We start from the raw sequence: 57,671 nt of genomic DNA, 5'->3' as shown, positions 1-57,671 counted from the left end.
GGTTCCTGTGTATGCCCTCAGCATATCATACAATTCCTGCTGCAGCCGGTCCTTCAGGAACTGGTCCAGGGCGGAAAAGGGCTCGTCCAGTAAAATAACATCCGGTTCATATGCCATAATCCGGGCAAGCGCGACCCTCTGCTGCTGCCCTCCGGACAGTTCTCCGGGAAGACGCTCCTCCAGCCCTTCCAGCCGGAAGGTATGCAGCATATCCCGGATCCGTTCCCGGTTCTGCTGCCTGGAGCCTTTCAGACCCGCGCCGATGTTTTCAGCGACCGTCATGGCCGGAAACAGCGCATAATTCTGAAAAAGGTAGCCGATGCCCCGCTTCTGCGGCTTTACACAGATTTTTTCTCCGGAACGATACATCACCCTTTCATTGAGCACGATCTCCCCTTCATCCGGAATTTCGATGCCAGCAATGCATTTCAGCGTCATGCTTTTTCCGCAGCCCGACGCCCCCAGGATCCCGATCCTGGATGCGCTGCTCTTGAACCGGACATCCAGCTGAAATGCCGGAAACCTTTTTTTCACATTGACCGTAAGGCTCATCTTGCCGGCTCCTTTCCATACAGTTCCTTACCACCTCTTCACCGTCTTCATCCGCTTTCCGGCGATAAGATTCATCAAAATGATAATTGCCAGGGCGATCACGATCACCACCGCGACCCAGATTCCCGCCGTCAGATAGTCCCCGTCCTGGATCACCATGGCGATCTTCTGGGAAATGGTTCCCGTCTTGCCCGGGATATTTCCCGCAAGCATGGACGTGGCTCCGTATTCCCCCAATGCCCTGGCGAAGGTCAGCACCGTGCCGGACGCGATCCCCGGCCCCGCGGAGGGGATCACCACCTTCCAGAAGATCTGTGTTTCCGACATTCCCAGAGTCCGGCCCGCATAGACCAGATTGACATCGATCTGCTCAAAGGCCGCCCGGGCGTTCCGGTACATCAATGGAAATGCGATGACCGTCGCCGCGATCACACACCCAAGCCAGGTCTGCACCACCTTGAAGTCAAATGTCTCATACAGGAAGCTTCCCAGAGGGCGCCGCCTGCTGAACAGCAGAAGCAGGAAAAAGCCTGCGACCGTGGGAGGCAGCACCATGGGCAGCGTGAGGATTCCGTCCAGAACGGCCTTTTTTCCGGACGAAGCCTTGACTGCCTTCCTTGCCGCAAAAATCCCCAGGAAGAAGGAGATCACTGTCGCCACAGCCCCGGTCTTCAGCGAGATCAGCAAAGGGCTCCAATCCAGATCCGCAAATATCTCCGTCCACGTTTCCATTCTGCCCCTCCTGTCTCCTGTAAATCAAACATCCGTGTCAAAATAGTAAGAAGCAAACACGGCCCTGGCCTCGTCCGACAAAATATATTCCAGAAATTCCGCGGCGGCAGCCCTCTGGGCATCATCCGCCTCTTCGTTTACCACCTGGGCGATGGGATAGATCACATTTCCTGTCAGGTCATAGCTGACAGTTTCCAGAATCTCCAGGTCGTCCTCATATCCGTAAGTATCCGAATAATACGTGGTCCCCACCTCGCAGGAGCCCTCAATCACCGCTGCCAGCACCTTGCTCACATTGTCCTGCTCGCTGATCTCCGCGCCGCCCAGCGCGCGGGAAACCTCCTCCGTAGAGATCCCGGCCGCGTCCTCCGTCTCTTCCAGCATTCCCAGACTCACCAGCGCCTGCCGTGTATATCTTCCCGCAGGAACGCTCCCGCCTGCCAGCGCAATGCTCTCGGCATTGCCCAGACTTTCAAGCCCTGTCACCTCCGTGCCGCTGTCCTTCCGGGTGACCACCACGACCTGGTTATTGACAACATTTGCCCGGGTTCCTTCCATGACCAGGCCGTCCGACTCCAGCTGGTCCATCTGCTTCTGCGCCGCGGAAAAGAACAGGTCACACTCGTACCCTTCCTCGATCTGGGTCAGCAGAGTGCCGGAGCTGTCCGCATTGTAAGTGATCTTTACCTCCGGATGGATCTCGCTATACTCTTTCGCAAGCTCTGTCATCACCGTATTCAGGCTGGCCGCAATAAATACCTGGATCTCGGTTTTCATGGCCTTTTCCTGCTTTGCGCCGCTTTCCCCGGAGCCGGTATTCTCTGCGCCTGTCTGCTCCGTGTCTGCCTCTTGCCTGCTTCCTGCCGATCCGGCATCCTCTCCGGCTTCTCCTGCCTGGCCTCCGCCGCATCCCATAAGCAGGCTTCCCGCCAGCATGGCTGCGAGCAGACCTTTTACTGTTCTTTTCCGCATAGTTTTATTCTCCATTCTTTCCGCAGGGTTTCCTTCTTCATTCTTCCGGCCGCTTTTCCTGTCTCTTCCTGATCAAAAGAAAACGGCAGGCACCGCGCCCCTGCGTCATCCCTTCCCGCCGCACTCCGCCGCGTCTCCGGTCAGGATCTGGATCCCGTGTTCCAGATGGGGCAGGATATATTCCAGGCTTTCCTTCACCGCCTTTTTGCTCCCCGGCAGGTTGACGATCAGCGTCCCGTTCCGGATCACCGAAGCGCCTCTTCCCAGCATGGCCCTTCCGGTGATGGACAGGGAGTGGACCCGGATGGCCTCCGCAATTCCCGGCGCGTTTCTTGTCGCTACCGCCATAGTCGCTTCCGGTGTCCGGTCCCGCTCTGAAAAACCGGTCCCGCCTGTGGTCAGGATCAGCTGCACCTGCCTACTGTCTGAAAGGCGGGTCAGCTCCTGCTCGATCCGCTTCTGCTCGTCCGGCAGGATGAGCCGCTCCACCACACGGTATCCGGCCTCCCGCAGCATACTGCAGATACAGGGGCCGCTGGTATCCTCCCGCTCCCCCTTTGCGCCTTTGTCGCTCAGGGTCACCACCGCCGCGGTATAGCGGGTATCCGCCTTCTCGATGATTCGCATCTCATCTCCCACGGAAATGGTCCCGCCGCGGATCACCTGGGCAAATACGCCCTGGGTGGGCATGATGCATTCTCCCATCCTCTGATAGATCCTGCAGTGTGTGTGGCACTCCTTTCCGATCTGCGTCATCTCCAGAACAACGTCGTTGCACTGAAATGTCGTCCCAGCCGGAAGATCTCTGAAATCAAATCCTTCCACCACCAGGTTTTCGCCAAAGGCTCCCGGCCCCACATCAGCGCCCTTTTGGTTAAAGGCTTCGATCCGTTCCGCAGACAGGAGACTGACCTGTCTGTGCCAGTTCCCGCCGTGGGCGTCTCCGCGGATTCCGAAGCCCTCCACAAATTCCGCGGAACCTACATTTTTCTTTTCGGTTCCGCGTTTCTCACTGATGCAGACCGCCTTTACAATTCCCATACTGAACCTCCATTTTTTAGTCAGCCGCCGATCTGCGCCATGTTGTGTGTTTCCTGCAGGATGCCCTTCACCCGCGCCTCGGGCGAATCCCCTTTCCCGAATATCCCTGGTACGCCGTTTTCTGCAGTGGGCCAGGCCCTGCTCGGAAAATCGTGGCACTTGGGCTTCATATAAATACAGTCCTGCAGAAGCTGCTGCAGCTCATTGTCGTCAATCCCGTTTCTCATCTCCTGCTTGAGGTTGATATGCCCTTCATAGTTCAGGCACAGCTTCAGGGTTCCGTCCGCCTTTACCCGGATCCGGTTGCAGGAACGGCAGAACTTCCGGCTCAGCGCGCTGATAAACCCGATCCTCCCGCGGAATTCGGGAAGCTGATAATAGACTGCCGGTCCGTTTCCCACGGATTCCTTCACCAACTCCATATAACCGAACTGCGCTTCCAGCAATTTTTTGATCTCATCCTGAGTCACCGCTGTATAGCCTGTCCCCAGGCCGATGGGCATCATTTCAATAAAACGGACTGTGATCGGGTATTTCCACGCCAGCGACGCCATATCTACAAGCTCATCCTCGTTGATCCCCACCATGGGAACGCAGTTCACCTTCACCGGGATCCCTGCCAGGATCGTCTGCCGGATGCCCTCCCAGACCTCGGAAAATTCTCCCCGCCGGGTCAGCCGGTGGAATTTGTCCTTGTCCAGGGTATCCAGGCTGACATTGATCCCGGAGACTCCGGCCGCTGCCAGCTCCGGCAGAAACCTGCACAAGAGTGCCCCGTTGGTGGTAATCGTAACGGACTCGATTCCGGGAACCCTCCGGATATTCTGGATCAACCCGCAGACCCCTTTCCGCACCAGAGGCTCCCCTCCGGTGATCTTGACCTTAGTAATCCCCGCTCCGGCCGCCGCCTTCGCGACACGGAGGATCTCGTCGTAGGTCATGACCTCGCTGTGGGGCATCGGCTCCACGCCCTCCCGGGGCATGCAGTACTGACACCGGTAATTGCACCGGTCCGTCACGGATATTCTGATATAATCAACAACTCTTTGATATTGGTCTTTCATTCCACGCCTCTTATCCTTTTTGTTTTTTTGCGCAATGCCGCACGGATACTGTCTGATCCGCCCGCCTGCGGCAGGTTCTATTTTCCAAAGCCGCAATTGGGGAAGGTACATACCGGGCAGGACAGGCACAATCCGCCCTCCCCCAGCCGGTCCAGATCCGCCTTCTCCAGCACTTCTCCTGTCATGATCCTGGGGAGCACCAGGTCAAATACGGTCCGTTTTGCGTACATGACGCAGCCCGGAAGTCCCATGACCGGGATTTTCTGTTCCCCGTAATAGGCCAGAAGGAACATTGCGCCGGGCAGCACCGGAGCGCCGTATGTGACGATCTTTGCCCCGGAATTGCGTATCGCGAGCGGGGTCCGGTCGTCCGGATCCACACTCATCCCGCCTGTGCAGAGGATCAGGTCCGCCCCTGCCTCCAGGAGCTTTTGGATCGCCGCTGTAATGCGCTCGTGGTTGTCATCGCAGATCTCATGGCCGATGATCTCCGCATCATATTCCGACAGCTTTTCCTTGATGACCGGAGTAAAGGTATCCTGGATCCGCCCGTAAAAGACCTCATTTCCGGTGGTCACGATCCCGGCCTTTTTCTTCAGATAAGGCCGGATCTCAAAGATCGGCCCGTTTCCTGCCGCTTTCTTCGCACGCTCCATCTTCTCCTTTTCGATCACCAGAGGAATGATCCTGGTCCCTGCCAGCTTGTCCCCTGCCTTTACCGGAAAATTCCCGTGCCGCGCCGCGATCATCATCTCTCCCAGGGAGTTGACTGCGTTCAGCTTTTCGGAATCTACCTGGAACAGCCCGTCGCACTCGGCGATCAGTTCGATCTTGCCTTCCTTCACCTCCGACGGACGCATGTGGTCATTTTTACAAATGTCATAGAGGATCTGCGCCGCGTCATTCTCGTGGAGCATATTCTCGTTATTTTCCCAGATATAAATGTGGTCCTTTCCCACACTCAGAAGCACCGGAATGTCCTCCTCCCGGATGACATGCCCCTTGCGGAACACCGCGTCCTTCGTCACCCCCCGGATGATCTGGGTAATGTCGTGGCAGAGGATCTGTCCCACCGCCTCTTCTGTCTTCATCAGCTTCATTAAAATTCCGCCCGCCCTTCCGATTATTTTTTCAAAACAATTCGGTTTTCAAAAAAATATGATTGTAGATCTGATATGCTGCTTCTTCCACCTGCTGTTCATACGTCTCAAACAACCGGAGCAGCCTGCTTCCCTTCTCTGTCAGATAAGCCCCGCCGCCGTTTTTTCCGCCCGGCTGCCGCCCTACGATCTGGTAGCCCAGCTCTTCCTCCGCCGCATGGATGATCTTCCATCCCTTGCTGTAGGACATGCCGGTCTTTCCGCAGGCTTCCTTCACAGAACCCAGCCTGTCGATCTGTTTGAGCAATGTGACGGTCCCCGGTCCGAAAAAGGGCTTCCGGTTAACCAACCTGACCTTCACCTGAGGGCGCATCAGGCTTTCCTCATGGATCCTGGCAATCCGGGCGCAGTCCTCTCCGGCAGAAATTCCTGTCAGTATGCCTTGATCCGGGACCTCCAGACGGACCATTTTCCTTCCCCCGGCTTCCAGAGCATCCAGGATTCCCTTGTCCCCCTGATACTCTAGCAGGGCCGAGATCCCGGAACCGTCCACACAGACCGGATACCCTGGCTGCCCCTGACAGACGGGAAGGACTGAGCCCTCCTGTGCTTCCAGAAGCAGCTTCACCGTTTCTTCCATAAAAAAGGGAAACTCCGCCGGGCAGAACAGCACCTTGCCGCACCTCTCCCGCAGATAGTCCAACCCCAGCTTCACGGAATCCAGTGTCCGCGCGGATTCATAGCCTTCATTTCGAAGGAACGTGATGCCAAAACGACGGAGCGCCTTTTCCACCTGTTCTGCCCGGTATCCGGTAATCATCACGATGTCCTTGATCCCCACCCGCTGAAAGTTCACGGTCACCCGTTCTGCCGCCGTCAGGCTGTCCATCTCCGGAAGCCGGACAAAATCCTCCATCCCGGCGGAGCTGCCGGCAGCATCAATCACTGCGCCGACATTCATGGTCAGTCTTTTAACGCAACGACTTCGATCTCTACCAGTGCGTCCTGGGGAAGCGCGGCTACCTGGAACGCGGATCTTGCCGGATAATTGCCCTCACTGAAAAATCCTTTGTATACTTCGTTCATCTTTCCGAAGTCTGCGATGTTTTTCAAAAATACGGTGGTCTTTACCACATTGTCCATAGTGCAGCCTGCGGATTCCAGAATGGACTTCACGTTCTCCAGAGACTGCCTGGTCTGTCCTTCAATATCCTGCGCTACGATCTTGCCCTCGGACGGAACGATCGGAAGCTGCCCGGAAAGGAACATCAGATTCCCTGTGTTGATTCCCTGAGAATACGGTCCGATTGCTTTTGGTGCATTGTCTGTGTTCAAAATGGTCTTCATGGTCATATCTCCTTTTACAAATTTCTTTTCTCGCAATAAAAATATTTTATCATTCCTTCCGCCGTATGTCAAGTTATATCCCGCTCACCTAACAAAAATTTTTTTGTACGTTGACTTTTTTATTGAATTTAGAAAGATAACATGTAATAATAGAAGTAACTCATAATAGTAGAAGTAATTCCAATAGAAATCTGTATAGAAATGGGGAACGCTTATGAATTCTGACATCCTTCAGCATTATACCGTACTGGTTGAATTTCTTGGGAAAGCGCTTGGCCCGGATTATGAAGTGGTCCTGCATGACCTGAGTTCCAAAGATTTTGCGATCGCCGCGATCGCAAACGGGCATATCAGCGGCCGGAAAGTCGGAGGGCCCCTGACTGATGCCGCGCTCCGCATGCTATCCTCCAGGGCATACGAGACCGATGATTTTTTGAGCAACTACAGGGGTATTGCCCCCAACGGGCATGTCCTTCGCTCCTCCACCATGTTCATCCGTGATGAGGAGGGCCGCCCCATGGGGCTTTTGTGTATCAATTTCGATGACTGGCGTTACAAGGAGCTGACCGAAAAGCTGCTTTCCATCATACATCCGGAATCCTATCTGGATCAGCATCCGGCGTACACCCAGCCGCTGATGCAGAAGACGGAAGAAACGTCTGCTCCGCAGGAAAACACTGCCGCGCCGATCACGGAGAATTTCTCCATGGATATCCCCGCGCTGATGCAGAAGATCTTTGACGATGCCACGGCCTCCTTGGAAACCCCGGTGGACCGGCTGAACCAGTTTGAGCGCAGAGAGATCGTAGAGCAGCTCAATGAGCAGGGACTGTTTCAGCTCAAAGGAGCGGTTTCCTTTGTAGCCCGAAAGTTTTCCTGCTCCAACGCGACGATCTACCGGTATCTCAGTGAGATCAGCGCATGATAAGAGCCCCGCCAAACACCGTTGCTGGTTTGGCAGGGCTCTCGTTTCATCTCAGGAGTAAGCAGAAAGCCTTTTTGATCTTTTTATCCCTCTGTCAGGACGCCTCGCAGGTCCGCAATCGCGTGACGCGGGCATTTCACTGCGCACATGCCGCAGCTCAGGCACAGCGTTTCGTCGATCACCGCATGGTTGTCAACCACCCGGACGGCCTCCGCCGTGCATGTCTTTTCACAGATCCCGCAGCCGATACAGCTTACGGGACAGACTTCTCTTGCTTCCTTTCCCTTGTCTTCATTGACACATTTCACTACAATATAATTGGCGCATTCATGGAGATGGATGATCTCCTGCGGGCAGGCACGCGCACACATGCCGCATGCAATACATTTTTCCTCGTCCACCACTGCCACGCCGTTTTCATTCAGTGTAATGGCGCCGAACTTACAGACCGCCGCGCAGTTTCCGCAGCCCACGCAGCCATATCTGCATTTTGATACGGCGCTTGCGGCGCAGACTCCGTTACATGCCACCACTGCCGCGCGGTAGGGGAATTTCTTTTTTACTGCCATGCTCATCCCTCCTTGTTATATGGCGTACCAGAGATAGGCAGGCTGTATCTGCGCTCTCCGTCCAGCCGATAGTATGCGTCCGTGATCGCCGGCGCCGTCGGAATGCTGGTGATCTCTCCGATGCCGATGGCTCCATAGGCCACATCCAGTCCCGGCTTGTCGATCACGATCGCTTCAATCTCCGGGATCTCATGAGCCCGGAACAGCCCCAGCGCGCCGAATTTCTCGATCGGCTTGCAGTTCTCGTCGATGGGATATTTTTCCCGCAGGGCGAATCCCATAGACATGACCACTCCACCCTCGATCTGTCCTTCGCAGGACAGCGGATTCACGGCCTTTCCGACATCGTGGGCCGCTACCATCTTTTCAATCTTCCCTGTTTTGGCATCCAGGATACACATCTGGGTCGCATATCCGTAAGCCACGTGGGATACCGGGTTGGGCACATCTGCTCCAAGGGGATCTGTCTTGGCCAGATATTCCCCGTAAAACTCCTGCCCTTCCAGGTCTGCCAGCGTTTTCCCGTCTGTCTTTGCTTCCATGAGCTTTCTGCAGGCGCGCATACATGCCTCGCCGGTGATCAGCGTCTGTCTGGAGCCGGAAGTGGTTCCGGAATCCGGTGCGATCCAGGTGTTGCTGCGCTCATAGACAATGTCCCCGCGTTTCAGATCCGTGCTGCTGACTACCATCTGCACCAGCACAGTTCCCAGACCCTGGCCGATACAGGACGCCCCCGCATAGATATGCAGCTTGTGGTCTTCCTCGATGATCAGCTTGACACGGCCCGTATCCGGGATCCCGACGCCGACGCCGGCATTCTTCATGGCGCAGGCCAGACCTATCGGCTTTCCGGCTGCTCTCGCGCTGTCATACTGCTCCTTCACTGCTTCCAGCGTCTCCACCAGTCCGGTGGATTCGTCCACGATCTGTCCGTTGGGCAGTACGCCTCCCGGACGGATGGCATTGCGGTATCGGATCTCCCATGGAGTGATCCCGATCTCGTCCGCCATCATATTTAACAGGGTCTCCGTGGCAAAACAGGTCTGGGTCACGCCGAACCCACGGAAGGCTCCTGCCGGCGGGTTGTTTGTATAGTAAGCGGTCCCTTCGATCTCAAAGTTCTCATAGGCATAAGGTCCCGCCGCATGGGTGCAGGCACGCTCCAGCACCGGACCGCCGAGGGAAGCGAAGGCTCCCGTGTCCGATGCCACCTTTGCCTTGACACCCAGGATCTTTCCGTTCTCATCGCAGCCCATGGTAAAGTTCATGACAAAATGATGCCGCTTCGGATGAATCAGCAGGGATTCTGCCCGGGTCAGCCGAACCTTCACCGGCCGTCTGGTATGGTGGGCGAGCAGCGCCGCGTGATGCTGCACCGTCATGTCCTCCTTCCCCCCAAAGCCGCCGCCTACCAGCGCGTTTTCCGCCTTGACCTTATCGGTTCCCAGCATCAGGCTGCATTCCCGGTAAGTACAGTAGGCATCCTGGTCCGTGGAAATGACCATCACGTCGCCGTCCTCGTCGATATAAGCCACCGCGCATTCCGGCTCCAGGAACGCATGCTCCGTCCAGGGCGTCTCGAAATGCTGGGTAATGACATGCTTCGCGTTCCGGATCGCTTCGGCCGCATTTCCCCGGCTCACATGCTTGTAGGCCTGGACATTGGACTCTTCCTCGTCAAATACCTTTGGAGCGTCCGCAGCGGCTGCTTCCTTGATGTTATGTACCATAGGAAGGACCTCGTACTCCACCTTGATCAGCTTTTTCGCCTTTTCCACGGTCTCCATGTCCTCCGCGGCCACCAGCGCCACGGCGTCTCCCAGGTAATGGGTCAGTCCGCCCACCGGGATCAGGGTGTACTGGTCATGCTTGAGATGGCCGATCTTGTTCTCTCCCGGAATGTCCTCTGCGGTCAGAACCGCTGCCACACCGGGCAGCGCTTTCGCTTTGGAGGTGTCGATGGAGAGCACCCTGGCTCTTGGATATTTACTCCGAAGCGCCGAGCCATAGCACATATTTTCCTTATAAAAATCATCCGGGTACTTTCCGTAGCCGAGCACCTTTTCTTCCACATCCAGGCGGTGTACGCGGGAACCCACCTTCCAGTCGTCCGCGCTCTTTTCCGGAGTCCGTCCTTCCCGCAGGATCTTTGCGGAAAGCTTCACTGCGGCGATGATCTTCACATATCCGGTACAGCGGCAGTAATTGTTTCGCAGGGCGTATTTGATCTCGTCCTCGGTGGGATCCGGATTCACGTCCAGCAGCGCCTTCGTGCACATCACCATGCCCGGGATACAGAAGCCGCACTGTACCGCTCCCGCTTCCCCGTATGCATAGGTAAATACCTGGGACTCCCATTCGCTTAAGCCCTCTACCGTCAGGACATGTTTGCCCTCCAGCCGGTCCGTTGTGGGAACACAGGCTTTACAGGTGACGCCGTCTATGATCACGGTACAGGCGCCGCATGCCCCCTGGCTGCAGCCGTCCTTAACGGAGGTCATATGCAGCTCATCCCGGAGGAATCGGAGCAGGGATTGCTTTTTATCCGTTTTCACCGTTTTACCATTTACTACAAATGTATACATTTTCAAATCTCACCTTCTTTTTTTGAATGTTTTCCACCTGTACGGTTGGAATTTTTTCATACAGGATCTCAGTCTTTCCCAAAGGCTGCCTCCATAGCGCCTCTCCCTATTTTTCTTGCCTTGTCAGATATGGTAACGCAGTATTCCTTCTTCTCCCGGGCGTCGATATCCCCGATCTTGAGCCCTTTTTCCACCTGCACGCCTTCCTGGAGCATGCCCCGGACAATGCCGGACATCTGCGCGTAGACCGGAACGCCGCCGGTCACGGCCACCAGCTGCCCTTTTTTCACCAGGTCGCCGATCCGGACCTGGGGTTCTATGACTCCGGAGGCCGATGCCCTGATCAACCGTTCGATAGTGTAGCCTGCGATCTCTCCCGGAATCCCTGTATTGGGAATGGCGCTGCCCTCCCAGATCACCTGTCCGAGAGACGGCCCCCGCTGGGTCTCGATCACGTAATGGCAGTCCAGCCCCGCCGTAAAGCCGGGGCCGATGCCGATCACCACAGGCGCGTCACCGATGCGGGTGCCCAGGTTTCTTTTCGCCATGATACTGTCGATCAGGATGTCCGGCCTGTATTCCTCCCGGATCTTCGCCTGTTCGTCCACGATCACCGCGATGCCGCCCGCCTGCATCGTCCGGAGCGCCTCTTCCAGATTCCGTACCAGAACGCCTTTCGCCTGTTCTACCTGTGCCTCGCCCTCATACACCGCACGAGAGAAGGATACCGTCCTTCTCACAGCCAGGGGGATTTCGATATCCGTCATCAGAACCTGATGGCCCGCAAGCCAAAATTCATACGCGATCCCTGTAGCCAAATCCCCGGCTCCCTTGATCAAAATCTTCATGTTTGTTCCCGCCTCTCTTTGTGTACTGAGTTCCATCATACTGCTGCCTTCAAAGCCTGTAAACAGACTTTTTTTACCATATTTGCCGACAGCCATACCCGGAAAGCCCCTTTAAGGCCCCCGTGCATGGCTTCTTCCATTCAAAACGCTTATAACATATAACTATAATCCGCGCATACCGCTTCGATCAGCCTCTGCAGCTCTTCCGGAACTTTCGTCTCCTGTCCCTTCTTCCAGGTGTACTCTGTGCCCAGGAACCGAACCCTGCATTCCAGTTCTTCCCGGTTCAGTACGGCAAAACCATCGTTCTTGCTGTCTGCCATATCCTTTTCACCCGCAAATAACGTGAATTTGTCAAGATACGGCGCGCTTGCGTATGGGCAGAATACCTTACAGTTGCCGCATTCGTTGCACATATAATCCACATGGATCACCTGCGCCTTTTCCATTCCCGGTACTTTGACGGAGATATTGGCGCGGTTCGGACATACATCCACGCAGTTTTCGCATACTGTAGAGCAGCCCAGGCAGCGGTCTGCCTCTTTGCCGCATCCCGGCTCCGCCAGGATTCCTTTCTTCTGGTAAATGGCTTCTGCGTCCGCCGGTGTGCTCATATCGCCTGTCACCGGTACGCCTGCAATGGCTTCCGCCGCGGTCATGGCTTCTCCCATTCCCTTCACCACCAGGGATGGTCCGAACAGGCCGTCGCCGACCACATAAACGCCTTCCACACTGCTTTCCAGAGTACTGCTCACCTTCACGCGTCCCCGGTCGTCCACGTTCAGTCCGTTTGCCTCATAATAATCTGTGGGCACCTTTTCGCCTACTGCCGCGATCACGGTATCTGCCGGGATGGAAAGGGTCTCGTCTGTCTCCACCACTCCGGCACGTCCGGAAGCATCCCGCTCTCCAAGCCGTGTCACCTTGCAGATCAGGCTGCCGCCCTCCAGCTTCACCGGCGCCAGGAGCTCCTTGAACTCTACGCCGTCGTCGATGGCCAGCAGCAGTTCATGCTCGTCTGCAGGCATGTAACGTTTGGTCCTACGGTATACCAGGTACACATGCTCCACGCCGTCGCAGCGCTTCGCCGCCCTTGCGGTATCCATCGCCGTATTTCCGCCGCCGATCACGACTACGTTCTTTCCAAGGTCTACCTTGCCCTGCTTTGCGTTGAAGTCTTCCAGGAATGCCAGCGCGTTCACAGCCTCTCCGCCTTCCAGCTTCAGCTCGCCCCGCTTGTAAGCGCCCACTGCCAGAACCACCCCGTCATATTCTTTCTTCAATTCCGCAACCGCCGGAGCCTCCGTATTGGTCAGGATCTTCACGCCCAGCTTCCGAAGCAGGGATACGTCCTTGTCGATCACGCTGTCATCAATCCGGAAATCGGGGATGATGGCGCTGACCACGCCGCCCAGCTTATCGCGCTTCTCATAGATCGTCACATCCGCGCCTGCCTTTGCCAGGTAATATGCCGACGCCATACCGGAGGGGCCGCCGCCTACGACCGCTGCCTTCTTGCCGCAGCTTCCTGTCGGCGCTACGCTTCCGATCACAGTGTCAAATGCTTTCTGCGCGCATTCCAGCTTGGTATCCCGGATCTGAACCGGCGTCTCATAGAAGTTCCGGTTGCAGTGGCTCTGGCAGCCGTGAGCACAGATGGTTCCTGTGATGAACGGCAGTGCGTTCTTGTTCAGGATCACCTTCAATGCCTCTTCGTATTTTCCTTCTCCCGCAAGCCGTACATAGGTCGTGATCTCCTGGTGGATCGGACATGCGTCCTCGCATGGAGCCGTGTAGCAGTCCAGAAGCGGTACTCTCTCTTTGGACTTCCTGGACACCGGAAGCTTCGCCGGTTTTACATGGTGGGGATCCTGAATCGCCTCTTCCGCCAGCCGGTTCAACGCATTCACGTCAATGCCTTCGAACGGCTTCATGCCCATGGCGTCCAATCCCTCTGCCATCTGTTTCAGTCTCTGGTATCCGCCCGGCTTTAAGATCGTGGTCGCAACCGTCACCGGCCAAATTCCGGTTCCTACGATCTTTTCGATGTTAAATGCGTCCGCACCGCCGGAATACGCGATCCGAAGCTTTCCGTCAAAGTCTCTGGAAAGCTTTGCCGCTACGGAAAGGGACAGCGGGTACAGGGACTTTCCGGACATATACATCTCTTCGCTGGGCAGCTCATTTGCCTTCACGTCTACCGGGAAGGTGTTGGTGATCTTCACGCCGAATTCCAGGTTCTGCTCGCCGGAAAGCTTCATCAGTCTCTGGAGCATCGGAACCGCGTCTGCGTACTGCAGGTCGTCGTCAAAGTGGAACCTTCCGAACGCCACATAGTCGTATCCCATCTGATCCATGGTTTCCCGGGCAAATTCATAGCCTAAAAGGGTCGGGTTGCATTTGATAAAGGTATTGATCTTCTTCTCTGTCAGAAGATAGGTGGCAATGCTCTCGATCTCCTGGGGAGGACATCCGTGAAGCGTGGAGATGGTCGCTGAATTGCAGATCAGCGGGGAGATCGCTTCGATGTCTTCCTTTGTGACATTCTGAAATTCCCCTGCATGGGCGAGGAGCACTTCCCTGCATGTTTTGAAGGCGTCTGTCTGCTCCGCATTCATCATGTTGTTGATAAATGTGTCGATCTTCTCCGACTTGATGCCCTTCAGGTCGTAGCCCACGCTGATGTTGAACTGGTAGCCCTCCGTACTTCCCAGGCCGTATTCCTTTGCAATGAAGGCAAGCAAAAACCACGCCTTGATATATTCGTCCTGAGCCTGAGGCACATAGAGCTCTGTAGACCACTCACAGTTGTAGCACTCATCCTCCGCCAGGATACAGGGTTTATTGACGCATGCCGCAAGCTCCGCTCCGTCCATGATCTGTACGGTCTTCAATTCGAAGAAACGGCTTCCCGCATAGTAGGATGCTGCGATATTCTGCGCCAATTGGCTGTTTGGGCCTGCCGCCGGGCCGATCGGCGTCTCCAGCTTCCGTCCGAAGATGGTCTGTGCCTTTCCCTGATCTGCCACATAGGGGCTGTGTACTCCAAATACGGTTCCTTTTTCGTCATGCTCTGTCCGAACCCAGTTTAATAACTGTTCAAAGGGCATGCAGCTCATTATATCACTCATTTTCATTTCCTCCTGTTATATGTAACCAATTTGCGAAGCAAATTGATTGCCTGCTTGCCCGCCATCTGCGAAGCAGATTTTTAATGCGGGCAATTCCCACTTTTCATTTTCTCCGGACAGCGGCCGTCTTTTTTTGTACCTCTGTCCGGTGTTCTCTTTTTTCTCCTGGTCCCCTTTATCCGTTGATACTCTTCCACAGCTTTGCGGAGGATTCCCTGCATTTTGCCATAGCTTCTTCCACGTCGATGACTTTTACTTCCCTGTCCTTCATCAGAACCTTTCCGTTTCCGACTGTGGTCACCACATCCCGTCCGGTCATGCCGAAGAGAATGTGTCCGTTGATGTTGTTCTCATCCAGATGTGTGGGCGGGTTATAGTCCACTACGATCACATCTGCTGCCGCCCCTTCCTTCAAAACGCCCAGAGGAGCCTTGAAGTAACGGTTTGCAATGGCCGCGTTGTTCTCAAACAGCATCTTGGGCACCTCGCCCCATGCCGCATTGGCATCGCACAGGTGATGTTTGTGGAGCACATTTGCCACCTTAAAGGACTCGGTCATATCGTGGGTATAGCCGTCGGTTCCCAGACCTGCCAGGATTCCCCTGTGCACCAGTTCCATAGTGGGCGGGCATCCGCATGCATTGCCCATATTGGATTCCGGATTATGTACGACCATGGTGTTGGTATCCTTCACCAGGTCCATCTCATGGGAATTGATGTAAATGCAGTGTCCCAGCAGCGTCTTCTCTCCCAGGATATTCCAGTCCATGAGCCGGTCCACAATCCGCTTGCCGTACTTCTTCAGGCAGTCATGGAGATCCTCGATTCCCTCTGCCACGTGGATATGATAGCCCACCTCGTCCGGCTTGTTGGCCGCCGCCAGCTCCATAGTCTCATCTGAGATCGTAAACTGAGCATGCATTCCCATCATACCAGCCAGCATATCCGAATCATCCTTCAGCGCGTAGCGGATAAATTCCGCATTCTCCATCACCGCTTCTCTTGCCTTATCCATGCCGTCCCTGTCCGATACTTCGTAGCACAGGCAGGAACGCACGCCCAGTTCTTTCGCCGCGTCAGCGATGGTGAACAGGCTGTCTTTAATGTGGCCGAAGCTTGCATGGTGGTCGAAGATGGTGGTCACACCGTTGCGGATACAGGAGATCATGGTATCAATCGCGCTGTATTTTGTCTGTTCCAGCGTCAGGTGCCGGTCAATGGTCCACCACTGTCCGTCCAGGATATCCAGAAATCCTTTCGGATTATAGCCTTTGATACTGAATCCCCTTGCCATGGCGCTGTAGATGTGCTCGTGGGTATTGATAAACGCAGGCATGATCAGCCCTTTCTTCGCGTCAATATACTCCGCTCCCGGATAGGCTTCCTTCAAGTCCTTCTCCGCACCTACTTTCACAATCTTAGTTCCCTCAATCGCAACCGCTCCATGTTCCAGGTATGGAAGATTGCTGTCTCTGGTAATGACCTTACCGTTTCCAATGATCAGCATAATGCCGCCTCCTTTATATAATAATTTTATTTTTGGGCTTATTTCTATAGTATAGAACGGCAGACCTTGAACAGCAGACCTCAGACCCGTCTGCTGCGCAGACTATCCGCTGCTTACGCAGCTTCTGTCCGAGGTTGTTGGGCGTTCCGCCCAATATCAGTATGAAAAACCAGCCCTTAGCAAGTAAACTTGCACGGTCTGTTTTTTCATACTGCTGCTGTTCTGAATCCTAATCCAGCTTTTTTTCCGCTTCCGTCAGATCCATGTTCTTAGGGAGCACCAGGTTCAAAAGGATCGCCACGATAGTTGCCAGCACCACCGGGGATTTTCCGAAAATGGTCGTCACCCATGCCGGGAAGGACGCCAGCGCCGCATTGGCCTGGGTGATCCCCATTCCAAGGGCGATCGCGAGACCAACAATGGTGGTATTCCTGTAGTTCATCGGGGATGCCGTGATCAGCTTCACACCGGTCATCGCAATGGACGCGAAAACGGATACGGTGGCTCCGCCCAGCACACAGGACGGGATCGTCGTCAGCAGGGAGGAAAACTTCGGGATCAGCCCTGCTACCAGGAGGATGCCTGCCGCCATGGCGAATACTCTCTTAGCCACCACCTTTGTGGATGCCACGATCCCCACATTCTGGCTGTATGTAGCTGTGGGAAGCCCTCCAAAGAACGCGCAGAAGATATTGCTGATTCCGTATGCCACGATCCCCCCCGTTCAGCTCCTCGTCCGTAGGCATCCTGTCCAGACCGCCCGTTGTAGTGGCGGAAAAATCTCCGATGGCCTGGATGGAATTGATGGCAAATAACACGCCGATGGCCACACAGGAGGAAGGTTCAAATGTGATCCCAAAGTGGAGCGGCCGGGGAAGCTGAAACATGGATGCCGATGCCACGGAAGAAAAGTTTACCATCCCGAATGCCAGTGCCACGATATATCCTACAATAATTCCTATTAGTATAGAAGACAATTTCCAGATCCCTTTTCCATAATGATTCAGCGCAGTCACCACGATCAGCGTGATGATGGCAATCAGCCAGTTCTGCCAGGAACCGTACTGCTCGCTTCCCGTCCCGCCTGCCATATAATTGATAGCCGTCGGATACAGGGAAAGTCCGATCGCAAATACTACTGTACTAGTGATCAGCGGCGGGAAAAATCTCCGGATCTGCTTGATGAAGATCCCCACGATAATAGCTACGATACCGCCCACGATCTGAGCGCCCAGGATCGTCGCCACATCAAAGTCTCCCGCGATCGCCTGCATTGTGGGTACATAGGCGAAGATGATGCCCATGATGACTGGAAGGCCAGACCCAAGGGAGACGGGGCCGTTCTTGATCAGCGGAAATAGCTGGATGAATGTGGTCAGTGCCGACATCACCAGGGCCGCCTGGATCAGGATCACCGAATCTGCCGGAGAAAGCTCTGCCACACCGGCTACGATGATGGCCGGGGTCACGCATCCAACGATCATGGCCACCACATGCTGCATTGCCAGCGGAAGCGCCTGTGATACGGAAGGCTTTCCGTCAATCCTGAATAATTCCTGCGAGATCGCGCCTGCTTCTTCTTTACTCATGTCTTTCGTTTCCTTTCTCTCCTTCTTTCTCAAAAAATGCTACGTGTCATTTCTATATATAATATAAGAAATGATGTAACTGTTCAGAACCGCAGACCCGATTGCTGCTGTTCTAAATAAGAAGCATATTGTCATACGTTATGGGAGAGACCTGCCGGCATGGGACAAAAATTTCTGCTATGCAAAAGTAACAAGCCCTGAGCTTTTGCTTTCCAAACCAGTTCATGCACATTAAACAATTTTCGCTTCTGTTGATTCTATAATAACATCAATCTGCTTAAAATACAAGTAAAATAAAAATTTTTTTGTTTCTTAAAAATTTTTTGTTTTTCTATTGATTTTTTCAAAATTTGTGATATGATGTTTTGTAGAGAGACCAATAGAGCTTGAAATAACAGCCCGGTATTTCCAATCCATTATATAAGGAAGGAGGAATTGAAGATGAATATTTCCAGGTTAGATATGTTGAAGCAGATCGCGGCCGGGCTTTCGGCACAATTTGGAAAGGACTGCGAGATCGTGGTTCATGATCTGACGGATGATTCCCTTGAGCACACCATCGTACATATTGAGAACGGCGGGCTCACCGGGCGCAAGATCGGCGACGGACCTTCCGGAGCCGTCCTGAATGCCATCCGACATCAGGGCGAACCTTTGAAAGATAAGCTTGCTTATCTGACCCGGACGGAAAATGGACGGATTCTCAAGTCCAGCACCATCTACATCCACAACGACGAAGGGCGGCCCTGTTACATATTTTCCATCAACTATGATATCACCGCCCTTCTCGCGCTGGAGAACAGCGTCCACGCTCTCATCACCTGTGAAGAGCCCCAGACGGAAGCTTCACCCAACGTCATTACCCATGATGTGAGCAGGCTTCTGGATGAGCTGATCGAACAGTCCGTTGCACTGGTCGGGGTTCCTGTACCTCTTATGACGAAGGAAGACAAGATCAAGGCGATCAATTTCCTGAATGATGCCGGAGCCTTCCTGATCACCAAGTCAGGAGACAAAGTAGCCAAGTACTTTGACATCTCCAAGTATACGCTCTACAGCTATGTAGATATCAACAAGTAATGTGAAAGACCTGCCCTTAGCAGTCTTTCCGAATCCCAAAATGAATAAAGGAGAATTTGAAACATGAGCAGCACAGAGAAACATTTAAAATGGACTCTGAATCATATTGCCAAGAGCGATGATACACAGGTCCGGAACATGTCTATGGAAGAAATGTCAAAAGCGAACAACTTCCATAAAAGTTTTCCGCAGTACGAAGTCACACCGCTGACCCGTTTATCCAGGCTGGCTGAGTACCTGGGTCTGAAGCGTCTTTATGTAAAGGACGAATCCTACCGCTTCGGCCTGAACGCGTTCAAGGTGCTCGGTGGTTCTTATGCCATCGCCAGATACATCGCGCAGCAGACCGGCAAGGATGTCAGCGAGATTCCTTACGATGTACTGACCTCCGAGAAGCTCAGAGAAGAATTTGGGCAGGCAGCCTTCTTTACTGCGACGGACGGCAATCATGGACGCGGAGTTGCCTGGGCTGCGAACAAGCTTGGACAGAAGTGTACCGTCCGGATGCCGAAGGGTTCCACACAGACCCGTCTGAACAACATTGCCAAAGAGAATGCCACGGTTACCATCGAAGACCTGAACTATGACGAATGTGTCCGCATGGCCGCAAAGGAAGCGGAGAACACGGAACACGGCGTGATCATTCAGGATACCGCATGGGAGGGCTATGAGGAGATTCCGACCTGGATCATGCAGGGTTACGGAACACTTGCCCTGGAAGCAGACCGGCAGCTTGCGGACGACGGATGCCGCCCCACCCACATCTTTATCCAGGCCGGGGTTGGTTCCCTTGCAGGCGCGGTGATCGGCTTCTTCGCCAACCGTTTCAAAGAAAATCCTCCGGTCATGGTCGTTTGCGAAGCCAATGCGGCTGACTGCCTCTACCGTTCCGCAATGCAGAAAGACGGAAGCCGTGTGGATGTAACCGGCGACATGTTCACCATCATGGCTGGCCTGGCATGCGGCGAAGCCAACACCGTATCCTGGGATATCTTAAGAAACCATGCGGATGCATTTGTTTCCTGCCCGGACTGGGTGAGCGCAAACGGCACACGCATTTACGCGGCTCCGTTAAAGGGCGATCCGCAGGTCATCTCCGGAGAATCCGGTTCTGTCACCATGGGCCTGGTGCACGCGCTGATGACCAATCCGGAATACAAGGATCTGAAAGAAGCCTTAAAGCTGGATGAAAATTCAGAGGTTTTACTTGTATCATCCGAAGGCGACACAGATCCGGACCGTTTCCGTGAGATCACATGGGAAGGTTTATGCGGATCAGATAAGGAAGTTTTCGCAGATTTATAAGAGATTGTAAATCGTAATTATCATGCAGCAGACCGGACAGAAACTCCCTCTTCTGTTCCGGATATAGCAAGCATACATTTTTCATATTATAAGGAGGATAAAAACATGTTTGATTTTGGCAAGATTAAGGAAGCTGCCCAGGGGTATGAGAAGGATATGACCGCTTTCCTGCGCGCCATCGTAAAGAACCCGGGCGAGAGCTGCGACGAGAAGGCTCACATCGACACCATCGCTGCAGAGATGAAGAAGGTTGGATTCGACGAGGTTCAGATCGATCCCCAGGGAAATGTGATCGGCTACATGGGAACCGGCGACAAGATCATCGCATATGACGCGCACATTGACACCGTAGGAATCGGCAATATCGAGAACTGGAACTTTGATCCCTACGAGGGCTATGAGAACGAGACCGAGATCGGCGGACGCGGCGTGTCTGACCAGTGCGGCGGTATCGTATCCGCAGTATACGGCGCAAAGATCATGAAGGACATGGATCTGATCCCGGAAGGCTGCAAGATCATGGTTGTAGGAACCGTTCAGGAAGAGGACTGCGACGGACTCTGCTGGCAGTACATCATCAACGAAGACAAGGTTCGCCCGGAATTTGTTGTTTCCACAGAGCCTACAGACGGCGGAATCTACCGCGGACAGAGAGGACGTATGGAGATCCGTGTAGACGTGAAGGGTGTTTCCTGCCACGGCTCCGCTCCGGAGCGCGGTGACAACGCGATCTACAAGATGGCGGACATCCTCCAGGATATCCGCGCATTGAATGAAAATGACGCGGAAGACGGAACCGAGATCAAAGGTCTTGTAAAGATGCTGGATGAAAAGTACAATCCGGACTGGGAAGAGGCTCGTTTCCTTGGACGCGGTACTGTAACCGTATCCCAGATCTTCTATACTTCCCCGAGCCGCTGTGCGGTTGCTGACTCCTGCGCGGTATCTCTGGACCGCCGTATGACCTTCGGCGAGACCTGGGAGAGCTGCCTGGATGAGATCCGCGCGCTGCCGAGCGTGAAGAAATACGGAGACGATGTTGTGGTTTCCATGTACAACTACGACCGTCCTTCCTACACAGGATGTGTATACGAGATCGAGTGCTACTTCCCGACATGGGCGATCCCGAAGGATCACAAGGTAACGAAGGCTCTGGAGGCTGCTTACAAGGGACTCTACGGCGATCAGAGAATCGGCGCTGCTGACACTCTGGAAATGCGTCAGGCACGTCCTCTGACAGACAAGTGGACCTTCTCCACCAACGGCGTTTCCATCATGGGAAGAAACGGAATCCCCTGTATCGGATTCGGACCTGGCGCAGAGGCACAGGCTCACGCTCCGAATGAAATGACCTGGAAGCAGGATCTGGTAACATGTGCTGCTGTATATGCCGCACTTCCGACAGAATACTGCAAATAATTTATTTTCCTTTTTTCTGCCGTAGCAGTATGGATACGGTACACGATATACGAAACCTATTTACCCTAATACTTTACAAATTTTTTTCAGGAGGATTTTACAATGAAAACATTACAGGATTATATCGATAAGCTCAACGCGTTAAATTTCAAAGAGATGTACAACGGAGACTTCTTCCTTACATGGGAAAAATCCGACGACGAGATCGAGGCAGTATTTACCGTAGCTGACGCACTGCGTTTCATGAGAGAAAACAACATTTCCACAAAGGTATTCGAGAGCGGCCTTGGAATCTCCTTATTCCGCGACAACTCTACCCGTACCCGTTTCTCCTTTGCTTCTGCCTGCAACCTGTTAGGTCTGGAAGTTCAGGATCTGGACGAAGGAAAATCTCAGGTAGCGCACGGCGAGACTGTCCGTGAGACTGCTAACATGATCTCCTTCATGGCAGATGTCATCGGTATCCGCGATGATATGTACATCGGCAAGGGAAATGCTTACATGCACGAGGTTGTTGACGCTGTAACTCAGGGAAATAAGGATGGCATCCTGGAGCAGAAGCCTACTCTTGTAAACCTGCAGTGCGACATTGACCACCCGACACAGGCAATGGCAGATATGCTCCACATCATCCACGAATTTGGCGGTGTTGAGAATCTGAAAGGCAAGAAGCTGGCTATGACATGGGCTTACTCTCCGTCTTACGGCAAGCCGCTGTCCGTTCCTCAGGGAATCATCGGACTGATGACACGTTTCGGCATGGACGTTGTACTGGCGCATCCGGAAGGCTACGAAGTATTCGAGGAAGTAGAAGAAGTTGCGAAGAAGAACGCGGAGAAGTCCGGTGGTTCCTTCACAAAGACAAACAGCATGGCTGAGGCATTCAAGGATGCTGACATCGTATATCCGAAGAGCTGGGCTCCTTTCGCCGCAATGGAAAAACGTACCGAGCTGTACGGAAACGGCGACACAGACGGCATCAAGGCTCTGGAGAAAGAACTGCTTGCACAGAACGCAGAGCACAAAGACTGGGCTTGTACCGAAGAACTGATGGCTACCACAAAGGACGGAAAGGCTCTGTATATGCACTGCCTGCCGGCTGATATCACAGGCGTAAGCTGTAAGGAAGGCGAAGTAGACGCGTCCGTATTTGACCGCTACAGAGATCCGCTGTACAAGGAAGCAAGCTTCAAGCCGTACATCATCGCTGCAATGATCTTCCTTGCAAAATTTGCTGATCCGGCTGACATCCTTAAGAAGCTGGAAGAAAACGGAACACCGAGAGTATTTAAATAATCGTCGGGAACAGCAGCAATATGAAAAAACAGACTTTGCAAGTTTACTTGCTAAGGGCTGATTTTTCATATTGCTATTGGGCGGGACGCCCATGAACCTCAGACAGGAGCTTCGAAGAAGCGGATAATCTGCGCAGCAGATGGGTCTGAGGTCTGCTGTTCCGAATTGGAAATCGTTACATTCAAGAATCCTTACAGATAGAAAGGCAAATATGATGTCGAAAAAGAAAAGAGTTGTCATCGCGCTTGGCGGAAATGCTCTTGGAAATACTCTGCCGGAGCAGATGGCAGCAGTAAAGATTACCGCTAAGGCAATCGTAGATTTGATCGAAGACGGCTGTGAAGTCGTAGTATCCCACGGAAACGGCCCCCAGGTCGGCATGATCAACAATGCCATGATCGCGTTGACCCATGAAGATCTGGAACAGCCCAACACTCCCCTCTCCGTATGCGTTGCCATGAGTCAGGCTTACATCGGCTATGACCTGCAGAATGCGCTCCGCGAAGAGCTGCTGAACCGCAATATCACGAATATTCCGGTTGCAACCATGATCACCCAGGTCCGTGTGGATGAAAATGACCCAGCTTTCCAGAATCCCAGCAAGCCCATCGGCAAGTTTGTGGACGCAGAGCAGGCGAAGATGATGGAAGAAAAATTCAACTATATCATGAAAGAAGACGCGGGAAGGGGCTACCGCCGTGTAGTAGCTTCCCCGAAGCCGGCAGAGATCATTGAGATCGGCACGATCCGTACCATGGTGGACGCAGGCAACCTGGTCATCGCCGGAGGCGGCGGCGGAATCCCTGTCACCAGGCAGGGCAACCACTTAAAAGGCGCCAGCGCCGTAATCGACAAGGACTTTGCAAGCTGCCTGATTGCAAAGGAACTGGATGCGGATTATCTGATCATCCTGACAGCCGTAGAAAAGGTTGCGCTCAACTTCGGCAAGCCGGATGAAAAATGGCTCAGCGACGTCTCTGTAGAAGAGGCAGAACAGTATGTAAAAGAAGGCCACTTCGCACCTGGCTCCATGCTGCCGAAGGTACAGGCTGCGATGGACTTCGCGTCCTCCAAGCCGGGACGCACCGCCCTGATCACACTTCTGGAAAAATCCAGAGACGCGGTACAGGGCAAGACCGGAACCATGTTCCACGCATAGTATGATACAGAGCCGTCCCATACTGCGCCGGGTACGCACCGCGCGCCGGGACCGACTGAAACTGACATGACTAAGGAACTGGCACAAAATAACTTACCAATCGTCCGCAGGATTTCTCATCAGGAATATGTTAAGTTATTTGGGGACAGCTCCTAACTCCATAAAACTCCTCAGGAGGGGCTGTTGGGAAAACCTGAATTTCCCAACAGCCCCTTTTTTATCTCAGCGTATCAAAAAACGCTGTCCACGCAGGCTTTCCTTGCACTTCATATGCAAAATTCCAGGCACGCTTTAAACTGGTCGCAGTCGATCCGGATATCAAATTCCCCGCCCAATGCTTTCGCGTAGGTACTTACGATTGCCAGTCCCAGGCCGTTGCCCTCGCTGGTTCTGGACTGATCCCCGCGTGCAAACCGCTCTACAATATCCTCCTTTGTAAAATCCATAAAGTAACCGGCTGTATTCGTGATCTCGATACGGATTCTTCGCCTTGGTTCCTCGATCGCTTCTGTCCGGACAGGCGCAGAGGGTGAATCCTGGGCATCTGCCAGGTAAACGGACTGATCTGCGGCTGCCTTGGAGCCTTCATCCCTTCGGATCTCTGTTTTCACGAATACCCTCGTCTTTTCCGCAGAATATTTCAGCGCGTTCTCAATCAGGTTCTGGCAGATCCGGTAAAAATAGGTGTTATCCGTATAAATCTCTGTGTTCTCTTTCGTAAGCAGCGTCACAAATTTCAGCCCGCTTTCTTCGATCCGGTCGTCCATGTCCGCAAAAATCTGCTCAATCAGACGGTTCACCTCAAAGTGCTCTCTGTGCAGCTCCACATTGCCGCTGCTTGCCTTTGCCAAGGAGAAGAGGCTGTTGATCATCTCTCCCAGCTTCTCCGTCCTGGAGGAAATCACGTCCACATAATCCCGGACGATTCCGCTCAGTTCCTCCTTTTTAATCAGTTCGATGTAGCCCACGATGGAGGTCAGCGGTGTTTTCAGGTCGTGGGATACGTTGGTGATCAGATCCACCCTGAGCTGGTCGCTGCGTGAGACCTTCTCCAGGCTTTTCTTCTCTATCTCCAACGCCTCTGCCAGCCGCTTCTGCTGCATCATTTCGATCTGCCCCATGATGCCCTCCAGCTTCCGGTTCCAGAACCGGCTGAGCCTGTTCCGGCAGATCAGGTATTGGGTCGGGACTGTCATGAAGATCATATATGCCGCCCCGTAGTTATACCAAAATTTTGACCCATAGGACCAGCCTGCATAAACCAGTTCAAAAAACAGCAGATACACCGTTGCTGACAGTCCTCCGGCTGCCCCGATCCAATACAGACGTTTTATGGATTTTTCCCTGACTGTTTTCCATTTTTCATATTCATATCCGGTGCAGTCCTCCGGCTCCCCATACTGATGAACCAGATACAGCTTTAAAAGGATCGACACCCCCAGGCCCAGCCAAATATTTCCCTGTGCTCCGATCAGAAACGTTGCCTGCGGAGAATGATATCCACCATATGCTGACATGATCCAAAGTCCTGCAAGCCCGACAGCCACTGATGTAAGCCCTGAGATTATTTTCCCTTCTCTTCCCAAAAACTGAATAAACTTCTCATACATATTTTTCCATTTTGTAGCCAATGCCCCACACCACCTTTACATACCTCGGCTTCTTTGTATCAATCTCGATCTTTTCGCGGATATGCCGGATATGCACCATTACCGTATTCTCTACCGTATAATCCGCCACTCCGCCCCAGACCCGTTCATAGATCTGTTCTGCCGGAAATACCTGCCCCGGATGCCCCATGAGAAGCTCCAGGATCTTGTACTCCGTAGCGGTCAGATGCACCTCCTCCCCTTCCACGACCGCCACCCGCTGCTTTTTATCCAGCACCAGGCCGCCGTTGATGATCTGATCCTCTGCCGGTTCCGGCTTTTTCTCACCCCATGCATGGTACCGCCGCAGATGCGCCTTGACCCTGGCGAGCAGCTCCGCCGGGTTGTAGGGCTTTTCTACATAGTCGTCCGCTCCCAGCGTCAGCCCGGACACCTTGTCGCTCTCTTCGGTCCTGGCCGACAGGATGATCACCGGAATCCTGCTTTTCTCACGAAGCTTCATCAATGCCGACAGCCCGTTGAGCCTGGGCATCATCACATCCAGAAGAATCAGGTCGATCTTCTTCTGCTCTAGGGCATCCAGCGCCTCCATTCCGTCATACGCCTTTTCCACCTGATAGCCCTCAAATTTCAGCAGTTCACTGATGGAATACACGATCTCCTTATTATCATCTACAATCAGTATCGTCTCATTTTCCATGGGGATCTCCTCCTAACTGAGGCCATAATGCAAAGCTGCTTTTCCCGCGGCCCTTTTGTGTTTACATGACTACTATAATAAAACCCGCTTAAAAGAAACTCAATATAATTCTTAAAAATATCTTAACTATTCACAGCAATGATGTTTTACTATTCACATGTTTCATTCCATTTCTATTTGGGTGCAGATAAAAATAGTTGGTAAATATGTTTACAAATCTCCTTATAAATGATATAATTGAATCGTCATATAAGGAGGTTTCTTATGGAAGATATCAAATCGCCATCCTCCGTTACGATTGGGGAACTTTCCCGATTAGTCAAAGAATTCGAAGAGAAGATACAAAACGGCACGGAAGATCCAGATCGTTTTTTAACCATCTATGAAATTGAGGAACTTTGGAGCCGGTTAATAGGAGATACCAATGTTTTATATTCGGATATGCTTCAGACAATTATCCGAAACATTGATGAAAAGGAGTTGATACGTAGAAAAAAAGGGAGTTCCAAGCCAGAGGAATAAAATTGCGCACTCACAGGCGCGCAGAGCGGCTCATTTATACAATTCATGGCCCTCTCCATTATGATAGGGCTATGCTGATTCCAGAAACCCCGGAATCTAACGGAAGTTTCGACATCAGTATATGAAATCAGCAATATAACAGCTGAAAAACCTCTTAAAATAAGGTGTTTTCAGCTGTTTATTATTTTTGATAATGTAGTGCCCTTATATTATCTATATTTTTGAAATTTATTATTGATTATAGCTGATATGTATGCTATATTATTCGAAAGAAAGGTAGGGCACTACATGGCATATATAAGAGAAAAATGGAAAAAGGGAAAACCTTATTATTACATTGTCGAAAGCCAACGGGATGGGACAAAAGTCAGACAGCGTATTCTTGAATATATTGGGACTGTTGACAATCTTAAAGAATACGCATTGAAAGGCTACAAAAGTATCCAGGCCTCTCAGGAACTTGCGTCCCATGGCGCGGAAGCTCAGTATGCCGAAAAGGAGCTGACCTTCAAGTGCTATGAGCATGGGGCCTGTATGGCAATGCTCTGGACAGCCCGACAAATCGGGATCGAGAAGATCTTGGATGAGACATTCCCACAAAAGACCATTAAGGGAATGAAACGGAGCACTGCCCTGCTCCTTTCCATGATCCACAGAGCCATCGAACCGGGGAGCAAACGGGAGTTTAGCTCCTGGGCAAATGGGACGAGTCTCCCTTACCATATGAAGTTCCATGCAGAGGACTTATCTTCCCAGGCATTCTGGGAGGCGATGGATGGCATTTCGCAGGAACAGATCAGCGCGGCATGGGAAAAGGTTATGGAGAGGCTCCTTGACTTATGTGGGATTGACATACCGTGCTTCCATCTGGACTATAGCAATTACTTTACTTACATTGATTCAAAAAATAACCGCTGCCTCATCTGCAAAAAGGGGCACAACAAACAGAAGAGGGACGACCTGAAACAGTTTTCACTTGCAGTACTTACCGCGGCCGAGCTCACCGTACCGCTGTTATGGGAAATCTATCCGGGAAACCGCAATGACACCGAGGAATTTGCGGCATTCACCAGCCATGTGCGGGAAGGGCTGGGCAAACTCTGTGGAGATCCCAGCGACGTGACCATTGTATTTGACGGCGGCAGCAACTCCCGTGAGAACCTCCAGAGCCTGGGGATGCATTTCATATGCGCGCATTCCCTTTCCGGGCTTAAGGATCTCTATGGCATAGATATCGCCGACTATGAAACGGTGACACTTGACAGTGGGGCCGAGAAAAAAATGTTCCGTATCGATGGACTGGAGTTTTCCGGGATGACGGGGACGGGGATACTGACGTACAGCCCTGCGTTGGAAGATGGGCAGAGGGCGCAGATGGAGAAAGACTTGCTCCTGGCAGCGGAAACGATGTCCAGCCTTCAGGAGAAGCTGGGGAACAAAAGGTCTGGTTTGTATAGAGAATTGAAGAGGAAGGAACGGGAAACCAGGAATGCGGCTCGTGAAGCAGAAGAATATAACCAGAAGATTGATGCGGATGAGGAAAAAGCCAATGCGGAGGGACGCCGCAGAAGAGGAAGGAAGAAAAAACACCTGGATGTGCCGGAGTGGGATGAGAAGAATGCGTTGGAAGAGATCGTGAGGTCGCACTTATATAAGAAGAAAGCCTATTTGAAAGAGTTCACGGAACTGACGCTGGAAAAAAGATCGGATGGCTGCTATAAGGCCACTTGGAAAGAGGACGCGGTAAAAAAGGCGGGTTACTGCAGGAAATTTTATGGTAAGAAACTGACGGTCACCGACCATAAGGATTGGACATCAAAAGAGATCCTGGAGGAATACAGCCGTCAGGAATGTATTGAAAACGGCATCTTCCGGGTGTCAAAGGACATTGACCACTTTAGTGTCCGTCCACAGCACCACTGGACGGACGATAAGATTCGGGTTCATGTGTTCATTTGCCTGACAGCCATAGTCATCGCCGAGATCATGAGGAAACATTTTGAAGAAAATGGGCATTATCTGACAAAAGGCGCGCTGCTGGACAGACTGGGTGAAGTGCATGACGGCTGGGTGTTTATAGGCAAAAAAAAAGCGGAACGTGTCATAGAGAAGGCAGACACGTTCCATCAGGAACTTTGGGAATGCGCAGTCAAACTGAAGCAGGGCCTGTTCCGGGAAAGGAATAAGATTATAGATTAAAACGTAATTGGGCACTACACGCATAAGAGACCGAACCCCTTATATTTCAAAGGTTTCGGACTCTTCCATTGTATCAATGTCGAAACTTCCGCTAAGGAGGCACTTCTGAAAAACGCGCATGCGAAAAGTGTTTTCCCTCTGGATGACGCGCTTGGGATTTCCAGGCTTCCTTTTAAAATGACCCCAGCACTTATGCTCCGATGTGCCTATTGGGCTCAAAACCAATGTTCATACCAAACTGCCGAGAATGTCATTCGGGATACTTATGGCATGGAAATCAATGATGATACGATTAGACATGTGACGAATTGCATAGGCCGGGTGATATTCGAGGAGGACTGCAGGAAGACGGATCGTCTGTTCCAAAAGCAGAAAAGCGGAATGCTGGATTTTAAAAATAACAAGAAAGGGATCCTTTATATCGAAGCGGACGGTGCCGCGCTGAATACAAGGCACAAAAATGAGGAGGGCTCGACATGGCGGGAGAATAAGCTTGGAGTCGTCTATTCCTCTGATCACATTTATTATTGGAAGAACAAAAAAGGGGAGCGCCAGCATCAGATAGAAAAAAGAGAGTATGTTTCCTATGTTGGAGCCGCGAGCGAGTTTGGCAGGCATCTCTACCGGTGCGCGGTTGAGAACGGTTACGGCAGCTATCAGGAAACGGTGGTTCTCAGTGATGGGGCGGCGTGGATTGCAAATATGGCGGAAGAACTGTTCCCTGATGCGCAGCACATTCTTGACCTGTACCATTTGAAAGAAAACGTGCGCGCTTTTTCCAAAATCAAGTTCGGAATGAAAGAAGACAAATACATTCCGTGGGCAGAAGAGATGTCTGACCTGCTTGAAAACGGGCTGACGGATCAGGCTCTAAGAAAATTGGATCCCGATGAAACCTATACGAATTGCGTCAATCTATACCACTACATTTCCATGCATAGAGGCCACATCAATTATCCCGAATATAAGGCGAAAGGATATTTCTGTGGAAGCGGTGCAATAGAAAGTGGAAACAAAATCGTTTTACAGAAACGACTAAAACAAGCTGGCATGCGGTGGGAACCGCGAACGGCTCAGTATCTTCTTACTTTGAAAACCAAATATGAAAGCGGACGATGGGAGCGGGATGTTGTTGATTTTATCAAAAGGCATCTCAGTTATTTAAAGCAGAATTGACGAAGGCATACGCATCAAAAAAGCGTATGCCTTTTCTTTATCAGAACCTAAAAACCAACAAAAATTATCTGCACCCTTTCTATTTTTCCTTCTTGACTTAAAGTCCACTTTAAGGTGTATGATAAAAAACAGATTGATATCCTGACAACATATGGTCGGCAAGCACAATTGGAAAAGGAGAGATGGATTATGATTTATAAGGAGTTTCAGAATTTAAAATTATCTGCTCTTGGCATGGGCGCCATGCGTCTGCCCACGATTGACGGAGATGATTCCAGGATTGACGAGGCGGCTTCTGAAAAAATGGTTGCCCGCGCCATGGAAAAGGGAATCAACTACTATGATACCGCATGGGGATATCACGGCGGACATTCGGAGCTTGTCATGGGAAAGCTTTTGAACAAATATCCCCGTGAGAGCTACTATCTTGCCACAAAGTTTCCCGGATACGACCTGGCAAACATGGACAAGGTGGAATCCATTTTTGAGCGTCAGCTTGAAAAATGCGGCGTATCCTATTTTGATTTTTACCTGTTCCACAATGTCTGCGAGATGAACATTGACGCTTATCTGGATCAGAAGTACGGCATCTTCGATTATCTGATGAAGCAGAAGGAAAACGGCCGAATCCGGCATCTAGGTTTTTCCGCCCACGGAAGCGTTGAAGTCATGAAGCGTTTTCTGGACGCTTATGGGAAGCATATGGAGTTCTGCCAGATCCAGATGAATTATCTGGACTGGACTTTCCAGGATGCCAAAGGAAAAGTGGAGCTGCTCCGTGAGCACCGCATCCCGGTCTGGGTGATGGAGCCGGTCCGCGGAGGAAAGCTTGCAGCGCTTCCGGAGGAACATGCCGCAAAGTTAAAAGCCCTCCGCCCGGAGGAAGGCATCCCGGCATGGTCGTTCCGTTTCCTGCAGTCCTTCCAGGATGTGACGGTGACGCTCTCCGGCATGTCCAACTTTGAACAGTTGGAGGATAATATCCGTACATACGAGGAAGACAAACCGTTAAATCAAGAAGAGATGGACACGCTGCTCGGTATTGCAGACGAGATGCTGGGCAAAAAGACGCTCCCCTGTACAGCGTGCCGCTATTGTGTGAGCCACTGCCCCCAGGAGCTGGATATCCCGTCCCTGCTTGCGCTGTATAATGAGCACTGCTTTACAGACGGCGGATTCATCGCACCCATGGCCCTGTCCTCCTACCAGAAGGAAAAGCTGCCCAGCGCATGCGTAGGCTGCAGAAGCTGTGAGGCCGTCTGTCCCCAGCAGATTCTGATTTCGGAAGCAATGTCTGATTTTACGGCGAAGCTGAATATGTAAAGAGGGTTACGCCGAAGTCTACCCTTATTAAAAGAAATGAGGATGTCGGGAAATACGGTTTACCCGCAATATATTGCTCTGTTGAACCAGCCAGGCAATATATTGGACAAACCGTATCGTTTTCCGACAACCTCATGATCTGAATAACAGCATTTATATTTGAAGTGAAACAAATAACTTCACATTGCTATTTCTACTTTCTTTCCGGCAAAAGCAATTCCATACTTCACAATATCATGAATCCCTCGGTCTAAAAGATCTGTATCATAATGCTTTGTATCAATCTGCCGTAATGCATCTTGAGCACGATCAGACAGTACCTCTTCCTCTTTTACTGCCTTAAACTCCATAATAATTCCCGGTAAAGAACGAATCTTCGGTTCCAGCACAAGATCAAATCTTCCATCTCCAGATTCCCTGTTTGAGCGAATATAATATCTGGAAGACATACCCGCAGCAAGCCCCAACATCATACCATGATAGAAACCTTCCGCGGCTCCGTCAAAACAACTGATACAGGTAATCATATATTTACAAAGAAACTCCTGGAGCTTTTTCCCGTCATTCAGATAGAGTGCCTTCTCAAGACCAGCCATCACATTGCCGTCCACAGTTCCCCTGAGCCAGGAAAGAATCTCTGTATTATATACTCTAAGAATCTCCTTATTCGGCAGCGCCAGTTCCATAAAGGTTCCAAATTCCGTTTCAACTGCATTACTCACAGGCTTCAAATATCCTGCAATCAGGAGAAAGCTGAAAATCGTATCCGTTCCATCTGTGATTCTTGGATAAATCACGTCCATATTTAACGATGCCTGTACCGTCCGTCCCTGCATCAAAGAAAACAGATTCTCAGCAATATCCGGGGTGAGGGAAGTCATAATTTCTCGGATAATCTCATTGTCACTGGTATTGGTCCAGTAAGGTTTTGCCTGACAATGATTATAAAAGTAATTTGCTACAGACCATGGATTAAAGATTTCTGTGTTTCCAAAACGATATCCATCGTACCAGTCACATAATTCTTCCAATTTATCCTGTTGTCCATAATAAGCTGCCATCTCTTTTACTTCGCCCTCGGTAAATCCAAAATACTTACTATATTTCTCATCCAAAACCGAATTGACAATCGGATTATTGAGTCCACTAAACAGATTCTCTTTTGAAACGCGAAGAATACCTGTAAGAACACCAAATGCAAGAGAAGGATTATCCTTTAACCCTCCTGACATGAAATTTCTCATAAAGGTTATCACTTCATTATAGAAATTTAGGGTATGTCCCTGTTGAATCGGCGTATCATATTCATCGATCAAAACAACAACTTTAGACTGATGATGCTTTTCGAGCATGCGTCCCAGATTCAGAAGTGCTCTGGTATACTCAACCGCATTCAGTCGATCAGACTGCATTCTCAACAGATAGTCCTTTTCCACAGGGTTAAGGCTGGTGCTTGTAAAGAGTTCATCATGTCTCATGTATTCATCGCGAATAACATTTTTGATTGCTTCAAATGTACTTGCCCAATCCGCAAATTTTGCGTCTTTAAAGGTAAGCGAAATCACTGGGAAAGTACCTTGAAGCTTCTGATACTTCTCGCCGCAGGACCAAATCTTTTTATCTCTGAAATAAACGGAGGTATCTTCTTCAGCCTTTTCAAAAAAGCTCTTGAGCATATCAATGGCCAGGGTTTTACCAAATCTTCTCGGTCTTGTAAACAGGATTACCGGTACCTGATCATCGATCAGATCACGAATCAGAAGTGTTTTATCAACATAGTAACTGTTTTTTACTACATCCATGTATGATGTATTTCCGACCGCACAGGAAAGCATTCCTTCTTTTCCTTTTCCAGAGTTTATATTTCCCCGATAAGCAAACACGGATTCTTCCGGAATCTTCCAATTGCGTCCCTCTTTTCGAGCACCCTCAAATGTCTGTTTATTACATAGCCCCACTACTCTTCTGGTTGATAATTTCAAAATTTTGGCGGCTTCTTTTGTTGAAATACATCTGAAATCGGTCATGCCATCACTCCTTTTCGGAAACAGTACAGCATTTTTCGGAATTTACTGCATTCATTATACCTGACTTTCATCCGCTTTGCACTCTTTTTTTTATTTTGGAATACTTTTAAGCCAGAAACTTACCCTTCTTTTTCCACAATCTCCATCAGCGATACACTTTTCAGATACCGTTTCAGCAAAAAGCAGCAGAAGTACGGAAACGTAAATATTTTTCTGCTGTATCCGATATTCCCCATTACCAATTTGATTCCATATTTGATATCCGGATACCTGTCACTGGCGATCAGCGTCTGCAGGGACTTTGCTCTTCCGTTCACCGCCTTTACTTCCAGAGGAATCAATTCCGAACTTGTCCGTATAAAAAAATCCTCCTCCAGAGTGGAATTTTCTTTCTTAAAATAGTACAGCCCGTATCCGCTTTTGGAAAGCGCTTCTGCTGCCACATTTTCATACAAAGCGCCTTTATACACCCCCAGATTTTTATTTTCCCGAAGGTCGTCCTGCGCTTCCTCATCCAGCATTGCCACCAGCAATCCGCTGTCGGCAAAATACAGCTTCAGTTTTGTATCATCATAATTCCCTTTCAGCGGCAGTTCCGGAAAATGCAGGCAATAACAGGTATTCACGACCCCCGCGTCCTTAAGCCATTCGATACAGCCCCGGTAATCCTTGAATCTCGCGCCGGATGCCACCTTTGAAATCTGGAACTTCTTATTGTCTCGGGCCAACTGTACCGGGATATAGCTGAACACATTGAGAATCCTGGTTTGATCCATCCCCTCCGCATATTTCCGGATATCTTCCTCATAATCTGCAAGGAGCTGCCTCTGTGTCTGCAGCGAACCCTCAAAAGTGCCCTTTTCAATATAATCACGAATCACTGCAGGCATACCGCCGAGGATACAATAGTCGATGAACAGTTCCGAACAGATCTTCATCATGACTTCTGAAAATGCTTTCAGCTTTTTCATATGATCCAGCATATCCTCCACAAAATCATCCCCATATCCTCTGGCCCACAAAAATTCTTCGAAATCCAGCGAACGCATTTCATAGTCCTGCTTATATCCCACACTGTTGCTTTCAATTCTTCTGTAATTAATCCCCAGAAGGGAACCGCTGCATATCACATCATATTTTCCGTCCATGGAAAAAAATTTCAGCGCCGTTGTAATCTCCGGAAAATCCTGCAGTTCGTCAAAAAACAGCAACGTGCTTCCCGGTTCAAAATGCTTATCCGGATCCAGCCGTGAAATATTTTTGATCATATTTTGTACCCCATAGCCGTCTGAGGTGATCATTTTATATTTCGGTTCTTCCACAAAATTGATCTCTACAACGTGCTTATAATTTTCTTCTGCAAACTTCCGAATGGATTCCGTCTTTCCAATCTGCCTGGCGCCCTTCACAATCAGGGGTCTTCTATGTTCATCCTGTTTCCATTCCTTCAAATACACATCTATTTTTCTCTGCAGATACATCCTCTCACCTCAATTTTCCCGGTACATCATAACTGCCCTCTTCACTGATCTATGGCAGTTATTTTCGACGTACCTGTTATAATCGAATCATCTTTCTTCCTATCATAACATTTTATGAGGGAATTACAATATACATTTCGCAAAAAAATGAGGGAATTTTCGACATATTACAACATTTTATGAGGGAATCGCAATTGATATATCACAAAACATGAAGGAGTTTTTGTTAATATCCTACAAAAACATGTGGGAATCATCGTTTATATACAGCAAAAACATGAAGGAATTTTCGTTGATAGAATGCAAAACATGTAGGATTATCGTTCACACATTGCAAAACATGAGCCAGTTACAGACAGCACGCCGCAAAATCATGACTCAATAACGATAAAACAACGCAAAACGATACCCTAGTACAGCATTGCGTAATTAACGGTGAATTCTGCACCTGCTATTTCTGCCAGTTCTGCGTTGTCGTCAATCAACGATGCCACCGCATCGCCTCTTTCCTCCGCCTTGTCCTGACAAAAGTATCAGACACATTATTCACCATTATATACGCAATGCTGTACTAGACATCGGATCACCACCTCTGAATACATCTTAATATGAAACTCTGTCCCCACCCCTTCCTCGCTGCTCACGCTGACCGTTCCATTCTGCAGCAGGATCATCTGCCGGGACATGGCAAGTCCGATTCCCACGCTGTCGCCGGATTGATTTCCCGCCTTATAAAACCGGTCGAAAATATACGGAAGGTGTTCCCTGGCGATGCCTTCGCCGTTGTCCCTGATTACGATATTTGTGGCAAGATTGTTCTGGTTTGCAAAGACCCATACCTTCCCGCCCGGCTGCGTATGCTCAATACAGTTTTTCACAATATTGGAAACCGCCTCCGCCGTCCAGTGCTCGTCACAAATCAGCCGGATATCCCCATCCGCCTCCACTGACAGCTCCACCTCCTTTAGCTCCGCCAGGATTTCAAAGGGCTGGCAGGATTTCAGGAGCAGTTCCCGGAGCGGCACATCCTGCTTCTTCAATTTCAGCATATTGGCGTCCATCTGGGACAGCGTCAGCAGATTCCGGATCAGCCATGTGATCCGGTTCACCTGTGAATCAATCTTATCAATAAATTCCGCCCTCTTCTCCTCGTCCAGGTTCGGATTTTTCAGCAGATCCGTCATGATTGTAATGGATGTCAGGGGCGTCTTGATCTGATGGGAGATATCCGAAAGCATCTGCGCAAGGTACTCCTTTTCCTTAAGCGCCCCCGCGGATTTCTCCTGATTCTGGACAACCAGCTTATAGAGCTCGCTCTGCAGCACGCCGAGCTGCCCTTCGCTGTATTTCGTCATCTCTGGAAGCTCCGGGTTGTCCTGCAGCTTCATCAGATACAGGATCAGTTCCTCCAGCTTTTTTTCTCTCCTGTACCGTGCCCTGATGGAAAAGAAGCACAAGGCCGCACAGCACAGCAAGCCCAAAAAGGCAGTATGAGAACCGCCTGACAAAATAACCATATACGCTGAAAATCCCAGAACGATCCACTGCATTACTATCTCCATAACCCGTCTCCTGTGTCTGCAGTCAAATCGATAAAACTGCATCCCGTTTTTGACCCTCGCGGCAGTCACCAAATATCCATACAGGCATGGCTACCTGTCTCGCTGCTTCGCGGGAATTAAAATCCGCTGTTTTCCGGCTCACTCCATCCGATACCCGATTCCACGCACGGTCCGGATGATCTGCCCATCCGCCGTATCACCCAGCTTCTTCCGCAGCCGTTTCATATACACGCTCAATGTATTATCATTTACAAAATCCCCTGCCTCATCCCAGATGCCTTCCAGAATCTGGCTCCGGGAAAGGGTCTGGCCCCGGTGGTTGAGAAAGATCAGAAGAAGCTTGTATTCCATGGCCGTGAGAATGATCTCTTCCTTGTCCGAGTAGACCCTGCCTGTCTGCAGATTGACCTGGTTTTTGCCTACCTGGACGATCTGTTCCAGACCTCCGCCCTGTGCGGAGATCCTTCTTAAAATCGCCTTCATCCTGGCCAGCAGTTCCCGGATTCGGAAGGGCTTACAGATATAGTCGTCCGCCCCCTGCTCCAGGGCCATCACCGTGTGCACCTCATCCTCACAGGCCGTCAGAAAGAGGATCGGAGCGCTGCTATTTCTCCGGATCTCCCGGCAGACCTGGTATCCGTCCCCGTCCGGCAGCATGATATCCAACAGATAAAATCCAATATCCCGGCAGTTTTGAATCTGCTCCAGTGCCTCCGATACCCCCGCCGCGGAAAGTACCTCATAGTTTTCCTGCAGCAGCGCAAACTTCAATCCTTCCCTGATAATCTCATCATCTTCCACAATCAGAACCTTCATTCCTTCTCCTCCTCACACCCCCCTCCCTGCGCATATTCTCGTACAGCTCCTCCTGCCGTTCCCTGCCAAAGCCATACAGTGTAAGCCCTGTCAGAACCGCTCCTACCACCAGGGCAGCTCCCGCAATCCAGAGCCAGGGGGTGGGAAGCTCCAGATTCCCGAAGATCATCACCAGTCCGAACCGGACGCAGGCAATCAGCATTCCGGAAAATACTCCTGCCAGCAGCAGCGCCCACAGGAAAATCCCCGTACATTCGTACAGCAGCATTTTTTTCATCTGCCCTGACGCCATGCCCACCGATCTCAGCACCGCAAGCTCCTGCCGGCTCTCCAGCCGCCAGCCACGGATCGAATTAAACAGATTCAGCAGACAGATCACCGATGTCAGCACAATGAAACTGAACAGCATCACATCCACGATACCGGAAACCGCATTTGCCATGGTGGACTGATACTCGGTCTCCAGGATGCCGAACCTGGCGTCGTCCTGTTCACTGGCCCGCTGCAGACGGTCGATTATATCCGTAGGCTTTCCGTTCATCCGAATGAGCAGCATCTCATCCATCATACTGCTGTCCGCTCCTTCTGCTCTGAGAATATCTGCCATCCTGCTGCCGGCCGCCTCATTTACAATCAGCCACATATAATTGTTATTCTTAAACTCCACATAATCCTGCAGTTGGTTTGTTTTTGCAAATCCCGCAATCTCAACAGGCATCTCCACCTCTTTCTCCTCGTCCGGAGAATACAGACTGACAGGCACCATATCCCCTTCCTTCATGTCCGTCATCCTGGAAATACGGAACATACGGTACTTCTCCGGAGACATCCCATCAATCATGAAGCTGGATGTAGACACGGCTCCCGTGCTCAGCACAATAGCGGATGTCTGTTCCGGGTCCAGCAGCCTGTCAGCATCTGCCCCGATTTTTCCGGCCATATCCCGCATGGTATCCATATCTACGGAAAGGATATTCACCGGCATGCTGGTGCCTCCTCTAAAACCATGTTCCTCCCGGAACTCTTCCTCCGAAAGTTCTCTGTGATAGTACAGGTTAAAAACACCGTGAAGCGCGTCCCAGTATTCCGCTCCATAGGCCTCAACAGGTACCTGGCCCGCAAGCATGCCGTCTCTCCATTTTGCGGTATATTCTACGCCCGCATCCTTCTCGATTTCCTCTTTCAGCGCTTCAAATTTGGATTCACCGGCATAAAGGACATAATCATACCGCTCCGTATTGAGAGACATTTCCTCCTCTCCCATTTTCACGCGGATGATCCTGTGGACGGCATCAGATCCGAATATGGTCACAGTCAGAACCACCATAAAAACCGCCGCCGCAGATCCTACGGAACGAACTTTTTTGTTCCGCCGGAGCAGCATACTTTTTGCCAGCATCCCCTCCGCGCCGAACATATGGATAAATGAAGCCTGCGTCTGATACTGCCTGCTCTTTTTCCAAATATTTCCACGGATGCATTCCACCGGGCCGATCTTTCCGATCTTTCTTGCAGGAAGCCATGCCGAAATCAGTACGGTTACCGTGCTGGCCAGGATCACGGCCGCCAGATTTTCCCAGGAGATCCGGATCACGGCCGGATCAATCGTCACCAGGCTGCTGATTCTCAGGAAGGAACCTATGAACGGGCGGAATGCCGCCATTGCCAGCCGGATCACGCCGATCCCCAGCAGGACGCCGGTGGGCAGGGCGAATACCAGCAGGAAAAACGCTTCATAAAAGATGCTGCTTCTCTTCTGCCTTCCGGTGGCCCCGATGGAGCAAAGCATCCCCAGGTATCTGCTCCGTTCCTGAAAGGACATATTAAATACATTATATATCAAAATCACTGAAGCCGCCATAATCAAAACCACAAAAAATACCGTCATAAACTTTACAACCAGATTTAATGTTGTATCCGAGGTACTCGCGGTAAATGCCAGCACATAATCATTGACGTCAATCTCATAACCGCCGGCCCCGGCAGCTCTCAGCAGCCCGAGTATATCCTGATCCGGATTGTTCTCTACATCCAGAATCAGGGACAGGTTGAAGGTTTCCAGCGCTGCGGCCTGGCTGTCCTCCAGCAGTGTGATGGCCGTATAGCCCGCCGCCCCCATCTGCTCATACGCAGGCGGCTCGATGATTCCTACTACCTGGTAAGTTCCCTTTTGTCCCGTATATGTCCGGTTTTCCCGGAAGTCCTCGTTTTCTCCCCAATAAGGGAACTCTTCCGGCACGTCTTTTGTCTCCCCATATTTTATTGTAATGTTCTGGAATGGGAATACGGTTTCTTTTATTTCAGAATTAATCCCGGTGATCGAGCGTTCAAAAAGCTCCGCTTCTACCAGATCCCCTACGGCAATGTCTGAGCCGTCCTCCGCCGCGCTTTTGCTTACAATGATCTCCCGGGAGTTCTCCGGCAGACGCCCTTCGCTGAGCTTAATGTTCATCCAGTCAAAGCAGGGCACTGAATACGCCTTCAGGTTGAGATATGGCCGTTCCGGATTGGCCGATGCCCCGAACAAGGTACTGCCGAGGGCGGCAGACAGGGCAGTTTCCTTCACATTCGGCATTTCCCGCACTTCTTCATACTCCTCAGAGGTAATGCCGTACATGCTCACATGCCACTTTCCGTTCTTTAAAGACGCCACATCCTGCAGGTAGTAAATGCCCGTATCCCTTCCCACAAACACGCAGGTCATCAGCAGCACCATAAATACGATTCCCGCAAATGTAGTGAACGTCCGCCCTTTATTCTGTTTCATATACTGTCTGGTCACATAAAATACAATGTTCTTTTTCACCGCCTGTCACCTCCCGACATCCGTATCCGTTCATCCCGGGTGATACGGCCGTCCTCAATGCTGATCATCCGGTCTGCCTGCAGCGCAATGCTTTCATCATGGGTGATCAAAAGTAGGGTTTGCTTCTGGTTTTGGTTGGATTCTTTCAAAAGCCGGATGATCTCCGCCCCGTTTTTCCGATCCAGATTTCCGGTAGGCTCGTCCGTAATCTGTACCCCATCCCCCTCATGCCTTGAAAACACTGGCTTCAACGGCATACACATTTGTGTGCTGTGTACCTTCTCTCGAAGTTCCTAAAACTCCCCAAAAGACGGGCGCTACCCTGCCGGATAACGCCCCATCTGCTGTTCTCTATCTTCAACAGAACCACAGGCATGCCACCGCATGCCTCTTGGTTCTATACAATTTTCTACCCTAATCTCATAACTTCAATATGCTCAGATTTTTCTTATTCAGTAGCTTCTGTAGCTTCTCATTTTGCCGCTTCAATTCTGCGTTTTCTTTTTTCAGTTTCACAATCGTCTGCTCCAGCAACCCGATCCGGTTCTCCATCACCATATCCAGAACCTTCCGTTTGCTGTCCACCATCCCTGCCTGTAGATCCAGTGCACGGTCGATCTCTTTGCGCACCACCGGGTTCTTATAAAAGAACCCCCTCGACAGCCCTGTCTTTTTCACCAGTTTTTGAATTGTTACCTTCTCTTCTTCCTCAATCATTTGCCGGACTGCGCCTTTTGCTTTTGCTATCTTTTCCTCGCTGGCTTTCCGGTTCTTTTCAATCATGTTGTCGTACTTGTTCATATTCTTCGCCCCATCCGTCTAAATATTTTTCTATCAGTTTACTCTTCCGTTCCCTTACTTCCCTCGTCTCATCCGCCAGGATCTGCAGGCTCATTTTCCTGTAATATTTCACGTTTTTTATACTCCGGTGTCCGAGCAGTTTTGCAATGGTCCAGTCATCATAATGCATCTCTGTCAGGCGGATTCCATAGCAATGGCGGAACATATGGGTGCCAAATCCAAATAACTGCCCTTTGTCATCCCGCAAGTCCTCTTTTTGTACCATTGCCATTACGCGGTTCTGCACCGTATTGTACTTCATGGGCCGCTCCGGATTCTTTTCATCTACAAAAATGAACTTCGTTTCCCCATATTTCTTTCTTGTATATTGGATTGCTTTCTGGATCAGCAGTTCCAGTTCCGCGCTGATATTTTTGACAAATGTATCTGTCTTCATCTGCTGGATGCGTATCATCGGCCGCCCTTCCTGCTCATACAGGCAGTCTGTCTGCAGCGTCAGGGTATCGGATATCCTTGTCCCAAGCATTTGGTGGATGACCATGAGCCGGCACATCTGTTCCTCCATTTTTACAAATACAGCGTTGAATCTTTTCAGTTCCGCATCACTATAGGATTTTAATTCTGTCCTTGTAGAATGCGGGATATCCGTGTTTAAAAATAAATTTTCCAAATGGCTGGCTCCATAGATTTTCCCTATGGTTTCCAGCAGTGCCCTCAGCCTTGTCAAATCATATCTGAAATTATTGACCCCGGTATCCTCTGTCTGGAGATAGATCAGATATTCTTCAAGTATTTTTCTGCTGATGTCCCTGCAGGATTTCACTTTCGGATAGTTTTCATCAAGATACTTTGATATCCGGCGCACAGCGGTTAATTCCTTTGAAATTGTGGCCAGCGCTTCATACTGTAAATGACGCAGCACTGCTGTTTTGGTTTCCTCTTTTATGGCAGGCTGTATAATTTCCTTAAAATTCAGCGTTTCAAAATTTTTGATTGGATTCGTCTTATATAGGACACCAATCCTGCTCAGATCCCAGACGTCTTTCTCTGTTTCCTCCCTTGTTTCCTGATCCTGTACGCAATAGTATATTTTACGAAAATAGGTAATGACATCCGAAGGCACTGTCTTTTCTTTTCCATACACGTTGATCCCCCGTTCCGTCCGTGCCATCCCCTGTTGCATAAGCCATGCATTCAATTTCTTTATCCATTCCTCTAATGGCTTCTCCAGAAAACTGTATGGCTGTCTATTGCTGTCCTTCAAAAAACGGCACATCCGATTGTAGTAGATCCGTTCTTGTACCATTGTTGAGACAGCAATTATTTTTGCCCTTTCCGCCAGAAAGCAGCGAAATTCCATTTGCATCCCTTCCGCCGGGAGCTTTCCCAAATCAAATCCCCAATTCGATTTTACTTTTTCTTTTTGCTTCTGCGAGGCTTTTTGGTAACATTCCATATTGCAAATGTAAATTTGATTCTCCATCTATCCCTCCCTTCCTCAACCCTGCAGCAAGGCTTTCCTCCTGCTGGCTGAAAAATTCTTCATTTGCGGCATCCAGCCTTCGCGGCATATAGTCGATGTACTGTCTGGTCATATCCTCATGATCGTGCCCCAGATAATCCCTCACTGCCTGTATGGATACACCGCTTTCATAATATTCCGTTGCTACGGCATGACGGTAATCATGGGATTGAAACAGATATTCCCCGCCTGCAATCTGGTTCTCACCGCATAATTTCATCATTTGACTTCGAAACGTCTCATATACATAGGCACCGCCGTTTTTATTTTTAAAAAGATACTCTCCCGGCTGGATCTGGTACTTCCCCATATATACTCCCATCAGCTTATACAACATCTCCGGTATTGGAATACGTTTATAGGTTTTCATTTTGATCTGGTATACCTTCACCCATGCGTCCCCGTTTTTCCATTCATATGCGTTCCCTTGCAGCGTACACACCTCACTGCACCGCAGCCCTGCACACCATAAGTGCAGGAACATCAGCCGAAGGTGTTCCGGAAATCGGTACAATTTTGAAAGGATTTCTTCACATACTTCCTCCCGGACACTCCTGTCATGGTGTACCGGGATTACCTTTTTCTGGTACATCTCATACAAAAATGGAATCCTCCGGATGTACCCCTTTACTAACAGGAAATTGAAAAAATGCCGGATATTGAATAACTGCCCATTAAATGTCTTTTCGGCAACTTCTTTTTTACGGAGTCCCTCTAAATACAGATGTATTTTTTCTTCCTGCAATTCACAGATGTCCAGCTCTTCCCTATCAAATACCTGGAGGAATTTCCGAATTTCAAGAAATTTGCTCTGTATACTGCTCAGGGACATATCTGTGATTCCCAAAGCGTAACGCATGTATTCTTTTAGATATTTTTGGTTTGCTTCCTGAGTGATTTCCCGGAATGAAATGCTCTCCACTACTTTACTTGGGTTTATCCTCTCCTTTGAAAAATGAAACCGTTCCAGATACCATATCTGTGCATGCCAGTGTATCCGATCGGCCTGCAGGAATAATATTTTTCTGCATAATTCTATAATCCCGGGAAATCTTCTGATCCATCTCCCCGACACTTTTTGTGCCAGATAATGTCTGAATCCTTCTTCCTGCTCTAAAGTAATGGTCTCTATGTCTGCAATCCCCATCTGGATGCAGTAGCCATAAAAATACTGCAAAGCTGTCAATTTTTCTTTCCTCTGACATGTTTCGCTGATTGCCACTACATGATTCAGACATTCAAAAACTTGTTCTTTCAGTTTTCTGCTGCATTTCTTTGTAAAGTCCCATACCAGACAGTTTTTGTCTTTTGCCTGAACAAACTGCTGTGCAACCTCCAGCTTTGGATAATAAGGAAGGAATACCACCTGATCCGCATATTTTAATTCATATTTCCTGCGGCCGGATATCGTCTGCATTTCCTGCCGCATGGCATGGAGCTTCATCTTGTCAAACGTATGCAGGCAGGTCGATGAAGCGGCATACGGTATTTTATGTTTTTCTACATAATCCTCGTAAATCAGACGTAATGGATAATCTATTTCTGACAGATGCCATACGTCATATTCCATGAGAAATCTTTTCACATAGTTTCGGAACTGGCTCCTGACCTCCGTACATTCCCGCACTTCCTGATCAAGCTGCCGCTTTAGTCCTTCCCTGTCCTCCTGCTGCTCTGCCAGCTGTAATTTATAGGCAGGCATTTTTACCACCTCCTGTATGCATGCCCTTCATTTGTGTACGGCTACAATAACTGCTCCACATTATAGAGTGCCGAATGTTTCGCATAATAGGCATCGCTGGCCTCCAGCAGTTCATCATCTACAATGTTCAGATATTTTACCGTTGTTTCCAGATGCTTATGTCCAAGCGCCTCGCTGATCATCTCCAGCCTCCATCCGGCTTTCCGCCTCATGACCGCAAAATATCTCCGCAGCATATGGGGCGTCACCTTGATCCCTGTCTTATGCTCCATCCTCCGGAACATGCTGTAGACCGCATCCACGTCCCATGCTTTCCCGGCTTCCTCACCGGCGATATTGATGAACAGGAGCTGTTGGTGCTGCAGAAGTTTTCGGTATTCCGCAAGATAATACATCAAAAATTCAAAGGTTTCCTTGCTGACTTTCGCCCTCCGATACTCTGCGTTTTTCGCCCTTGCCCCGTTCTCATTGTCATCCCGGAAATAAATCCGTATGGTATGGTTCCTGAAATCAATATCCTTCGTATAATCAATCCCAAGGATTTCCCCGATCCGGTACCCGGTCTCCGCCGCCAGCAGGATCAATAGCTGGTCACGGCAGTTGGTGCAGGCTTTCAGCAATGTCAATATTTCATTCTGCTCTGCCGCACGTACTTTTCGTTCCTCCTCCCTCAGATAGCCTTTGAACGCGCGGTACCTGAGCCTCCTTTGGACACCTGCATGATTCACCGTGGTGAAAGAATCATAATAAAGAACTTTCAGGCTTTCATACTTTCCCTGCATCTCCATAAAAAGATAGAACCTGAACACATCTTTCAAATATGCGTTGCAGGTTCCATTGTTCGGAATCTTAATCTCTTCTGTTTCCCTATGATTCCCGTCTTTCAGCCAATGCAGGAACTTGACGAAGTGACTGCTCTGTTCTTCGTATTCCATTGCGATCACCTGATCAGCCGTCTTATCCAGAGTCTTAAGATATTCCAGATAAGCCGCCAGAGAATACGCATTCCTCCGGACCGTGTTTGGCGATTTGTTGGACATCGTCTTATGCATCAGATACCGGGATGGGGCCAGAACCATCTCCATGGTATCTGTTTCGCAAATATAGAAGCACTGTACTGTGCCATCCATTTCACTGATTACCTTGTAATGTTCCATGCTGTTTCCCTCCTTCCTCTGACGCTATGGGATCTGTCCGTTTCCCTCACAGCTCCCTGCAAACCCATGAAAATTGCCTTCGGTAATAGGGCTTGCTCTTTTGCGGTATCTATGTTTTCATATGGGCAGTTCAGTAAATGCGCTGTCCTGCCCTAACATCTATACGCTATCTACAGTATACCCACTCCATGCTTGCAAAGCCATCCATCAATACCACCAAACCGACGAAATCTGCCCGTGAAATACCAACAAACATTCCGCTCCAATCCTTCCTGATTTTTGGGCAGAACTGACAATGACTTTACCTGTACTTACATATAATAGTGAATATTTTTCCGCTTCCCTATGAACCTTTCCACGTCCTCTATGCCCTCCGCCATCTGGCAGGGAGGCAGGGCACAGAGCACGTCCTCATAATATCTCCCGCCCCTGGCCGCCCGCTGGTCCAGGATCGTCACCACGCAGGTATCCGTCTCCGTCCGGATAGCCCTGCCGAAGCCTTGCCGGAGTTTCTTCTGCATGTCCGGAACAGCAACAGCATCTATGTATTCCCGCAGATTCCCATACTGCTCCTTCTCCGCTTCCTGTACCGGGTCCGGCACAGAAAAAGGGAGCCTGACGATGATCAGGGAGGACACCATGTCCCCTGGAAAATCCACGCCCTCCCAGCAGGAACCGGATGCGAACAGCACCGCATTGCTCATCTTTTTAAACCGCATGATCTCTTCCTGGGTGTGACGCCATACCTCCACCATGGGGAATGGAATGCTTCCCCGCAGAAGCTGGTAGACACTCCCCATCAGTGAATAGGATGTAAACAGCACCAACGTATGTCCATGGGTGGAGCAGCTCAGTTGTTTGATCTTCTTTGCGATCCAGGCTGCTTCCTCCCGGCTCCCATGCCGAATCCTTTTCCCATCCTGGGGCAGGTAAAGCAGGCAATTCCGTTTGTATTCGAATGGAGATTCTGCCACATATTCCTGCACTTTTGGTTTTTTCTTCCGATCCTGTTCGCTTAGTCCCATCATCTGCCGGGTACGCACAAACCCTGTTCCTGCTTTCAAAGTCCCGCTGGTCAGAATTGCCGGAATCCCCTGATCCCATAACATTTTCTGGAGATACGCAGGAACCTCCCGGCTGGCCCTGCAGAACACCGGAAGCTGCCGGGAATCCTGCTCCAGAAATAAAATGTACCTCCTGTCCGGGATTAGAAAGCAGCAGAGGAGCTTTCCTGCTTCTTCCAGCCGGTCGTGAATCCATTTAGAAACACTCCCCCTGCATCGCCTGCCCATTTCAAATAGGAATACTGCACTTTCTTTGATGGTAGAAATGCATTCCTTTGTCTGCCGGAATGCGATACGCTGCCCCTCCTCAAAGGTATGATTTTCCGCTATGACCCGGAAGAGTTTTTTCATCGCGGATTTCAAATACCCGGCGCGGATTCCCTGGTGTTCCTTTTCCAGCATGCAGCAGATCTCCAGGATGTCATCACAGCATAAAGTTTTTCCGCACATCTGGCCTGCGGCGTCCGGAAGCTTATGGGCTTCATCCACCACCAGTGCCCGGTAATCGGAGAGCAGCGGGAGGTATCCCTTTTCCCGATGAGAAGCGTCCGCAAGCAGATAGTTGTGATTACAGATCTGAAAATGGATTCCTGCGCTTTTTGCCCGTTCCATATATCTATGATATCGGCAGTTGCCCTTCTCGAGGCAATTCTTCGGACAAAACCTGGGAACACATACAAGCCTCCTGTCAAACCCGCTCAACCCATGTACCTGGTCCATATCATAGCATGTCCGGAGAGCAAGCAGCGCTTGTCTTTGTCCCTCATTCTTCCGCTTCCCCCGAATGGCCAAAAGCCTCTGCTCCAGACGGTTGTCGCATACGAAGTGCTCCTTTCCCTTACGGACTGCGGCTTTCAGCGGGGTACGGATGAGTGTTTCTTCCTGCAGGAGCCTGGATAAAAAGGGGATATATTCCTGCATGATTGCCTCCTGGAGTGCAATACTGGAAGTGGAGATCACTGCCGAACGGCAGCCGGTTCCCGGGGCACCTCCGCCTTCTTTCCTATATTTTTCCAGCATGATACAGGCCACCAGGTATGCATATGTTTTCCCGATGCCTACTCCGGCGTCGCAGAGTGCGATGCGGTTCCCCCATAAAGTATCCAGCATTTCATGGCTTAGGCGAAGCTGCTCTTCCCTCACCTTTAATCCATGCCTTGGCAGGAGTTTTTGGAAAATATGATCCACTTCCTCGTGGGCTTTTCTCTGATACCAGCCCATCGATATGGTACGCTCAGCGTGCTTCATCTGTCCTGTTCCTCTTTCCGGATTTTTTGTCTTGGGTTTTCCTGCTGTCTACCACCGGCAGCATATTGATCTGCCCGTTTATGAAGGCCATCCTCTCAGGGATTTTATATTTCTCCATGTATTTTGCCGTCAGCTCCTCACTCAGGGAGCAAAAATCATCCTCTGACAGCCCTACGATCAGAAATGTCCCTGTTATAATGTCATACATATTTCCGCTGCTGTCATAAAGCCTCCTGTTCGGCAGTAAACCGTTCAGTTTGCCCTCATCATTGAGGAGGATCGCAACTGGATCTTCAAACGGACAAATTGCTTCTATCATTCCCCCGACCTGATCCTGCAAGGTTCTCAGTTTATTCGGAATGGTCATGACGCTGGGTTCCCTGAATGGTTTTACTGACAGGACTGTTATAGAGTCTGTATCTATTTTATGAGCTGATTGTTTTTCGCTCTCCCAAGCCCTCCGGCTTTCGTGTTCGTATTCCATCTCTTTTTCTTACCTTCCTTCACGTATGGCGTTGGTATCACATGCATGCGGCCGTGGGCTGCCACAGCCGCATAGTATCTGATATCAACGACACACTTCGATTGATTTCATGTCTGTTCCGGTACAGGACTGTATGATCCTGTACCGGACAGTTCCTTATTTTTCTTTATCTTTGGCATTCGTATTTGGCCCCGCCTCCCCGACTGCCGGCCATCTCTGCGATGGTCTGGAACTGGTGAAAAATAACTTTCGTATACTGATCATCTATAAAGAATGATATTGCGCAATCTGTATCAATTAAAAGTTTTTCCCGAGATCCTTTAGGGAACACTACAGGCAGGCATCTGGCTGGTACGGTGTTTATGGACTGATGTTGAACTCATTTTTTGATTGCAACTGTGAAAAATATCAGCCTGGTCTCGCTACGTTATCGAGTACCAAAACACTCCACACGTACCGAGTGATATTGGTTTTCACAGACTGAGTCAACAGTAAAACCAGAAATCTTCTGTGTCCTACTATCTTTCATTTTCTATACACCGTACAGGATGCCGTTCACGGATGTCCGAAAGGTCTTGCTGATTACAACCTGAATTCCATCCCCTACTCTTTGGCAGCTCTGTGTATCATTATCCCCCGCTTGTGATCATGGCGGAAAGCCAGCCGCGGCTTTATTTCAAGTATAAGGGATCGCTCGGAGTGGGAACAGACGCTGCATGAACGAAAGCCGAGTTCTTCTTGCTGGCTTCCATCACCGGGAAGCCATATCTTCGTCCGTACAACGGCCGTTTCCGCTCGTCCTGGCGCTTATCTTGTCACGCTTCTACTTGCGGGAACGTACCTGTAATGCTGGTATGAAGTTGTCAAAGTACGGCTGAAAGGTATTTACCGTGGCAGCTCATTGATTCAACCTGAAAAAAATTTACCCTTCTACTATATAGCCGTTGGGAAATGCCTTTTTGGTTCACTTTAGTTAAAATTTTTTAATTTTTTTCTTAATCTCTTGATGCTGGTGTTGATTGTATGTATACTGATGCCGGTTTTCTCTGAGATCTCCCGCCTGGAAAACCCCATCATTTTCAGAAGCAAAAGCTGCAGTGTCTTTTTATCTGTAGTTATCAGAATATGTAAAAGTCCTTCATCACTGATCGAATCCAATACTGTGGAAATATCTTCCGTTTCCTGTTCTTCTGTTGCTGGGCTTTCCCAATCCGGATATTCCGGAAACACTGCCCGGTGCTCCTGGTAACGCCTCTCTGCTTTAAAATCTTTCCAGTCACTGCATCTAAGCTCCTGTATCGCTTCTTCATCCATCCCCAAGGCACGGAGCTGTTTTTCCTCCTCTTTTTTCCATTGTTTCCATTTATATTCTTCTTTTGCTTTGTGATAAGCCATTTATCCTTCCTCCGATCTGAAATTTTGAAATCAGATCGGAGTGAGGCGGCGATCGGGCCGTCCAGCTAAATTGGGGCATAAAAATAGTGGTGCATCCTGAACCATAGTTGCACCACTACTAATATGTTATTTATGTCTAAATCTTTTAAACACTAACACATAATCATATGTCTTTTGTATTTCAAAAAATTACTGTTGAGTATTTTGGGATAGTAATATAAAAAGGCAGGTTTGCTTTTTAACACATCCCGCCTATTTCATACATTGATAAATGATAATTTCTCTATTTACTTCCTTTGTTTTATCTGTTCACTAACCACCTCGACTCATCATCTGGGCTCATTTCCTTTTCAGGTTTTAAGTAACCTATACCCATAGATATTTTGAAAACAAGGAAATTATACTACAAGCCCCATACGACAATTCACTAACAGACAGTGTTATTCAGTACTTTATTCGTTACTGAAAAAGAATGTTTCGTAAAATTAATTGTAGTCTGAAACACACTCATTCAATTTGCCACCTGACTATTTTTTATATCCTTCATACTCGAAAGTTAAAGCCTTTCTCCTTTTGTTGGAAATCTTGACTTCCGAGTATGCAAGGCATACCATCAAATAACGTCAAAATACTCGTCATTAAACTTCACAAGATTGGCATTAAACAAAGTGATGAATAACGTATACAGTATCGTCCATTGAAACCAATGCAATCCAACAAAAAATCAGACAAAATACTGTCAACTCATTTGGCACTGTAATTAATTTAATTCTGTAGATTGTGTTTGGAAATTCAGACAAGCTAATTATTCGATCCGCCTTATTTCCCCAAAATAGGAATTCCCTCTTTTTATAACAGTTCCAAGGCTACGGCTACAGAAAAGATCAATTTCTACACTAAAATTTTCTAAACATATCCAAAATATTATCTTCCAATACAATTAAGCGTGTCAAGCTCTTATTAACGAATATACAACAACATCTACAATGCCTTTTTCTTCCCAACACTGCGCCTGTCGAAGTAAACCTTCTTTTGTAAATCCCACCTTTCTTAAAACAATTTTCGATTGTCTATTTTGTGGCAAAACAAACGCTTGTATTCTATTTATTTCTGTCGTTTTGAAAAGAAAGTTTATCATACCTTCTAATGCAATCGGCATTATTCCCTTTCCCCAAAATTTTTCATTTAAACGATATCCCAGCGAAACACTCCGTACATCATTTTCCAAATCATATACTTCAATAATCCCCAAAATTTTATTAGGAAAATCATTAAAACAAATTCCCCAGAAAAATGCATTATTATTTCTGGCACTTTTCTCAAATCCCTCAATAAGATTTATTATACCCATTTTACTTTCTATAGCCTTTCCAGGCAAAAAGGTCATAACTCTTTCATTTGAATATATTTTATACACTTCATCTATATCACTAAGCATTATTTTTCTAAGAAGAATATTTTCAAACGAAATTTTAGATAATTCAATTTTCATTTTTCTCTCCATTTCACTATTTATAGTCTAAAGAGGCTTTTAAACATATGATTTTTCTATTTGTTCGAATAATGCCAGAATTCAAATTATTATTCTAACCATTTGACAAAAACCAAGAAAAGTCGCTACAACTCAAGACATTTTTTTCCTACACCGGTTTTCTCTAATATCATTGTAAATGGTATTCCCAATAAAAAGCATGCAAAAAATTGTCCTATACATATATAAGAAAAATTGATTACAAATACTTCACAAAAATTCCCCCCTGACGATAAAATCACAGAAAGTTCCGTCCCTATTATTAAAGCATTAATTATTACTGGTGGTACAGCTGACAAAAACGGAATACCGAACAGTCGTATCTTTCTAGCTTTACGAGTTAATATTGCTGCAAATAGTGTTGCAATAGTTCCAAAGAATACATCAAATAATCCTAATACATTAACGCCTGTAAAAAAACCTATCAAATTCGAAAGTGCACATCCTAAGGTAACTCCCCAGATTCCTGTCACTGAAAAAACTGGGAGTAACGTAAGAGCTTCTGAAACTCTAACTTGAACAGCGCCAAAACTTAATGGAGCTAACGCCATGCACAATGTTGTGTATAAAGCAGCAATCATAGATATTATGGTCATTTTTTTTATATTCATTTTCAATACCTCACTTATCTAAAAATCAATTCTTGGTTCGGTGGCAGTTTCCCACTGCAATCTTCTCCAACTGTGTAACTAATTCGTATTTTGTAATTTTTTATATCAATAGTTCTTGCTTCCCTTTTATTTAAAAGCACCTTATCTATTTCACTATTCCACAGAATCCCCCAATAAATCCATTTCCTAGTATATCCATCTTCATATGAACTAAAAATAAAATTACAATCTTCGTCATTATTTACAAGTAAGAGTCCAGAACTTACCCTTAAAAGTTTATAGTTAAGAAAGCCTTTTTTTATAATTGCACATGAAATATTTCCATGTTTATTTGTAAAAAATAATATATATTTGTTAGTATACTCTTCTGAAGCTAATAATAATTCAGGTGCATTCTCCTCCCCTATTTGGTAACTTTCTTTTACTAGCCATTCATAAGGAGACTGTTTAGATGGCAAATTCATTACTATTAAAAAAACGAAAATACAATTCAAAAAAGCCATTAATTTTTTTCTATTTCTCATAAAATCTAACATAATAAAGTCAATCTTATATTATTAAAAGTGGCTGTTATAGCAGCCACTTTTAATTAATACGGTAATCCCCCTAATGTACATGAGAGACTCCATTGCTTTGGAGTATTGCTAAGTGAAAATCCCAATCCAACACTACTTATAGAAGCTGAAATATTTATATTCCCTATGCCAGATTGATATGTATGTATATACTTCATTATTGCTTCAGCCTTATTTGCTCCTCCTGTCAAGGAATTTTTAGTTAATGTTGCAGAAATATCCGCTTGACTAACATAGATCATATATTTTCCACCTGCATTTGCAAATTCATCAAATGCATACACTCTACCTGCATTTGGAACAGCATCACTCAAATAAACATTTTGTGCCCCTCCCACATTCCATCTAGCATAACAATTAGAACTTGAAACTTGATATCCACCTGACCATGCTATTCCCAAAAAATCATTTCCAACAGCAGGATTATTTGCAGGAGTATATATGGTATCAAAGCCATTCCAATTTGCATAACCATTTAAGTTAACTGATACACCACTTCCTACCATAGAATATGTTCCGCTGAATGTAATTGATAATTTTCCTCTACTATTTGTGCTTCTACCTTGAGTTGGTACGTTTGAATCTGGATTTAAATCATCAAAATTATCGATTCCAATTGCTTCAACTTCATCTTTCGATAATAATCGACTATCAGAAATTATCAACTCATCATTTATATAAGCATAATTTTCCTCAACAAACACTGTAGCCTTAATTGTAACAAGATTTTTTTCACCATTTCTATTTTCAATATTATCTTCATTCAATAATTCTGTAATAATATAAGCATCTGGAAATTCTGAAGAATATACCGTAAATTCCTTTTTATCCTCTTCACTTTTATTTTCATCTGCTGCATATCCCGTAACATACAAAGATAACGTCATTAAAGCTACTAGCATTAATGCAACACATTTTTTTATTTTTCTCATTTTAACTTCCTCCTTGAATATTAAATCACTTTAATACTAATAAGATATAATATAGCCTGTTTTTCTTCCAGCAGTATATAGCAAAAGAATCTGTAAAACAATATTTCTGCCACTCCGTAGCACCATATACTATCTTACCTTTTTTATCCACATACATCAATTTTTTCATGTGAATTTCAAATTAGAAATCTCGGATTTTTTCATTTTAAAATCATTTGATTTCATTATGTATCCCCCCCTATCTTTTGTGTATTCCCGGAAACTCAATCCCATTCTATTTCCGCATTTTTTTGTCTCTGCAATCCCCCACACATTCACCTCCCTTCCAATTACGAGTACTCTCGGAAAGTCGCAGCCCATGAAAACACAGGGTTTTCAAAGCACCCTTTTTTTCTTCACCTCCACTTTCCGGTGGAGATTCATTCATTTCTTTTATTTCCTAAAATTTTTCAAAAAAACTATTGACAAATCTGCCGATTTGTGCGGCCGCGTTGATTGATTAAAATGCGTCATCAATCAACGCGGCCCTTTGGTTAAGGCGATCTAATCGTTTTTCACACTTACCAAACCAAAGGATACACATATGTTAATTCAATGGCAGTCCCATCGGGAATATCTGCATTTCGTGCATGGGGCAAAAGTTCACATGGATTCTTCCCAGCGCACACGGCTCCATCTCGAATTCGGCGCCGCACGGGAAAAGTTTCGCATTCTTAATCTGGCCCCCGTCATGGAATACCTTTCCCAATTCTATTCCGCCATAGGGCGTCCGGCTAAAAACTAGACCCAGATCATACGCTCCCTTGTCCTTATGGTGATGCTCCACGTTACCAGCCTTACCTTCTGGCTACAAAAACTCAAGGCCGGCTCTCTCCTTGCCATGCTGGTTGGCTGTACGCCGGATTCCCTTCCCCCGCTTGGCTCTTATTTAGACTTTATGGGCAGGCTCTGGGCACAGTCTAAGGCTCCCAGAAAACCAGCAGGAAGGATCTCTTTCCAAAAAATAAGAACTCCAAACCTTCCCAAAAGCCCGGAAAAGGGAAAAAGCTTCCTAATAAACATGACGGGATTACCGATTTCATGGCCGAATATGCCCTGGCCCATGATGACTTCCCTTTCCATTATGAAGAAAAGCTCCAGCATTTCTTCCGCCTTGCCGCGCTCCTCCTTTCCCTACGGGACGGGCTGATCCCAAAGGACGGCGTCACCCTTTCCGGCGACGGCACCTGTGTCCATTCCCATGCCTCCCCTTACGGGCACAAGGTCTGTAAATGTGCGGAAAACGGCATTTCCCACTGCTCCTGTAAACGCCATTTCTCTGACACGGATGCGGACTGGAACTGGGACAGCGACCTCAATACCTTTTATTTCGGGCATACGCTCTACATGCTCTGCTCCCATAATACACAGACCGGCGTGAATCTTCCCCTGCATATCCGCTTCCTCAATGCCAGGAGAAATGACAGCGTCAGTGCCATCGTCGCCTTGCGCGAATTCAGGACCCTAAACCACGATATCCCCATCCGGGACATCTGCCTGGACTCCGCCCATGACAACTATGCGACCTATGGGCTCTGCCAGAAGTGGGGGGATCCAGCCCTTCATCGACCTCAATGAAAACCGCGGCAGGCCTGTATCCATCCCCGATTCGATTACCATTGAAAGTGACGGCACTCCCCTGTGCATGGTAGGCCTGCGTATGGTCAACTGGGGGGATTGTAAACAGAAGCATTCCCGCAAATGGCGCTGCCCCCTTTTGCCTGCGGGAAAACCGACTCCTGCTCCAGCAAGGAGAAATGTTCCCCTTCTGCCTATGGACGCTGTGTCTACACAAAACCTGACTGGGACATCAGGCTCATCCACCTGTACCCAGAGGCACTCAGGAATATCAGGAGATTTACAACAATCGGACTTCCTGCGAAAGGGTCAATAACCGGGTTCTTAACGACTACCATCTGCACGACATGGGCATCCATACCAAAAAGCAGTATTCGTTCTTTACTATGATCATCGGCATCAATATCCATTTGGATGCACAGATGAAAAAATGCACAGCAACGGCCTCCTAAATCCAGAGTCCTGACCTAATAAAACCTTTTTCAAAACCTGCCATACGGGAGGTTTTAGAGTCATGCCTTTCACTCATCATTTCCATCTCCATGTCAGGCATAGCATCTCCACATACACTTTTTCTTCAGATCGCCTCTGCCATCGCCTGCCGATTTTCTGCATACCTGCCTTCTTTCCGAGAGTACTCATTACGGATATTCCTTTAAGAGCATTATATTAGAAAGTGAATAGCTAATGCCCTTCAATCCGAATCCCATTAGAGAGCTTTCTCTCATTTCCATTCCGACATTATGACCATTTTTCGACCATAACAATGTTAAATTTCACTTTCTGGATAGAGGGAAACTTCTGAGAACATATGGCCGTTCCATCTTTCATTTAAAACTATATAGTGCTAAAGTACTATGCCTTAAATTTTACTTACACACATTTTCTGACATACCTTTTCCAGCTTTCATACTGCTGTCTATTTCTGAATCACACTCTATAAGTTTTTTAGGTATTTCAAAATTATACATTCCTAATGTGAGTGATTTTCTCACACCAAGTTTTCCAAATTCACATAACAGCTTGATACCTTTTTCTTTTAAGTTTTTCATTTTTTCTTTCTCCTATCTTTCAGTTTCTGGTGAGCACTTTGATATTTCTGAGTTTATACCGGTCGTTTTTACCAATACTTTTTGTCAATCTGTTTTCTATTCCTTCGGATTCCCTGCTCATCCTTTTCCTGATCCTTTATAGAGAACTCCAGCGGGAACTCTTCCTCTTTAAAACCATATTATCCGATTTCTTCCAGCTTCATTCTCACTTTCACCCAGACATATTCCTTGTAGATTCTGCTTTTGATACGATTGAAATCTACGGATTTTTGAAATACGAATTTCATTTTTCAAAAGTCCTAATTCCATATAATCCTCGAAATGAAAGCACTCTCAAAAAAGTGGACTAAATGAATACGGATATCCCATTTACCCGGAGGCCCCCCTCTCTCGCCATGAAGTTCTTGGCATTACAAGAAAAAAACATGGGCTGACCGTATCAAATGACGTCGCCCCAAATACACTATGAGAAGGGGCATTAATCTGCGACTGTAAAAAAACTGCAGTACTGATAAAAAAGTTCGCACCACTTATACTTGTGAAAATAAAGATTTCCGTATGTTTCCCGGTGTTCAGCAAGACACGAAGGAATGGATTGCTCTTTACAAGATCAGAACCATTGTCGAACAAACCATCAGTCATTTTAAAACTAGTACATTTCCTGAAGAAACATTCGGAACCATGCCACCACAATACATTAGAAGCTTAAAGTCATTAATTTCCTGAAAAAGTATTTCATTGTCATAATTCTTTTTGAATCATAAAAAGGCGTATTCTCTATTCTGATATTGTCTATAAATTTTAAAATATATCTGATTTTGATTCATTTTCTCCTTTTCTGCAAAAATTTATCCACATTAATAGCGAAATCATTTAACAATTACCTATTTTTAATTATTATTACATTAACACATATTTTTATATGTAAATCATTTATTCTTAAAAGACCTTTTCCATATAGCAAACGTTTTTTATGTAGTTTTTCTTACGTTTAAGAAAACTGATATTACTTAAACGTCAAGTTTGTAGAGTCTCAATCATTTTTAATTATACTAAATATGCGGATTATATTAACGAAATTTGTCAGATTTACTAAAATAGTTGTATGTTATTTAGCACGAAGGAGCAGATTTATGTCAATTTAAAAAAACTACAATAAACAGACCAATTTCTACTTCGCATATGAAGCCACCTATGCACGGGATGATAGTAAATACGAAATAATGTATATTTATGAATCTACTATCATTATTGATACAAAGGGCTTTATCAAAGAACAGCTGAAAGAAACAACCGCATACCAAAGACGATGGCACTAATCAGCATGCTCTATAAGATAATAGAACAGATCGGCAGTCTGTCGGCGGAGGAAAAATATATCATACGTCAAAAGCAGCCAAAACCGCTTTGAGAGGCTCTCTTCGAGTGGTTTCATACCCTAGAGCGCTCTATAAGCAGATCTTTAGAGGAAGCCGTTCTGTACGAGTTAAACCAAGAGAAATATCAAAAGATTGATAACTCGACCGCTGAACGGTCA

At 48.5% G+C, this 57,671-nt stretch carries 43 protein-coding genes and 2 pseudogenes (1 of these 45 running past the window's edge); 11 read left to right on the top strand and 34 right to left on the bottom strand.

The window, feature by feature from the left end:
- The 8 genes from ACTOY7_RS13585 to ACTOY7_RS13550 all read right to left on the bottom strand — a co-directional run.
- Positions 1-552 carry the 5' portion of a sulfate/molybdate ABC transporter ATP-binding protein gene (locus ACTOY7_RS13585; protein ID WP_160281966.1) on the bottom strand. 501 nt of this gene lie to the left of the window's left edge, so 552 of the gene's 1,053 nt are visible here — the first part of the coding sequence; the start codon lies at positions 550-552; the stop codon falls past the left edge of the window.
- A gap of 27 nt (positions 553-579) precedes the next feature.
- Positions 580-1,284, bottom strand: coding sequence for a molybdate ABC transporter permease subunit (modB, locus tag ACTOY7_RS13580; RefSeq protein WP_300885390.1), 705 nt, complete (start codon positions 1,282-1,284; stop codon positions 580-582).
- Between the two features lie 24 nt (positions 1,285-1,308).
- A complete protein-coding gene (modA, locus tag ACTOY7_RS13575) occupies positions 1,309-2,256 on the bottom strand; it encodes a molybdate ABC transporter substrate-binding protein (RefSeq protein ID WP_300885391.1) in 948 nt (315 codons plus the stop codon).
- Positions 2,257-2,361: 105 nt separating this feature from the next.
- Positions 2,362-3,297, bottom strand: coding sequence for an MOSC domain-containing protein (locus tag ACTOY7_RS13570; protein WP_300885392.1), 936 nt, complete (start codon positions 3,295-3,297; stop codon positions 2,362-2,364).
- Positions 3,298-3,317: 20 nt separating this feature from the next.
- Positions 3,318-4,361, bottom strand: coding sequence for a GTP 3',8-cyclase MoaA (gene moaA, locus ACTOY7_RS13565; RefSeq protein WP_160281970.1), 1,044 nt, complete (start codon positions 4,359-4,361; stop codon positions 3,318-3,320).
- 77 nt (positions 4,362-4,438) lie between these two features.
- Entirely contained in the window at positions 4,439-5,461 is a 1,023-nt protein-coding gene (locus ACTOY7_RS13560; protein WP_300885393.1) for a molybdopterin-binding protein, read from the bottom strand.
- 31 nt (positions 5,462-5,492) lie between these two features.
- Positions 5,493-6,422 (bottom strand): NTP transferase domain-containing protein, encoded by a 930-nt coding sequence (locus ACTOY7_RS13555; protein ID WP_482671135.1) that lies wholly within the window; start codon positions 6,420-6,422, stop codon positions 5,493-5,495.
- 2 nt (positions 6,423-6,424) lie between these two features.
- Positions 6,425-6,808: a RidA family protein gene (locus tag ACTOY7_RS13550; protein ID WP_160281973.1), complete on the bottom strand. Its 384-nt coding sequence runs from the start codon at positions 6,806-6,808 to the stop codon at positions 6,425-6,427.
- Positions 6,809-7,022: 214 nt separating this feature from the next.
- On the opposite strand from ACTOY7_RS13550, the gene ACTOY7_RS13545 reads away from it, so the two are divergent.
- A complete protein-coding gene (locus tag ACTOY7_RS13545; RefSeq protein WP_160281974.1) occupies positions 7,023-7,733 on the top strand; it encodes a helix-turn-helix transcriptional regulator in 711 nt (236 codons plus the stop codon).
- 83 nt (positions 7,734-7,816) lie between these two features.
- Here ACTOY7_RS13545 and ACTOY7_RS13540 read toward each other — a convergent pair whose 3' ends face one another.
- The 6 genes and pseudogenes from ACTOY7_RS13540 to ACTOY7_RS13515 form a co-directional block, all read right to left on the bottom strand.
- Complete coding sequence (locus tag ACTOY7_RS13540) at positions 7,817-8,302, bottom strand: 4Fe-4S binding protein (RefSeq protein WP_300885395.1); 486 nt, start codon at positions 8,300-8,302, stop codon at positions 7,817-7,819.
- 2 nt (positions 8,303-8,304) lie between these two features.
- Complete coding sequence (xdh, locus tag ACTOY7_RS13535; RefSeq protein WP_160281976.1) at positions 8,305-10,887, bottom strand: selenium-dependent xanthine dehydrogenase; 2,583 nt, start codon at positions 10,885-10,887, stop codon at positions 8,305-8,307.
- Positions 10,888-10,955: 68 nt separating this feature from the next.
- Entirely contained in the window at positions 10,956-11,831 is an 876-nt protein-coding gene (gene yqeB, locus ACTOY7_RS13530; RefSeq protein ID WP_482672304.1) for a selenium-dependent molybdenum cofactor biosynthesis protein YqeB, read from the bottom strand.
- Between the two features lie 53 nt (positions 11,832-11,884).
- Positions 11,885-14,866, bottom strand: coding sequence for a putative selenate reductase subunit YgfK (gene ygfK / locus ACTOY7_RS13525; protein WP_482671137.1), 2,982 nt, complete (start codon positions 14,864-14,866; stop codon positions 11,885-11,887).
- 175 nt (positions 14,867-15,041) lie between these two features.
- Complete coding sequence (gene ssnA / locus ACTOY7_RS13520; RefSeq protein ID WP_482671138.1) at positions 15,042-16,373, bottom strand: putative aminohydrolase SsnA; 1,332 nt, start codon at positions 16,371-16,373, stop codon at positions 15,042-15,044.
- A 229-nt stretch (positions 16,374-16,602) separates the two neighbouring features.
- Positions 16,603-17,962: pseudogene (locus ACTOY7_RS13515) on the bottom strand (uracil-xanthine permease family protein).
- A gap of 441 nt (positions 17,963-18,403) precedes the next feature.
- Here ACTOY7_RS13515 and ACTOY7_RS13510 point away from each other — a divergent pair.
- The 5 genes from ACTOY7_RS13510 (at position 18,404) to arcC (ending at position 24,221) form a co-directional block, all read left to right on the top strand.
- Positions 18,404-19,042, top strand: coding sequence for a helix-turn-helix transcriptional regulator (locus ACTOY7_RS13510; RefSeq protein ID WP_004077694.1), 639 nt, complete (start codon positions 18,404-18,406; stop codon positions 19,040-19,042).
- A gap of 63 nt (positions 19,043-19,105) precedes the next feature.
- Positions 19,106-20,347: a diaminopropionate ammonia-lyase gene (dpaL, locus tag ACTOY7_RS13505; protein ID WP_004077696.1), complete on the top strand. Its 1,242-nt coding sequence runs from the start codon at positions 19,106-19,108 to the stop codon at positions 20,345-20,347.
- Between the two features lie 105 nt (positions 20,348-20,452).
- Positions 20,453-21,766 (top strand): YgeY family selenium metabolism-linked hydrolase, encoded by a 1,314-nt coding sequence (locus ACTOY7_RS13500; RefSeq protein WP_004077698.1) that lies wholly within the window; start codon positions 20,453-20,455, stop codon positions 21,764-21,766.
- A gap of 102 nt (positions 21,767-21,868) precedes the next feature.
- Positions 21,869-23,062, top strand: a complete 1,194-nt coding sequence (ygeW, locus tag ACTOY7_RS13495) for a knotted carbamoyltransferase YgeW (RefSeq protein WP_004077700.1) — start codon at positions 21,869-21,871, stop codon at positions 23,060-23,062.
- A 211-nt stretch (positions 23,063-23,273) separates the two neighbouring features.
- A complete protein-coding gene (arcC, locus tag ACTOY7_RS13490; RefSeq protein WP_330690703.1) occupies positions 23,274-24,221 on the top strand; it encodes a carbamate kinase in 948 nt (315 codons plus the stop codon).
- A 266-nt stretch (positions 24,222-24,487) separates the two neighbouring features.
- Here arcC and ACTOY7_RS13485 read toward each other — a convergent pair whose 3' ends face one another.
- Positions 24,488-25,852: a sensor histidine kinase gene (locus tag ACTOY7_RS13485; RefSeq protein WP_482671139.1), complete on the bottom strand. Its 1,365-nt coding sequence runs from the start codon at positions 25,850-25,852 to the stop codon at positions 24,488-24,490.
- Positions 25,824-26,531: a response regulator transcription factor gene (locus ACTOY7_RS13480; protein ID WP_285823710.1), complete on the bottom strand. Its 708-nt coding sequence runs from the start codon at positions 26,529-26,531 to the stop codon at positions 25,824-25,826. The genes ACTOY7_RS13485 and ACTOY7_RS13480 overlap by 29 nt, the downstream gene beginning before the upstream one ends.
- A 264-nt stretch (positions 26,532-26,795) precedes the next feature.
- Here ACTOY7_RS13480 and ACTOY7_RS13475 point away from each other — a divergent pair, with 264 nt between their 5' ends.
- The 4 genes from ACTOY7_RS13475 (at position 26,796) to ACTOY7_RS13460 (ending at position 31,751) form a co-directional block, all read left to right on the top strand.
- The gene (locus tag ACTOY7_RS13475; RefSeq protein WP_160285294.1) at positions 26,796-27,053 is read left to right on the top strand and encodes a hypothetical protein; all 258 of its coding nucleotides are present in this window, start codon (positions 26,796-26,798) and stop codon (positions 27,051-27,053) included.
- Between the two features lie 288 nt (positions 27,054-27,341).
- Positions 27,342-29,252 (top strand): IS1634 family transposase, encoded by a 1,911-nt coding sequence (locus ACTOY7_RS13470; RefSeq protein ID WP_482672692.1) that lies wholly within the window; start codon positions 27,342-27,344, stop codon positions 29,250-29,252.
- A gap of 6 nt (positions 29,253-29,258) precedes the next feature.
- Positions 29,259-30,428, top strand: coding sequence for an ISKra4 family transposase (locus ACTOY7_RS13465; protein WP_482672693.1), 1,170 nt, complete (start codon positions 29,259-29,261; stop codon positions 30,426-30,428).
- Positions 30,429-30,617: 189 nt separating this feature from the next.
- Complete coding sequence (locus ACTOY7_RS13460; protein WP_300885760.1) at positions 30,618-31,751, top strand: aldo/keto reductase; 1,134 nt, start codon at positions 30,618-30,620, stop codon at positions 31,749-31,751.
- Between the two features lie 179 nt (positions 31,752-31,930).
- On the opposite strand, the gene ACTOY7_RS13455 is transcribed toward ACTOY7_RS13460, so the two are convergent.
- From ACTOY7_RS13455 to ACTOY7_RS13375, 17 genes and pseudogenes are all read right to left on the bottom strand, one after another.
- Positions 31,931-33,778, bottom strand: a complete 1,848-nt coding sequence (locus ACTOY7_RS13455; protein WP_482672691.1) for an AAA family ATPase — start codon at positions 33,776-33,778, stop codon at positions 31,931-31,933.
- 119 nt (positions 33,779-33,897) lie between these two features.
- Entirely contained in the window at positions 33,898-35,259 is a 1,362-nt protein-coding gene (locus tag ACTOY7_RS13450) for an ATP-binding protein (protein WP_482671526.1), read from the bottom strand.
- A 542-nt stretch (positions 35,260-35,801) separates the two neighbouring features.
- Positions 35,802-36,821, bottom strand: coding sequence for a sensor histidine kinase (locus ACTOY7_RS13445; RefSeq protein WP_482671527.1), 1,020 nt, complete (start codon positions 36,819-36,821; stop codon positions 35,802-35,804).
- A 138-nt stretch (positions 36,822-36,959) separates the two neighbouring features.
- Positions 36,960-37,637, bottom strand: a complete 678-nt coding sequence (locus ACTOY7_RS13440; protein WP_160281988.1) for a response regulator transcription factor — start codon at positions 37,635-37,637, stop codon at positions 36,960-36,962.
- Positions 37,612-40,443 carry an ABC transporter permease gene (locus ACTOY7_RS13435; protein ID WP_482671528.1) on the bottom strand — a complete coding sequence of 944 codons (2,832 nt, stop codon included), beginning with the start codon at positions 40,441-40,443 and terminating at the stop codon, positions 37,612-37,614. Before ACTOY7_RS13435 ends, ACTOY7_RS13440 begins: the two co-directional genes overlap by 26 nt.
- Positions 40,440-40,658: pseudogene (locus ACTOY7_RS13430) on the bottom strand (ABC transporter ATP-binding protein); the annotation flags it as partial. The gene ACTOY7_RS13435 and the pseudogene ACTOY7_RS13430, both read right to left, overlap by 4 nt.
- A gap of 205 nt (positions 40,659-40,863) precedes the next feature.
- Positions 40,864-41,244, bottom strand: a complete 381-nt coding sequence (locus ACTOY7_RS13425; protein WP_482671529.1) for a DUF6262 family protein — start codon at positions 41,242-41,244, stop codon at positions 40,864-40,866.
- Entirely contained in the window at positions 41,219-42,604 is a 1,386-nt protein-coding gene (locus ACTOY7_RS13420) for a tyrosine-type recombinase/integrase (RefSeq protein WP_482672690.1), read from the bottom strand. Before ACTOY7_RS13420 ends, ACTOY7_RS13425 begins: the two co-directional genes overlap by 26 nt.
- A gap of 31 nt (positions 42,605-42,635) precedes the next feature.
- On the bottom strand, positions 42,636-44,468 hold the full coding sequence (locus ACTOY7_RS13415; RefSeq protein ID WP_482671531.1) for a tyrosine-type recombinase/integrase: 1,833 nt from the start codon (positions 44,466-44,468) through the stop codon (positions 42,636-42,638).
- 41 nt (positions 44,469-44,509) lie between these two features.
- On the bottom strand, positions 44,510-45,625 hold the full coding sequence (locus tag ACTOY7_RS13410) for a tyrosine-type recombinase/integrase (protein WP_482671532.1): 1,116 nt from the start codon (positions 45,623-45,625) through the stop codon (positions 44,510-44,512).
- Between the two features lie 311 nt (positions 45,626-45,936).
- Positions 45,937-47,937, bottom strand: a complete 2,001-nt coding sequence (locus tag ACTOY7_RS13405) for an ATP-dependent DNA helicase (RefSeq protein ID WP_482672689.1) — start codon at positions 47,935-47,937, stop codon at positions 45,937-45,939.
- Positions 47,924-48,421, bottom strand: coding sequence for a DUF3846 domain-containing protein (locus ACTOY7_RS13400; protein ID WP_482672688.1), 498 nt, complete (start codon positions 48,419-48,421; stop codon positions 47,924-47,926). The genes ACTOY7_RS13405 and ACTOY7_RS13400 overlap by 14 nt, the downstream gene beginning before the upstream one ends.
- A gap of 969 nt (positions 48,422-49,390) precedes the next feature.
- A complete protein-coding gene (locus tag ACTOY7_RS13395) occupies positions 49,391-49,816 on the bottom strand; it encodes a sigma factor-like helix-turn-helix DNA-binding protein (RefSeq protein WP_482672687.1) in 426 nt (141 codons plus the stop codon).
- 949 nt (positions 49,817-50,765) lie between these two features.
- Positions 50,766-51,308 carry a GNAT family N-acetyltransferase gene (locus ACTOY7_RS13390; RefSeq protein ID WP_482672686.1) on the bottom strand — a complete coding sequence of 181 codons (543 nt, stop codon included), beginning with the start codon at positions 51,306-51,308 and terminating at the stop codon, positions 50,766-50,768.
- A gap of 125 nt (positions 51,309-51,433) precedes the next feature.
- Positions 51,434-51,958 (bottom strand): QueT transporter family protein, encoded by a 525-nt coding sequence (locus ACTOY7_RS13385; protein WP_482672685.1) that lies wholly within the window; start codon positions 51,956-51,958, stop codon positions 51,434-51,436.
- A 14-nt stretch (positions 51,959-51,972) separates the two neighbouring features.
- Positions 51,973-52,494 carry a hypothetical protein gene (locus tag ACTOY7_RS13380; protein WP_482672684.1) on the bottom strand — a complete coding sequence of 174 codons (522 nt, stop codon included), beginning with the start codon at positions 52,492-52,494 and terminating at the stop codon, positions 51,973-51,975.
- A 53-nt stretch (positions 52,495-52,547) separates the two neighbouring features.
- The gene (locus ACTOY7_RS13375; RefSeq protein ID WP_482672683.1) at positions 52,548-53,465 is read right to left on the bottom strand and encodes a hypothetical protein; all 918 of its coding nucleotides are present in this window, start codon (positions 53,463-53,465) and stop codon (positions 52,548-52,550) included.
- A gap of 1,080 nt (positions 53,466-54,545) precedes the next feature.
- Between ACTOY7_RS13375 and ACTOY7_RS13370 the strand changes: the two genes are divergently transcribed.
- Entirely contained in the window at positions 54,546-55,082 is a 537-nt protein-coding gene (locus tag ACTOY7_RS13370) for a hypothetical protein (RefSeq protein WP_482672682.1), read from the top strand.
- An 869-nt stretch (positions 55,083-55,951) separates the two neighbouring features.
- Here ACTOY7_RS13370 and ACTOY7_RS13365 read toward each other — a convergent pair.
- Positions 55,952-56,134, bottom strand: a complete 183-nt coding sequence (locus tag ACTOY7_RS13365) for a hypothetical protein (RefSeq protein ID WP_482672681.1) — start codon at positions 56,132-56,134, stop codon at positions 55,952-55,954.
- Positions 56,135-57,671: the final 1,537 nt, after the last annotated feature.

This window comes from Schaedlerella sp. (assembly GCF_056796775.1).
Note: the sequence above shows the minus strand (reverse complement) of the source record. Positions and strands in the feature narration are given on the sequence as shown.

What these genes read in the sequence shown, in the direction of transcription:
- modB (WP_300885390.1), bottom strand. Translation starts at nt 1,284, where the DNA reads ATGGAAACGTGGACGGAGATATTTGCGGATCTGGATTGGAGCCCTTTG.
- modA (WP_300885391.1), bottom strand. Translation starts at nt 2,256, where the DNA reads ATGCGGAAAAGAACAGTAAAAGGTCTGCTCGCAGCCATGCTGGCGGGA.
- ACTOY7_RS13570 (WP_300885392.1), bottom strand. Translation starts at nt 3,297, where the DNA reads ATGGGAATTGTAAAGGCGGTCTGCATCAGTGAGAAACGCGGAACCGAA.
- moaA (WP_160281970.1), bottom strand. Translation starts at nt 4,361, where the DNA reads ATGAAAGACCAATATCAAAGAGTTGTTGATTATATCAGAATATCCGTG.
- ACTOY7_RS13560 (WP_300885393.1), bottom strand. Translation starts at nt 5,461, where the DNA reads ATGAAGCTGATGAAGACAGAAGAGGCGGTGGGACAGATCCTCTGCCAC.
- ACTOY7_RS13555 (WP_482671135.1), bottom strand. Translation starts at nt 6,422, where the DNA reads ATGAATGTCGGCGCAGTGATTGATGCTGCCGGCAGCTCCGCCGGGATG.
- ACTOY7_RS13550 (WP_160281973.1), bottom strand. Translation starts at nt 6,808, where the DNA reads ATGAAGACCATTTTGAACACAGACAATGCACCAAAAGCAATCGGACCG.
- ACTOY7_RS13545 (WP_160281974.1), top strand. Translation starts at nt 7,023, where the DNA reads ATGAATTCTGACATCCTTCAGCATTATACCGTACTGGTTGAATTTCTT.
- ACTOY7_RS13540 (WP_300885395.1), bottom strand. Translation starts at nt 8,302, where the DNA reads ATGGCAGTAAAAAAGAAATTCCCCTACCGCGCGGCAGTGGTGGCATGT.
- xdh (WP_160281976.1), bottom strand. Translation starts at nt 10,887, where the DNA reads ATGTATACATTTGTAGTAAATGGTAAAACGGTGAAAACGGATAAAAAG.
- yqeB (WP_482672304.1), bottom strand. Translation starts at nt 11,831, where the DNA reads ATGGCTGTCGGCAAATATGGTAAAAAAAGTCTGTTTACAGGCTTTGAA.
- ygfK (WP_482671137.1), bottom strand. Translation starts at nt 14,866, where the DNA reads ATGAGTGATATAATGAGCTGCATGCCCTTTGAACAGTTATTAAACTGG.
- ssnA (WP_482671138.1), bottom strand. Translation starts at nt 16,373, where the DNA reads ATGCTGATCATTGGAAACGGTAAGGTCATTACCAGAGACAGCAATCTT.
- ACTOY7_RS13510 (WP_004077694.1), top strand. Translation starts at nt 18,404, where the DNA reads ATGAATATTTCCAGGTTAGATATGTTGAAGCAGATCGCGGCCGGGCTT.
- dpaL (WP_004077696.1), top strand. Translation starts at nt 19,106, where the DNA reads ATGAGCAGCACAGAGAAACATTTAAAATGGACTCTGAATCATATTGCC.
- ACTOY7_RS13500 (WP_004077698.1), top strand. Translation starts at nt 20,453, where the DNA reads ATGTTTGATTTTGGCAAGATTAAGGAAGCTGCCCAGGGGTATGAGAAG.
- ygeW (WP_004077700.1), top strand. Translation starts at nt 21,869, where the DNA reads ATGAAAACATTACAGGATTATATCGATAAGCTCAACGCGTTAAATTTC.
- arcC (WP_330690703.1), top strand. Translation starts at nt 23,274, where the DNA reads ATGATGTCGAAAAAGAAAAGAGTTGTCATCGCGCTTGGCGGAAATGCT.
- ACTOY7_RS13480 (WP_285823710.1), bottom strand. Translation starts at nt 26,531, where the DNA reads ATGGAAAATGAGACGATACTGATTGTAGATGATAATAAGGAGATCGTG.
- ACTOY7_RS13475 (WP_160285294.1), top strand. Translation starts at nt 26,796, where the DNA reads ATGGAAGATATCAAATCGCCATCCTCCGTTACGATTGGGGAACTTTCC.
- ACTOY7_RS13470 (WP_482672692.1), top strand. Translation starts at nt 27,342, where the DNA reads ATGGCATATATAAGAGAAAAATGGAAAAAGGGAAAACCTTATTATTAC.
- ACTOY7_RS13460 (WP_300885760.1), top strand. Translation starts at nt 30,618, where the DNA reads ATGATTTATAAGGAGTTTCAGAATTTAAAATTATCTGCTCTTGGCATG.
- ACTOY7_RS13455 (WP_482672691.1), bottom strand. Translation starts at nt 33,778, where the DNA reads ATGACCGATTTCAGATGTATTTCAACAAAAGAAGCCGCCAAAATTTTG.
- ACTOY7_RS13450 (WP_482671526.1), bottom strand. Translation starts at nt 35,259, where the DNA reads ATGTATCTGCAGAGAAAAATAGATGTGTATTTGAAGGAATGGAAACAG.
- ACTOY7_RS13445 (WP_482671527.1), bottom strand. Translation starts at nt 36,821, where the DNA reads ATGGAGATAGTAATGCAGTGGATCGTTCTGGGATTTTCAGCGTATATG.
- ACTOY7_RS13440 (WP_160281988.1), bottom strand. Translation starts at nt 37,637, where the DNA reads ATGAAGGTTCTGATTGTGGAAGATGATGAGATTATCAGGGAAGGATTG.
- ACTOY7_RS13425 (WP_482671529.1), bottom strand. Translation starts at nt 41,244, where the DNA reads ATGAACAAGTACGACAACATGATTGAAAAGAACCGGAAAGCCAGCGAG.
- ACTOY7_RS13420 (WP_482672690.1), bottom strand. Translation starts at nt 42,604, where the DNA reads ATGGAATTTCGCTGCTTTCTGGCGGAAAGGGCAAAAATAATTGCTGTC.
- ACTOY7_RS13415 (WP_482671531.1), bottom strand. Translation starts at nt 44,468, where the DNA reads ATGCCTGCCTATAAATTACAGCTGGCAGAGCAGCAGGAGGACAGGGAA.
- ACTOY7_RS13410 (WP_482671532.1), bottom strand. Translation starts at nt 45,625, where the DNA reads ATGGAACATTACAAGGTAATCAGTGAAATGGATGGCACAGTACAGTGC.
- ACTOY7_RS13405 (WP_482672689.1), bottom strand. Translation starts at nt 47,937, where the DNA reads ATGAAGCACGCTGAGCGTACCATATCGATGGGCTGGTATCAGAGAAAA.
- ACTOY7_RS13400 (WP_482672688.1), bottom strand. Translation starts at nt 48,421, where the DNA reads ATGGAATACGAACACGAAAGCCGGAGGGCTTGGGAGAGCGAAAAACAA.
- ACTOY7_RS13395 (WP_482672687.1), bottom strand. Translation starts at nt 49,816, where the DNA reads ATGGCTTATCACAAAGCAAAAGAAGAATATAAATGGAAACAATGGAAA.
- ACTOY7_RS13390 (WP_482672686.1), bottom strand. Translation starts at nt 51,308, where the DNA reads ATGAAAATTGAATTATCTAAAATTTCGTTTGAAAATATTCTTCTTAGA.
- ACTOY7_RS13385 (WP_482672685.1), bottom strand. Translation starts at nt 51,958, where the DNA reads ATGAATATAAAAAAAATGACCATAATATCTATGATTGCTGCTTTATAC.
- ACTOY7_RS13380 (WP_482672684.1), bottom strand. Translation starts at nt 52,494, where the DNA reads ATGTTAGATTTTATGAGAAATAGAAAAAAATTAATGGCTTTTTTGAAT.
- ACTOY7_RS13375 (WP_482672683.1), bottom strand. Translation starts at nt 53,465, where the DNA reads ATGAGAAAAATAAAAAAATGTGTTGCATTAATGCTAGTAGCTTTAATG.
- ACTOY7_RS13370 (WP_482672682.1), top strand. Translation starts at nt 54,546, where the DNA reads ATGGCCGAATATGCCCTGGCCCATGATGACTTCCCTTTCCATTATGAA.
- ACTOY7_RS13365 (WP_482672681.1), bottom strand. Translation starts at nt 56,134, where the DNA reads ATGAAAAACTTAAAAGAAAAAGGTATCAAGCTGTTATGTGAATTTGGA.